37 protein-coding genes and 1 tRNA gene (1 of these 38 cut by a window edge) are annotated in these 43,881 nt (G+C 60.6%); 20 read left to right on the forward strand and 18 right to left on the reverse strand.

Translation table 11 applies throughout. The features are described 5' to 3' along the window. Positions 1–380, reverse strand: partial view of a TrkH family potassium uptake protein gene (locus QZ822_RS06025; protein WP_070687218.1) — the beginning only. Its footprint begins 1,246 nt before the window's first position; only the first 380 of its 1,626 coding nucleotides appear in the window; it begins with the start codon at positions 378–380; its stop codon lies off the left edge, out of view. 412 nt (positions 381–792) lie between these two features. Between QZ822_RS06025 and QZ822_RS06030 the strand changes: the two genes are divergently transcribed. The 4 genes from QZ822_RS06030 (at position 793) to QZ822_RS06045 (ending at position 5,392) form a co-directional block, all read left to right on the forward strand. After that, complete coding sequence (locus tag QZ822_RS06030) at positions 793–2,034, forward strand: metalloregulator ArsR/SmtB family transcription factor (RefSeq protein ID WP_294643302.1); 1,242 nt, start codon at positions 793–795, stop codon at positions 2,032–2,034. Positions 2,035–2,127: 93 nt separating this feature from the next. Next, positions 2,128–4,182, forward strand: coding sequence for a FadR/GntR family transcriptional regulator (locus QZ822_RS06035; protein ID WP_294643304.1), 2,055 nt, complete (start codon positions 2,128–2,130; stop codon positions 4,180–4,182). Positions 4,183–4,445: 263 nt separating this feature from the next. Beyond that, positions 4,446–4,544, forward strand: a complete 99-nt coding sequence (locus QZ822_RS06040; RefSeq protein WP_005504750.1) for a 30S ribosomal protein bS22 — start codon at positions 4,446–4,448, stop codon at positions 4,542–4,544. Positions 4,545–4,702: 158 nt separating this feature from the next. Continuing rightward, positions 4,703–5,392 (forward strand): histidine phosphatase family protein, encoded by a 690-nt coding sequence (locus QZ822_RS06045; protein ID WP_294643306.1) that lies wholly within the window; start codon positions 4,703–4,705, stop codon positions 5,390–5,392. Positions 5,393–5,500: 108 nt separating this feature from the next. Here QZ822_RS06045 and QZ822_RS06050 read toward each other — a convergent pair whose 3' ends face one another. From QZ822_RS06050 to gluQRS, 6 genes are all read right to left on the reverse strand, one after another. Next, complete coding sequence (locus QZ822_RS06050; protein WP_294643307.1) at positions 5,501–5,914, reverse strand: PLD nuclease N-terminal domain-containing protein; 414 nt, start codon at positions 5,912–5,914, stop codon at positions 5,501–5,503. 143 nt (positions 5,915–6,057) lie between these two features. Beyond that, positions 6,058–6,972: a 1,4-dihydroxy-2-naphthoate polyprenyltransferase gene (locus QZ822_RS06055; RefSeq protein ID WP_294643309.1), complete on the reverse strand. Its 915-nt coding sequence runs from the start codon at positions 6,970–6,972 to the stop codon at positions 6,058–6,060. Between the two features lie 109 nt (positions 6,973–7,081). Continuing rightward, on the reverse strand, positions 7,082–8,482 hold the full coding sequence (locus QZ822_RS06060) for an AMP-binding protein (RefSeq protein WP_294643311.1): 1,401 nt from the start codon (positions 8,480–8,482) through the stop codon (positions 7,082–7,084). Between the two features lie 179 nt (positions 8,483–8,661). Continuing rightward, entirely contained in the window at positions 8,662–9,615 is a 954-nt protein-coding gene (locus tag QZ822_RS06065; RefSeq protein WP_049338032.1) for a 1,4-dihydroxy-2-naphthoyl-CoA synthase, read from the reverse strand. A 160-nt stretch (positions 9,616–9,775) separates the two neighbouring features. After that, positions 9,776–11,263: a sodium/proline symporter PutP gene (putP, locus tag QZ822_RS06070; protein WP_294643313.1), complete on the reverse strand. Its 1,488-nt coding sequence runs from the start codon at positions 11,261–11,263 to the stop codon at positions 9,776–9,778. 379 nt (positions 11,264–11,642) lie between these two features. Beyond that, a complete protein-coding gene (gene gluQRS, locus QZ822_RS06075) occupies positions 11,643–12,668 on the reverse strand; it encodes a tRNA glutamyl-Q(34) synthetase GluQRS (protein WP_294643314.1) in 1,026 nt (341 codons plus the stop codon). 254 nt (positions 12,669–12,922) lie between these two features. Between gluQRS and QZ822_RS06080 the strand changes: the two genes are divergently transcribed. Then, positions 12,923–13,831 (forward strand): MBL fold metallo-hydrolase, encoded by a 909-nt coding sequence (locus tag QZ822_RS06080; RefSeq protein WP_294643316.1) that lies wholly within the window; start codon positions 12,923–12,925, stop codon positions 13,829–13,831. 126 nt (positions 13,832–13,957) lie between these two features. Here the strand turns inward: QZ822_RS06080 and QZ822_RS06085 are convergent, their stop codons facing one another. The 3 genes from QZ822_RS06085 to QZ822_RS06095 all read right to left on the reverse strand — a co-directional run bounded on the left by QZ822_RS06085 (position 13,958) and on the right by QZ822_RS06095 (position 18,207). After that, positions 13,958–14,977 carry a glycosyltransferase gene (locus QZ822_RS06085; RefSeq protein WP_294643318.1) on the reverse strand — a complete coding sequence of 340 codons (1,020 nt, stop codon included), beginning with the start codon at positions 14,975–14,977 and terminating at the stop codon, positions 13,958–13,960. Between the two features lie 279 nt (positions 14,978–15,256). Next, positions 15,257–17,086, reverse strand: coding sequence for a 2-succinyl-5-enolpyruvyl-6-hydroxy-3-cyclohexene-1-carboxylic-acid synthase (gene menD, locus QZ822_RS06090; protein ID WP_294643320.1), 1,830 nt, complete (start codon positions 17,084–17,086; stop codon positions 15,257–15,259). Between the two features lie 77 nt (positions 17,087–17,163). Next, positions 17,164–18,207 (reverse strand): o-succinylbenzoate synthase, encoded by a 1,044-nt coding sequence (locus QZ822_RS06095; protein WP_294643322.1) that lies wholly within the window; start codon positions 18,205–18,207, stop codon positions 17,164–17,166. Positions 18,208–18,499: 292 nt separating this feature from the next. Here QZ822_RS06095 and QZ822_RS06100 point away from each other — a divergent pair, with 292 nt between their 5' ends. The 3 genes from QZ822_RS06100 to QZ822_RS06110 all read left to right on the forward strand — a co-directional run bounded on the left by QZ822_RS06100 (position 18,500) and on the right by QZ822_RS06110 (position 21,644). After that, positions 18,500–20,026 (forward strand): phosphatase PAP2 family protein, encoded by a 1,527-nt coding sequence (locus QZ822_RS06100; RefSeq protein ID WP_294643324.1) that lies wholly within the window; start codon positions 18,500–18,502, stop codon positions 20,024–20,026. Between the two features lie 171 nt (positions 20,027–20,197). Next, the gene (locus QZ822_RS06105; RefSeq protein ID WP_049327511.1) at positions 20,198–20,575 is read left to right on the forward strand and encodes a cupin domain-containing protein; all 378 of its coding nucleotides are present in this window, start codon (positions 20,198–20,200) and stop codon (positions 20,573–20,575) included. A gap of 235 nt (positions 20,576–20,810) precedes the next feature. After that, a complete protein-coding gene (locus QZ822_RS06110; RefSeq protein ID WP_294643326.1) occupies positions 20,811–21,644 on the forward strand; it encodes an oxidoreductase in 834 nt (277 codons plus the stop codon). 101 nt (positions 21,645–21,745) lie between these two features. On the opposite strand, the gene QZ822_RS06115 is transcribed toward QZ822_RS06110, so the two are convergent. From QZ822_RS06115 to QZ822_RS06125, 3 genes are all read right to left on the reverse strand, one after another. After that, positions 21,746–22,525, reverse strand: coding sequence for an amino acid ABC transporter ATP-binding protein (locus tag QZ822_RS06115; protein ID WP_294643328.1), 780 nt, complete (start codon positions 22,523–22,525; stop codon positions 21,746–21,748). 33 nt (positions 22,526–22,558) lie between these two features. Continuing rightward, positions 22,559–23,362 carry an amino acid ABC transporter permease gene (locus tag QZ822_RS06120; protein WP_005504788.1) on the reverse strand — a complete coding sequence of 268 codons (804 nt, stop codon included), beginning with the start codon at positions 23,360–23,362 and terminating at the stop codon, positions 22,559–22,561. 131 nt (positions 23,363–23,493) lie between these two features. Then, on the reverse strand, positions 23,494–24,333 hold the full coding sequence (locus QZ822_RS06125; protein WP_294643331.1) for an ABC transporter substrate-binding protein: 840 nt from the start codon (positions 24,331–24,333) through the stop codon (positions 23,494–23,496). Between the two features lie 255 nt (positions 24,334–24,588). On the opposite strand from QZ822_RS06125, the gene QZ822_RS06130 reads away from it, so the two are divergent. The 4 genes from QZ822_RS06130 to QZ822_RS06145 all read left to right on the forward strand — a co-directional run bounded on the left by QZ822_RS06130 (position 24,589) and on the right by QZ822_RS06145 (position 28,570). Next, positions 24,589–25,320: a demethylmenaquinone methyltransferase gene (locus QZ822_RS06130; protein WP_294643333.1), complete on the forward strand. Its 732-nt coding sequence runs from the start codon at positions 24,589–24,591 to the stop codon at positions 25,318–25,320. Between the two features lie 72 nt (positions 25,321–25,392). Continuing rightward, positions 25,393–26,454: a polyprenyl synthetase family protein gene (locus QZ822_RS06135; RefSeq protein ID WP_294643335.1), complete on the forward strand. Its 1,062-nt coding sequence runs from the start codon at positions 25,393–25,395 to the stop codon at positions 26,452–26,454. A gap of 380 nt (positions 26,455–26,834) precedes the next feature. Continuing rightward, positions 26,835–28,418, forward strand: coding sequence for a sodium-dependent transporter (locus tag QZ822_RS06140; RefSeq protein WP_060824372.1), 1,584 nt, complete (start codon positions 26,835–26,837; stop codon positions 28,416–28,418). Between the two features lie 8 nt (positions 28,419–28,426). After that, the gene (locus tag QZ822_RS06145) at positions 28,427–28,570 is read left to right on the forward strand and encodes a methionine/alanine import family NSS transporter small subunit (RefSeq protein ID WP_005504798.1); all 144 of its coding nucleotides are present in this window, start codon (positions 28,427–28,429) and stop codon (positions 28,568–28,570) included. Positions 28,571–28,654: 84 nt separating this feature from the next. Here the strand turns inward: QZ822_RS06145 and rarD are convergent, their stop codons facing one another. Both rarD and QZ822_RS06155 read right to left on the reverse strand, forming a co-directional pair. Beyond that, positions 28,655–29,626, reverse strand: coding sequence for an EamA family transporter RarD (rarD, locus tag QZ822_RS06150; protein ID WP_294643337.1), 972 nt, complete (start codon positions 29,624–29,626; stop codon positions 28,655–28,657). A 190-nt stretch (positions 29,627–29,816) separates the two neighbouring features. Continuing rightward, positions 29,817–31,160 carry a DUF6882 domain-containing protein gene (locus QZ822_RS06155; protein ID WP_070819368.1) on the reverse strand — a complete coding sequence of 448 codons (1,344 nt, stop codon included), beginning with the start codon at positions 31,158–31,160 and terminating at the stop codon, positions 29,817–29,819. Between the two features lie 280 nt (positions 31,161–31,440). On the opposite strand from QZ822_RS06155, the gene QZ822_RS06160 reads away from it, so the two are divergent. Continuing rightward, positions 31,441–32,775 carry an SseB family protein gene (locus QZ822_RS06160; RefSeq protein ID WP_294643340.1) on the forward strand — a complete coding sequence of 445 codons (1,335 nt, stop codon included), beginning with the start codon at positions 31,441–31,443 and terminating at the stop codon, positions 32,773–32,775. A 114-nt stretch (positions 32,776–32,889) separates the two neighbouring features. On the opposite strand, the gene QZ822_RS06165 is transcribed toward QZ822_RS06160, so the two are convergent. Continuing rightward, complete coding sequence (locus tag QZ822_RS06165; RefSeq protein ID WP_294643342.1) at positions 32,890–33,480, reverse strand: Fur family transcriptional regulator; 591 nt, start codon at positions 33,478–33,480, stop codon at positions 32,890–32,892. A 194-nt stretch (positions 33,481–33,674) separates the two neighbouring features. Between QZ822_RS06165 and QZ822_RS06170 the strand changes: the two genes are divergently transcribed. Next, a complete protein-coding gene (locus QZ822_RS06170; RefSeq protein WP_005504804.1) occupies positions 33,675–33,938 on the forward strand; it encodes a hypothetical protein in 264 nt (87 codons plus the stop codon). A 139-nt stretch (positions 33,939–34,077) separates the two neighbouring features. Continuing rightward, a complete protein-coding gene (gene htpX / locus QZ822_RS06175; protein WP_294643344.1) occupies positions 34,078–34,962 on the forward strand; it encodes a zinc metalloprotease HtpX in 885 nt (294 codons plus the stop codon). Positions 34,963–35,152: 190 nt separating this feature from the next. Here htpX and QZ822_RS06180 read toward each other — a convergent pair whose 3' ends face one another. Next, a complete protein-coding gene (locus tag QZ822_RS06180; protein ID WP_005508322.1) occupies positions 35,153–35,644 on the reverse strand; it encodes a YajQ family cyclic di-GMP-binding protein in 492 nt (163 codons plus the stop codon). 141 nt (positions 35,645–35,785) lie between these two features. Here QZ822_RS06180 and QZ822_RS06185 point away from each other — a divergent pair, with 141 nt between their 5' ends. The 3 genes from QZ822_RS06185 (at position 35,786) to QZ822_RS06195 (ending at position 37,245) form a co-directional block, all read left to right on the forward strand. Continuing rightward, entirely contained in the window at positions 35,786–36,172 is a 387-nt protein-coding gene (locus QZ822_RS06185) for a hypothetical protein (RefSeq protein WP_294643346.1), read from the forward strand. A 262-nt stretch (positions 36,173–36,434) separates the two neighbouring features. After that, positions 36,435–36,516, forward strand: a tRNA-Tyr gene (locus QZ822_RS06190). A 351-nt stretch (positions 36,517–36,867) separates the two neighbouring features. Then, positions 36,868–37,245, forward strand: coding sequence for a co-chaperone YbbN (locus QZ822_RS06195; RefSeq protein ID WP_005504813.1), 378 nt, complete (start codon positions 36,868–36,870; stop codon positions 37,243–37,245). Positions 37,246–37,335: 90 nt separating this feature from the next. Here QZ822_RS06195 and QZ822_RS06200 read toward each other — a convergent pair whose 3' ends face one another. Further along, on the reverse strand, positions 37,336–38,613 hold the full coding sequence (locus QZ822_RS06200; RefSeq protein ID WP_294643347.1) for a DNA-3-methyladenine glycosylase: 1,278 nt from the start codon (positions 38,611–38,613) through the stop codon (positions 37,336–37,338). Positions 38,614–38,833: 220 nt separating this feature from the next. On the opposite strand from QZ822_RS06200, the gene QZ822_RS06205 reads away from it, so the two are divergent. Continuing rightward, positions 38,834–40,693, forward strand: a complete 1,860-nt coding sequence (locus QZ822_RS06205) for a DUF2079 domain-containing protein (protein ID WP_294643348.1) — start codon at positions 38,834–38,836, stop codon at positions 40,691–40,693. A 648-nt stretch (positions 40,694–41,341) separates the two neighbouring features. Further along, complete coding sequence (locus tag QZ822_RS06210; RefSeq protein WP_294643350.1) at positions 41,342–43,537, forward strand: DEAD/DEAH box helicase; 2,196 nt, start codon at positions 41,342–41,344, stop codon at positions 43,535–43,537. Positions 43,538–43,881 lie beyond the last annotated feature (344 nt).

Raw genomic sequence — 43,881 nt, forward strand, 5'->3', positions numbered from 1 at the left:
AGCAAGGTGAGCGTAAAGAAGATGATGACCAGCAGAAACGCAGTGATTGCGGTGCGCGAAGGCGAGGCAAGAACGGTCACGTCAATAAAGTCACGGAACCGTTCGAGGGTCTGCAGATTGAACCCCATGGGGGCGCGCTTACGCTGAACCTCGGAGGTTTCGCTCACGTGGTCGCGTAGGGCGAGCAGACGATCGAGGTCAATACCGGGCACGCTCGTGAGGATGCTAAGGTTTTCGGCCTCGAGGCGGTCGCGTCGGCTACGGTGAACCTGCTGCTTTTGAGGCACGGATGTGGTGCCGCTGAGGGTGTCCCAGCGGCGGTTGAGCTGGCCCTGGGGGTGGTGATGTCGGCGCCGGGTGCGGCGGAGTATGCGTCCCATGCGCCTCCTTCAGTGGGTGTCTGGGTGTTGGTGTGTTGGGCGGCGGATATGCGCCTGTTTTGACGCCTTCTAGTGTATCGCGCCGGGTGCTTTGAAAGGGGGTAGTGTGTTGATAGCTGGACGCTCAATATGTGAGCTTGGCAAAGGCGTAGGGGCGGTTTTCTGTATGAGGCGCGGAAGAGTGTATATGCTCTTTATGGTATATATACTGTGGTGGGTTGAAATATCAGCATATGCCCAAGAAGAGATACAGATATGTACCCTTACAATGTGACGGACACTTCATGCTTTTATCCCCTTCAATCCTGCATTTTGAGCTAGTACTCAGGCTTCTTTCAGAATTTTTGAAGGTAATTTCTGCATCACCCTCATTCTAAGCTTGAGGCGCCACTTTATATGTCATAATCGCTATATGCATTCTGATGTTTTTTCTGTCATCGCGGATCCGACTCGCCGCCGAATTGTGCGTATTCTCGCCGAGCAAACCCACACGGTGGGTGCAGTGGTCGAAAAGCTGGGCATGAGCCAGCCGACCATCTCAAAGCACCTGAAAGTACTTCGCGATGCAGACGTGGTCTCCGTGACCGTGGAGGGGCAACGTCGCCTCTACTCCCTGAACCCGGATGTATTCGCCACCGTGACCGAGTGGATTAACGAGACCGTTCAGATTGCACGTCAGTCCAGCGAAGCGCACGTGCCCGTGGCACTACCCGGTGGTGTGACTGCATCTGCCTCGGATAAGGCGACGGCTGAAAAGATAGCAGCTGAGAATGCAGTCGAGAAGGCTGGGCAGAAGCCGGTCGAGAAGACCTCTGAAAAGAGCGCAACCGCTGAAAAGACCGAGGCGACCGACTCTGAGGCTCTTACCGTTGATGCTCTTACCATTGAGGCTCCCTCCGCTGAGGAAATCGAGCAGGCACGCATTCAGCGTGCCCGCGCCCAGTACCTGACCCCGAGTGCACGCATTTACTCGCGCCCGGCGGAGCATGCTGCTGAAAGCGCCGCCTCCGAATCGACTATTGAGAAGACCGCTGCTGAGCCCACCTCGCAGGAAGAGACAGTGGATAGCACCCCGATGCGCCCCTTCACTCCCGCATCGTACGGTTACGATGCTGGGGTAACCCCCGCGGCGTCGGCAACCCCCGTTCAGCCCGCTACCCCGGCGGCATCCGCTGAGGTGAAGCCCGCTGAGACCAACAAGACCACTGAGGCGAAGCCTGTCGTAGAGGATAAGCCGGTGGTAATCGCTCAGCCTGCCGCTACTGTGTCTTACGGTATTGACCCGGCTGCGGTTGTGGGCGGTTCGATTCAGCCTATTGCTGTGACCCCCGAAGCTCCTGCTGCCGAGGAGCCCGCGGTGGCTGAGAAGACTGTCAACGAACAGCCTGCAGAAAAGGCTGAGGAGAAGCCCTCGGTTGAAGAAACCGTAGTTGCTGAGAAGCCAGCAGTTGAAGAATCTGCACCTGAGAAGGACGCGGCAGAAGAGTCTGACAAGGCTGAAAGCAAGTCTGAGCCCTCCTCTGAAGAGGCTGAGTATCAGACCATGCCCGCCTACGATTCGGTGTACCGCCCCAGCACTGAGACGACCAGCACCGAGGCGAAGGACACTCATCGCGGTGGTCTCTTCGGCTTCCTGCGTGGCCGCCGCCGCTAAGGCGCGCCCTGACGCCGTTCAACCTCCGGCATAACTCATCGATAAAGCACACACACTCTCACTCACCTTTATCTAACCGAAAGACGCATTCACGTGGCTATTCATCGTAAAATTCTGCGCTGGCTCGAGAACGAACTGTTCGAGGGCAATATTCAGCTGGGTCAGGACCTGCCCAGCGATAGCGAGATTGCACGCGCTATTGGTGTGGGTCGTTCCCGCACTCGCGAGGCTCTGCGCACCCTGGAAGATATGGATCTGGTGCAGCTGTACAACGGTCGCGGCAAGGAAATGCTGGTACACCTGAGTGATGAGCCTGCCGCTGCCGCGAGTGCCGCTCTGCGCCTGCACATGTCCAGTTCGCGTTACCCGACTCGTGACCTGGTGCAGACCCGTATTCTGCTGGAAAGCTGGGCGATTGCGCGTATTGACCCGAAGACCGTCTCCTTCGCGGAGATGGACGAGGTTCTGGAGCAGATGGAAGACTTCGACCTGTCGATTCGTGACTTCCTGGAGCTTCTGTTGACGTTCCACCACCAGGTGATGCGTTGCGGTGGTAATGAGTTGCTGGTGGGTCTGCTCGCGTCGGTGCGTCAGCCGAGTTTTGAGTCGATGCTGTCTCTGGTGGGTCGTATGCCGCTGTGGAGTAGCGCTGTTGAGCGTCTGCGTGCTGAGAGCCGCGCTATTGCGGAGGCTCTGAAGGCTGGCGACGCTGCGACTGCGCGTGCCATGGTGATTGGTCAGCTGCGCGGCATGTATTCCGATGCCGGTATTGATCTGGAGCAGGAGGCGACCTCGGCGAATGGCCTGCCGGGCGAGCCGATTGCGTCTGAGTTCGCGCCGGTTGATGTGGATGAGTTCGCCGCTGATGACTTTGACGATTTGATGCAGGATGACCCGTCCTTCGCTGATGCGGAGGCTCTGCCCGCCGCAGATGCACCCGTTGCGGCACCCGATTCTGTGGAGCCTGCGGTTGAGCCTGTTCAGGCTTCTGCTCCGTCTTCTGTCGTGGAGTACACGGTACCTGAGGGCCATATCGTCTACATTGAGGAGACCGTTTCTGAGGCTCCTGCGGAGCATGTTGATGAGCCTGCCGAGGCTCCTTCCGCTTCTGATGCTTCTGACAAGGCAGAACACGCCGTTCCCGCCCCCTCTCAGACCGCGCTGTCTCAGCCCGTACCTGTTGCGGCTTCCGCAGCTCCCGCGCAGCCTGCCGCTCATTCGGTGAGCGCGGATGTGCCGCTGAGCTTCGGCACCCCGCGCGGCTTCAGCCCGTCTGCTCAGGCTACCCCGGCTGCTTCTGCTGCTCCGGTATCTGGCGCCCAGACCCTCAATTCGCAGACTCCCAGCGGTCAGCTACCGAGCGTCCATGCCGCCTACGCGCAGGAAGAGGCTGAGGGCCCCGCGAAGGTTCTGCGCGCCTCCACGGCGGCTCCGCGTCGTCGTAGCGGCCAGATTGTTTCCCCGGTGCGTGCGACCATCATTAAGCCTGTGGATCGTAGCAAGGTGCTGACTGCGCCTGCCCGTACCGCGCGTCCCGCGGCTGTTGTGACTGCCGCGGCTCCTGCGGAGTCTGAATCGGCTGAGAATGTTCTGCGTGCCCCTGCGCGCCAGGAGGCGCCCGCCGTTCAGCCTGCTGAGCCTACCCGCCTTGAGGCGGCAGCGACCATTCACGATACTTACGAGAAGCTTCCGCATGAGGAGCCGGTGCAGGAGCGCGGCGGCATCTTCTCGAAGATGAAGCGTTTCTTTGGCGTGGATGTGTACGAACCTGAGCATGACGAAGCGCAGGAGAGTGCCGAGAAGGAGCAGGTCCTGAAGGCTGAAACGAAGCCCGAGTCCCAGCCCGTCATTGATGAGGAGGCGCTGGCTCGTGCCGAGGCTGAGCGTGCTGAGCGTTTGAAGGCGTTGCATGCGGCGGCTGAAGAAGAGGCGGCTGAGGAAAGCGCCGCTGAAGAGGTTTCGGTAGAAGAGCCGCTTGAAGAACCCGCTGAGGCTTCTAATCCCGCCCAGGAATCGGCTGCGGAATCGGTAGAGGTCGCCTCCTCGGCTGAGGAGAGCACTCCTGATGCTGCTGTAGCTTCTTCCGGTTCGGTGCTGTCTCATGGCCGTGCTAAGGGCTCGAAGAAGTCGAAGAAGAAGCGCCGTTAGGGCTACCGAATCCCCGTTTTCGCCCCGAGATATCCTCGATATCCCCGCAGGAAAAGCGGAAATTCAGGGAAAAACTCCTGAAAAGCCGCTCTCGAATGGTGAAAATGGGGGTAAACCTAGTACTCTAGGTAGGTAGCGCTCTAAAACGCAAGGGTATTTCTGTGCCTAAAATGCGTTTTGGATCGGTTATACCGGTATAAATATCCCCGGGTAGCTACCGAGTCGAATGGCTCGGCCGGGTACGAGTAAAGTGAGGAAATCCTATGGGTTCCGTTATCAAGAAGCGCCGCAAGCGTATGTCCAAGAAGAAGCACCGCAAGCTGCTTCGTAAGACCCGCCACCAGCGCCGCAACAAGAAGTAAATAGACTTCTTTCGCCCCGCCCTCCGTATGGAGAGGCGGGGTTTTTGCGTTCCTACAGTTTTTGCGGGCCGGGTCTTGTACGCCGGGTTTTGTATTTGTAGAGGGTATGTGCGGGTCACCTGTTTGGGGTGCGGCGCGCTATCTGAGAGACTGGGATTATGACTGAAACTTCCACCATTAAAGTTCACCTCATGCGTCACGGCGAGGTGCACAACCCCGAGCGTATCGTGTACGGCCGTCTGCCCGGCTACCGTCTGTCCGATAAAGGCCAGCAGATGGTGCGTCTGAGCGCTGAGGAGTTCGCGGCTCGTGCTGAGCGCGGCGCCCGTTTCGTGCACCTGGTCTGCTCGCCGTTGCAGCGTACCCGTGAGTCTGCCGCCCCGGTTGAGGAGCTGCTGGGTCTGACCGCGCAGCCGGATGAGCGCGTCATTGAGGCGGATAACTACTTTGAGGGTCTGCACGTGAACGCGCAGGAGCTGCTGCAGAACCCGCGTCACTGGACGAAGCTGTACAACCCGGCGCGCCCCTCCTGGGGTGAGTCGTACCTGGATCAGGTTCGCCGTATGGCGGCGGCTGTTCAGGACGCGGCGCGTACCGCCTACGAGCGCGGCGGCGAGGGTGCGGAGGCGATTATTGTGTCGCACCAGCTGCCGATTTGGATTACTCGCCTGGGTGTTGAGGGCCGCATGCTGCAGCATGACCCGCGCGCCCGTGAGTGCAACCTGGCGTCGATTACGACTCTGGCGTTTAGCACCACTGATTTTGAGCATGAGATGCCGCGTTTTGTGGGGTATTCGGAGCCTGCCGCGCCGCTGTACGGTGGCGTGATTCAGCTGCCCGGTAGCTAATCCCTAAAGCTGTTTTTGAGCATGAGAAGAGGCTGTGAGCCCATCCGCATTGGATGTGCCCACAGCCTCTTGCTGTAAACCTTAGAGGCGGGAGCCTAGCCGCCCTGACTAGTTCTGCCCGCCGCCCTGATTCGGGGTGCCGTCCTCGGGGTTCTTGTGCTCGGGGTCTTGCTTGTTGTTCGATTCTGCTTCGCGGCTTCGGCGTTCGCGTTCTGCTTTTGCTTTGAGCCAGCGCAGGTACTCTTCATCGTCGTCGGGGGAAGAGACCGAGGGCGCGGGGGTGCTGCGTCGCTGACCGAAACCTGCGCGAGGAGTGCCTGCTGTGGGCTGTGCCTTGGGACGGCCCAGGATGAGCCACATGATGGGGCCCACCACGGGGAAGAACAGAGTGACGAGAACCCACAGCCACTTGGGCAGGGTTCGCGCCTCGTGTGCGGGGGTGCGGACGGCGTCCAAGAGGGTGTAGAGGGTCAGCCCCACGATGAGTGCGGCGCCGCCAATAATCAGCATGGCTCGAATCATAAGCACTACTATGACATACCGCCGCGTTATCGCAGAACTATGAACCGGGCGCCCGCTAGCGGCTTAACGGTACGGCTTAACGGTACGGCTTAACGGCGTGGCAAAAGAGCACGACGCGAACCGGCGCAGATTCATATGTCGGCTTAGTAGCCGGTGAACACCTGAACTTCGTGGCTAATAATATCCAGCGAACCCAGCCACACGGCGAGGGCAAGAATAACCGAGTACACGAGTGCCACAATACCCGCCTGCTTGAGCACGGGAATCAGCTCGCGGCCGCCGCGCGTCCACACGGTCACGCAGGAGTGAATGGTCGGGCCGACCAGCAGGAAAATCAGCAGGAACCAGGGGTTTTCATCGAGCAGGAGCACGCCCAGGCCCAGCGCCAGAGCCATCTCCACAATGTAGGTGATGCGCGACCAGCGTTCGCCCAGGCGCACCGCCATGGTCAGCTTGCCCGCCTCAATGTCGGTGGGAATATCACGCACGTTATTCGCCATGAGCAGTGCACAGGAAATCAGACCAATGCCGATAGCGCCAACCCAGCCGAGCAGGGTCAGGGTGTGCGCCTGCGTGTAGAGGGTGCCCAGGGTCGCGACCAGCCCGAAGTAGACGAACACGAACAGGTCACCCAGGCCCATGTAGCCGTAGGGGTGCTTGCCGCCGGTGTAGCCCCACGCCGCGAAGACGCTGGAGGCGCCAATCGCCAGGAACCACCACTGGTTCGCCAGCGCCACCAGGGCAAGGCCGGCGAGCATCGCCAGACCGAAGCAGCCGAAGGCGGCGTACTTGACGGAGCGGGGGCTTGCCACGCCGGAACCGACGAGGCGTAGCGGGCCCACGCGGTCTTCGTCGGTGCCCTTGATGCCGTCGGAGTAGTCGTTGGCGTAGTTCACGCCCACCTGCAGGAAGAACGCGACGAGGAACGCCAAGAACGCGTAGAGCGGCTTGAATTCGTTGACCTCGTAGGCGGCAGCTGAGCCGGCAATAATGGGGGCGACGGCGAGCGGCAGGGTGCGCAGGCGAGCGCCTTCAATCCATTGGGCGGCAGTTGCCACGGGGGTTCCTTCCGGGTCTAAGTGCGTATGATGCGTGGGTGTTGTGATGCGATAGCTAGGGTGTGTGGGCGGCTGTCGGCGCGGGTTGAACCCCGCAGATGAGCCGGCTTTAGCCCCGACGGTAGTCTCTGTCCAGGATACTGTATATTTCTGCGCGGTCCGGTTTGCCGGTGCTGGTGAGCGGGAAATCCGGCAGGATGCTCAGCTGCTTGGGGGCGGCGGGCGCGCCGAGCTTTTCGGCGCAACGGGCACGTAGCAGGGTGCAGAGTTCTTCGTTCAGGGCAGTGCCATTCTCAGAAGATGCAGTCGCGGCACCGGCAGAAGGCACCAGCGTGACCGCGGCGGCGATGGCGGTGCCCCAGCGGGCATCGGGCAGGCCGACCACGCAGGCTTCACGCACGGAGGGGTGCTCTTCGAGGACGGTCGCCACGGCGCGCGCGGAGATTTTCACGCCGCCGCTGATGAGCACGTCGTCGCTGCGGCCGAGTACCTGCAGGCGCTGCCCGCTACAGTTCTCGTTGCTTTCGGGAGCTGCTACAGAGCTCAGCAGCCCGTAGTCGTCGGTGCGGTACCAGTGGGTGCCGTCCGCGGCGGTGAAGAAGTGCTCGGCGGTGCGGGCGGTATCGCCAATGTAGCCGCTGGCGAGGTGCGCGCCGCTAATCCAAATACGACCCACCTGCGCAGACTCATCATGCGCCGGCTTCACACCGATATTCGGTACAGCAGGCATGCCCTCTTCGGGCACGAGCTCCACCCGCACGCCGGGCAGCACGGAGCCGGAGTAGACGCATCCACCCGCGGTCTCGGCGCTACCGTAGGTGGTCACCGTATTCAGCCCCAGCGCGGAGGCGGCGGCGAGCAGGTCGGCGCTGGCGGGGGCGCCTCCGAGCAGGATTCCGGTGAAGGAGCCGAGCGCCTCGTGAATTTCAGCGCCCAGGTGCGGATCGGCGTCCGCGCTTTCAAGGAGCTTATGCAGCTGGGTCGGCACCAGGGAAATAAACCGGCGTGCCGAGCTCATCTGCTCAACCGCCTGCAGGAATACCTCCGGGGTAAAGTGCACCGGCTCGGTTACGGAGCGGGCAATGACCGGGGAGGTTCCGGCTAGCACTGAGCGGGCGAGCACCTGCGCGCCAGCAATATAGTGCGCCGGAAGAGCCAGGAGCCACTGCGATGCCCCATCGGAGTTTGAGCCGAAGAAGTTCTCGGTTGCTGTCGCGCTGGCGGCAAGAGCCCGCGCGGTCAGTGCGGTGCGTTTGGGGGTTCCGGTCGAGCCGGAGGTGCCCACCACCAGGGCAATAGGCTCAGCTGCCTCTACACTCTCAGACTCCGCGCTGTTCGCCTCTGCACTCTCCGCACCCGGCACGTACCCACGCAGTAGCTGCTCGAAGGCACCCAGCATGGCGTGCGGGTCGGCGGGCTGATCGGCGCGCACCTGAACCGCCTGCGGGTGCAGGGCAGCCTCCTGCGGGGCGGGGGAGGGCGCGAGCCCGGGTACGGGGGTGTTTATCATGGCTAAATCCTTAGCGGCTGGCTATAGCGGCTGCGTTCGTCGGGGGTGTTATCCGCCGGGGCTGTTCCACCGAGGCGGTAAGAAAAGCACCGGAGCCGGATTCTTAGCTGAGGTTCTCAGGGTTGAATCCGGCTCCGAGCCTATGCATCTGAAACTACTTCTGCGGAAGGGACTGTCTCTTAGAAGTAGTACGGGTAGTTGGACCAGTCCGGGTCACGCTTCTGCAAGAATGCGTCGCGACCCTCCACTGCCTCGTCGGTCATGTACGCCATGCGGGTTGCTTCACCGGCGAAGACCTGCTGGCCGAGCATGCCGTCGTCGGGCAGGTTGAAGGCGTACTTGAGCATACGGATTGCCTGCGGGGACTGGCGGGCAATGTGCGCCGCGTATTCCAGGCCCTTGTTTTCCAGTTCGGCGTGGGGGACGACGTCGTTGACCGCGCCCATTTCGTACATGCGCTGTGCGTCGTATTCCTTGGCGAGGAAGAAGATTTCGCGGGCGAACTTCTGACCCACCTGGCGTGCGAGCAGCGCCGAACCGTAGCCTGCGTCGAAGGAGCCGACGGTTGCGTCAGTCTGTTTGAACTTGCCGTACTCCTCGGAGGCGATGGTCAGGTCAGCCACCACGTGCAGGGAGTGGCCGCCGCCTGCCGCCCAACCGGAGACGAGGGCGATAACGACCTTGGGCATGGTGCGGATGAGGCGCTGCACTTCCAAGATGTGCAGTCGGCCTGCGCGTGCCGGGTCGATGCTTTCTGCGGTGTCGCCGCTGGCGTAGTGGTAGCCGTCGCGGCCGCGGATGCGCTGGTCGCCGCCGGAGCAGAATGCCCAGCCGCCGTCCTTGGCGGAGGGGCCGTTGCCGGTGAGCAGTACGGTGCCTACGTTGGAGGTCATGCGGGCGTGGTCGAGGGCGCGGTAGAGTTCGTCCACGGTGTGCGGGCGGAATGCGTTGCGGACCTCAGGGCGGTCGAATGCGATGCGCACGGTGGGCAGATCGCGTAGGATTTCACCGTTTTCGTTGCGCTCAACCTGGCGGTGGTAGGTGATGTCGGTGAAGTCTTCGAAGCCTTCGACGACGCGCCAGTCGGCGGGGTTGAAGATGTCCGAGACCTTTTCGGGAAGTTGTGCAGTCATAGACCCTATTCTACGGTGCCCGGGGGCGGTCGAGGGTGAGCGGGGTGCCCGGTATAGCGAACCGGGTTGCCGAGCATAGAAGAAGGCCCGGACCGCGCGTGTGCGGCCCGGGCCTTAGAGATTAGGTAAGGAAGCTTACCCGGTCTTGGTTACCTAGGGGCTACTTGACCTTTGCGAGCTCTACCGCGCGGTCGAACTCTTCGTCAATGACCTGGTTCTTCTTGTAGGTGACCAGGGAGACGATGATTGCGACCAGCAGAGCCGAAGCGAAGCCGGGAACCATTTCGTAGAGCACGGACTTCATCGGGCTCTGGCCCCATGCGAATGCCACAACGGCACCGGTAATCATGGAGGCGAGTGCACCCTGAGTGGTCAGTTTACGCCAGTAGAGGGAGAGCAGAACGGTCGGGCCGAATGCCGAACCGAAGCCAGCCCAAGCGAATGCGACCAGCTGCAGAATGGAGCTGTTGGGGTTCCACGCCAGGGCACCGGCGACCAGTGCCACGATTGCCACGCCTGCACGGCCGAGCCACAGGGACTTGGATGCGCTGAGCTTCTTCGAGGAGAAGATGCCGTAGAGGTCCTCCACCAGAGCGGAGGAGCACACGATCAGCTGCGAAGAGAGGGTGGACATAATTGCCGCCAGAACCGCAGCCAGAATCAGGCCCGCAACGAGGGGGTGGAACAGAATCTGGGAGAGGTCCAGGAAGACCGACTCAGCGGTTTCGGGGTTGGTGAGGGATGCCTCGGGGTGGCGTGCAAAGTATGCGATACCCATGAACGCGCCGCTCAGTGCACCGAACACGGTCAGGACCATCCAGCTGATGCCGATGCGGCGGCCGGACTTAGCGTCCGCGGGGGTGCGCATTGCCATGAATCGCACGATAATGTGCGGCTGGCCGAAGTAGCCCAGACCCCACGCGAGGGATGAAACGATACCGGCGAAGGTGGTGCCTGCGAAGATGCTCAGTGCGTCGGGACGTACCTGGCTGATGGACTCAACCACGGGGCCCACGCCGCCGAGGTCAATAATGGTGACAACCGGAACGGCAATCAGCGCTGCGAGCATGAGCAGACCCTGAACCATGTCGGTGTAGGATGCGCCCATGAAGCCGCCGAAGAAGGTGTAGAACACGGTGATGCCTGCCAGCAGGAGCATACCGGTGTGGTATTCCTGACCGAAGGAGGACTTGAAGAACAGGCCGCCGGAGACCATACCGGAGGAGACGTAGAAGGTGAAGAACACCAGAATCACGACACCGGAGACGATGCGCAGCACGCGCTTGGTGTCATGGAGGCGGTTGCTCAGGAAGACGGGGACGGTCACGGCGTCGCCTGCTACTTCGGTGTAGCTACGCAGTCGCGGTGCCACGAACTTCCAGTTGCACCATGCGCCGATGGTCAGACCGACGGCGAGCCATGCCTGGGAGAGGCCGCTGAGGTAGACGGCGCCGGGCAGACCCATGAGGAGCCAACCGGACATGTCGGAGGCGCCCGCTGAGAGTGCGGCGACGGTGGGGGAGAGCTGACGCCCGCCCAGCACATAGTCGTCGAGGCTGTTGTTCTTGCTATTTGCCCATAGGCCGATTGCGATCATGGCAACAAAATAAATCGCCAGCGCGATGACCTGGTATGTACTCGCGGCCATAATGTTCCTTCTCTCCTGGTGATAGTGTGCGTCTGTGTATTTATGCGCGACTTCATAACTTTATGAGTGGCGTAGGATACAGTCTAGGCTCTGAGAGGCTGAAAATAAAGTCTATTTGACGCTTAAGAGCGAGGAACTATGGAATAAATATGTATTTGCTGTGTAAAATCCGTGGTCGTACACGTGGGTCAATGTGGGAGCGTGTGCGAAAAAGTGCCCGAAAAATCCCTAGAATTCAGGGTTTCGGGCACTTCGGTGCAAGAGAAGTAGTTTAAAAGCAACGCAAACGTTCAGAGACGTATGCATCTAAAACGAATTAAACAAAAAATTTAAAAGCCGTTCGGAGTGTTGAACTGTTACACGACAATGTCACAGAGGCTTAGAGATCCCTCACGACCCACGGCTCAGTAGCCATACGAGCCGGGTCAAAACGCTCCAAAATCGCCGCCGCATTAGGCACCGGAACATCCGCCGAATGGGCAGAACCATCCGCGTTATACACCGGAATAGAAGCGGCAATCCACCCCAAAATCGTAGGGATTTCAACGCCCGCCTCACGCAGCTGCGGCAGGGTTACCGCACCATCACGCTTCGCCAGGCGCTTACCCTCCTCATTGAGCGCCAGCGGCACGTGAGCGTAACGCGGCTGCGCCAAGCCCAAAAGCTGCGCCAAATACGACTGGCGAGGCGCCGAAGGAAGCAAATCATCACCGCGCACAATCTGCTCAACCCCCACAAAAGCATCATCCACCACAGAGGTCAGGTTATAGGCGTAGGTGCCGTCATTGCGCACCAGCACAAAATCATCCACCAGCCCCGTGTAGGCGCCGTAAAAATCATCCTGCACCGTGTAGCTCGTGCACTCGGCACGCAGACGCAGAGCCGGCGGACGCTGAGCGCGGCGCTCCTGCCGCTGTGCTTCCGTCAGCTCACGACAGGTGCCCGGGTATGCGCCCGGCGCACCGTGCGGGGCGCTCGAAGCCTCCTGAATTTCGCGGCGGGTGCAGAAGCACTCATAGACGAGGTTTGCCTCGCGCAGCTGCTCAACCGCCTGCTCGTAGGCGGCAAGGCGCGTGCTCTGATACAGTACGCCCGCTTCCTTGCCCTCGGTGCTTTCGCTGCCCTCAATATGCTCTGTCGGGGCGCCAGGGCTTGCATCCCAATCCAGACCCAGTGCCGCCAAATCAGCAATCTGACGCTCCGCAGCACCCGGGCGCACGCGGTCCAGATCCTCCACACGCAGGTAGAAGGGCTTGGCGCCGCGGCGAGCCATCGCCCACGCCAAAATAGCGGTACGCAAATTACCCAGATGCAAATCCCCCGAGGGGGAGGGAGCGTAGCGTCCGGTACCGCTGGGGAAAGGCAGGTTTGAAGGGGTGGAAGACGAGGTGAGGGAAGAAGTCATACTCCTATCCTATAGGGCGTGATTTCTGGTTCTTGCTCAGAGCCTAATCAGAGCTGGACTAGCTGGGAGAACGCGCTACCCGACTAATCAATCTGCAGAGGTTGTCAAGCATCACGTGCCACCTGCCCGTAGAGGCGGAATTATGCGGAATGATGCACTTTTATGCCCTTAGTGATGTGCAATAGTGCAAAAATATGTTCTCCAGAAGCCCGAATAGCCCCGCAAGTACCAAAAATTACAGTAGGGTTGTATCTATGGCTCGTACTATTGAACTCGCAGACGGCGTGTACCGTATTGCGACCGACAACTACCGACTGAACACCGGACTGGTCCTCGGACTGGAACGGGCACTTGTCGTGGATACCGGCGCAGGTCCCCGTCAGGCAACCGAAATCTATGATGAGGTTCGCCGTCTCACGCGCCTTCCTATCACCGTCGTAAACACTCATGGACACTATGAGCGTTTCTTCGGTAACGATGTTTTCGCGGCAATGGGTGCCGAAGAATTCTGGGCGCATCCTCGCGCCGCGCGCGCAATTCGTAAATACGGTGAGGCGCAGCGTCCCTACGTCGAGACGCTCGAACCGGAAATGGCGCACCATCAGGGTGCCGCCACCAATATTGTTGTTCCCAACCGCCTGGTCGCCAATAGCGGTGACGGCATTACCTTCACCCCCATTGATCTGGGTGAGCGTAGCGCAACCCTCATGTACATGGGTCCCGGCCACACCGATGGTGACATTCTGGTCGGTATTGAAGATGTGCTCTTCATGGGTGGTCTGATTGAAGAGGGTACCGACCCCTACTTCGAGGATTCCTTCCCCGACCGTTGGATTGGCACTCTTGGCGCCGTGCTCGAATTTGACCGTTACCGCGTGTTTGTACCCGGTAACGGTGAGCCGGTAGACCGCACCTTCGTGGAGCGTGAACGCAACACCATGGTGACCGCTATTGAGTCGATTCGCTCTTCCACTCTGGACCGTGATGATGAGGCGACGACCGCGGCAATGTATAAGCTGCCGTACGCACCGGGTGCTACGCGCTTCCTGCTGGATCGTTTGGCTCAGCTTGAAGGCGCACCGGTAGCGGCGTACCTGGATGCGGAGCATCCGGATACCAGTGGTTTCACGGGTCCGATTACGCTGGGTCAGGCTTCATACTAAAACCCCGTATTCAATATGCCGTATAGGGCATAAATGCAGGTGAGGGCTGGTTTTCTAGGATTAGAAACCAGCCCTCACCTTTTATATACCCTCAGCTGCTACATGCTTTTAGCAAGGGTGATGTTTTTAGCGCTGAACGTACTGGGCGCGCATTGCCTCGCAGTCAGCGGTCAAAGAAGTCGGGACCTCACCCAACGCCTTGCAAAGCTCCACGAAACGGTGACGCCAATCCAGGTGCTGCAGCGCCTGACGAATCTGCTGCTCACCCTGCGCCGGGGTCCAGCGGGAGACAGCCTCAGCAACCTGCGCGAGGCCCGCGCGAGCATCCGCGTGATCAATGTCGATGGTCGCGCCATCCCAGAGAATCTCACGCACGGTGGTGGTGTTCGGAACCTTGCCGACCACGGTTACACCCGAAGCCAGCGCATCGGTCCAGCGGCCGGTAATGTACTCCTTGGTCGGGTGAGTGTACGGCGCCGGGCTGACCGAGGTGGAGAATGCCAGCAGGAACTTCGCGCGGTTCAGCGAATCCTGCAGGTGCTGAGCCGACTCGCGATCGTTCGCGCCGAAGGGCGGACGGCCCTCAAAGCTCAGACCCAGCTCACCGGCAAGGGCGGCGGTCGCCTCGTCATCCTCGTAGGCGGCGGGCTGGCGACCCACACGCAGCAGGTCGGTGCTCTTCGACTCCAGCGCCGCCAGACGGTCGCTGAACTTGCTCCACACATCCGCACCCCAGGGCAGAACGCCGGGGGTCTTTACACCCGCGGCAGTCCAGGGCTGAACATCGTCAACGTCCGCAACGAAAATACGGTCGTAGGTGGAGGACTTCGCCACCGCGGGAATACGGTCATCCCAGAAGCTATCAATCACCCAGCCGTAAATCGCGCCGTAGCGGCGGAATGCGAAGGAACGCTGCGAAATGGCGTACAGCTGACCGGGATCAGAAGCAATCACCAGGCAGCGCTTGGAGCCGCCCTTAATGCGGGGCAGGCGCGCCAGAAGCTTCGTTTCCTTGCTGAGGGATGCGCCCACATCCACGGTGTGGACGGTGCCGCCGGTGTAGCGGGCGAGAAGCTCCGCCATGGCGTGTACGGGAACCCAACCGGCTCCGGAGGGGACGGCAACAATAATATCGAGTGAGCTCATGAGAATCCTTGCGGCTACGCCCGCCGCATGCACCGGACTCACCGGGGTAAAACCCCTGGTCGAGCGCGGTATGCGTTAGCGGTGAGAGCGTGAATGTTGATCAATGATAGATAGGGTGCCTTGAGTCAGCAGGTGCGCAGGAAAACGCGAAGGTAACGGCGAGTGAAACCGCTACGACCGGCTAACTTTTAGAGCCACGGAAGGCTACGGCACGGATAGTTTTCAGTATATCGGTCAACTCCGCGCGCGGGGCATAGCCTGAAGCCTTTACGCGCGGCTTTAGGGTGTGTGAATGCGCACCTCAATGCCCGATTCGGTACCAAAACCGGCGGCCATGCGTGCCAGGTCAGTGTTCGGTGCGGCAGCCACCGTGAAGAAGCGGTCTACAGCGGCGGTGAACTGCTCCTGACGAGCCATATCACCGTGTTCAAGGGTCGTGAAAATACCGCCGCCGGCATCGTCAAAGACCTCAACGCGCAGGTCGGGAAGAAGCTCCGTGTTCGGCAGATTCAGCGACGAAACATCGTGCTGGAAGGTCAGGTCACCGCACAGCAGGGTCACCGGCAGGGCGGCACCACCAATGACCGGGCGGGAGTTCTCATCCACGCCGGCGGGGTAGTAGCCCGACAGGGAGACGCCAATAGCGGTCGCAATCGTGCCGTCAATACCCGCCAGACCGCGGTTTGCAAACACACGCGCGGGGGCGGGCTCACCCAGGGCGGGGGCCGCCGCGTCCAAATCACGCACCAGGTTTGAGGAGCCCAGCACCATGAGACGACGCTGAGCTACCGCATCCTTCCAGACGCGGCGCGCGTAGGAGCGGCCGGCGGTCCGGTTGCGGTAATCGGTGTAGTCTACGGAGTCTGCAGAATCAGAGTGCTCGTAGGCGGCAATGGCGCGCAGGCACTCATCCTGCAGTTCGCGGGCGGGCTCAACCCACTGATCCAGCCAGCTCAGTTCGTCAGCCGGTTCATCGGTGGCAGTAGCGGATGCGCACGCAAACTCGGCAAGCTCATGCGGGGTAGACAGTTCCACGAAGGAGCGAGCATCGGGCTCGTACCAGCTGGCGCGGCGCGGCGCGTAGAAAGCGCACTGAATATCCGTGCGTTCGAGCAGTGCCGTAATCGGGCGTGAGAGCGTTGGGTGTCCGAAGAGCACTACACGCTCAATCTGTGCGGCGGGTGCGAAGGACTCATCGCCGAGCAGCTGCGGGTAGTGGGGGATAGAAGTCACACCGTGGCGCGCCTCGGAGGAAGGCTCCGCGAACAGCGGCAGGTTCAGCACACGGGCGAACTCCGCGGCGAACTCACCGGCACCGTCAGCGGCAACCACCACGGTGCGGTGCGCCGGGGTGAACTCCGCCAGGTCCGCCTGCGCCTCCAAGGAGTCCAGGAGCCAACGCTGTTCAGCGCTGGAGAGCCCCGAACCCTCAGCACGGGCGGCGCGTGCGCGGCCCTCAGCCTGCGGGTCGTAATCCTCCAGCAGACTCTGCGCCCACTGCGGCAGCATCTGCGCAAAACGACCCGAGGGGGTCAACGGCGTATCAAAACAAATGTTCAGGTGCACCGGGCCAATCGGCTCAGCCGACTGCTTGCGCCAGTGTTCGGCGCTACGACCGGTCAGCGCGTTCAAGCAAGCCGCAAAAGCCTGAGTCTGCTCGCCCTCCACCTGCTCGGGGTAGGAGGTCAGATCGGCTTCAGCACGCACAAAAGGATGGAAGAAACTCGCCTGACGGGTCGTCTGATTCACGCCGCTACCGCGCAGACGCTCCGGGCGGTCAGCGCTCAGCACCGCCAGCGGCACACCGGCGTGGTATGCCTCCATGACGGCGGGCATGTACTCGCCCAGAGCCGTACCGGAGGTGCACACCAGGCCCACCGGCTGACCGGACGCCTTCGCAATGCCGAGGGCGGTAAAGGCTGCACTTCGCTCGTCCACGCGCACGTGCGCAATCAGGGCGCCGGCTTCAGCGGCGGCGGCAATAGCGTACGCAAGAGGTGCGCTACGGGATCCCGGAGACACGACAACATGCCGCATACCGGCACGAATCAGCGAATCGAGCACGGATACTGCGGTGAGCATGGCGGGGGTTGAGCGGTTTTCAGTCACCGTACCATTCTAATGCCGCGGGCTTTTTCCTTCAGTTTTGGTTACCCTTCACGACCTCATCGTTACAGCGCTAACCGTTACAGATCAGCGGCGCGTTCCAGAACGCGGTAGCAGGCGGTGACGCGTTCCACCCACCATTGGTGGGTCTGCTCATCGGTGGCAAGACGCGCCAGGCGCTGCGGGCTGGGGGTGATGGCGCGCAGGTCCATGAACCCGTCGCGGGCGATGAGCGGCTCATCGGTGACGTCTTCAGCCATGAGGGAGACCGTGCCCAGACCGCACCCGTACCTCAGGGTCGGCAGGGAAGCCGCCAGGGATGCACCGGTGGCGATGCCCACCGAAGACTCCAGCGCAGAAGAAACCACCGCCGGTAGCTGCGCCTGCTCCACCAGAGCGAGGGCACGACGCACACCACCCAGCGGCGCCGCCTTAATAACCATCAGGTCCGCGGCGTTCGCGCGAGCCACCTTGAGCGGATCCTCCGCCTTACGGATCGACTCATCAGCGGCAATGCGAGCGGGCAGCCCCTCCTTGGCGATGGCGTAGCGGAGCGCCGCCATATCCTCAATGGTCGCCACGGGCTGCTCGGCGTAAATAATGCCGTACTCGCAGAGCTTGCGGAGCGCCTCGAGGGCACCGTCGAGGGTGTAGCCCATGTTCGCATCCACCTTCAGACGTGCATTCGGGAGCGCTTTTCGCGCCGCCGCCACGCGGGCAATATCGTCGGCGAGGCTCTGGCCCTTCTCAGCCACCTTAATTTTGAGTTCCTGAATCTCGCCCTCGTACTTGGCGAGCACCTCCGGCACACGCTCGGCGGGTACCGCGGGCAGGGTCGCGTTCAGCGGGATGCGCGTACGCACCGGCTCCGGGGCGGGTAGCCACGCCGCCTCCAACGCGCAGGCGAGCCACGCGGCAGACTCCTGCGCACCGTACTCGAGGAAGGGCGCGAATTCACCCCAGCCGTGCGGGCCGCGGATCAGCGCGCTCTGGCGGCTATTGACCCCGCGGAAGGTCACGGTCATCGGAATTTCGACCGTGAAAAGGTTCTCCAGAACCTCCTGCAGGGGCGGCAGGGGAGTGTTCGTGAGGCGAAAACCGTAGCCGAGAGGCGGCACGCTCATGCTGATATTCAAGGTATCTACCCTTCGTCGATGCGCTATGAGCTCACCATAGCATTCCGCCCTGACGTGGGTGCGCTCGCAACCCGTTTCGCATTCTCTGGAAACTCTCAGGTTGTGGTCGAAAAAACTTTAGTTTTTCATAGCTTAACCTGGGATAGTAGGTAGTTATTCGCCCGATGACTCGAACGATGTCGCGCGCGATGCGGCAGCTTGGGGGCTGCCGCTTTGACAGCGGACATCGGCGGGCTCGGGTATGGCTAACAGGCATGAGGGCAAGAAGGTACGAAGGGTTATGAAGAAGAAAACACCGGCAAATACATCGGGTTCGGAAAACTCCGGTTGGGAGAGCTCCGAAAAGCTTGATGCTACCAGTGTGCTTCACCCCGCTGACGTGCATGCAGCCGTGGCTGATAACGCACCCACTACGGTGTTTTCCTCTGATGAGACGCAGGTGCTCTCCGATTATCAGGACGCTACCCAGGTGCTCAACGCCCACGAGACTGTTGCGCCCGCTGATTCTGAAGACTCTACGGAAGTTATTGGCGCGACCCGCCCTCTGCCGCGCGCCTACCGCGCCCCCATTCAGATACCCGAGACGATTCCCTCCGCACAGGAACGCGCCTCCCAGGGGAACTACAGCGCGGATGAGCCTCTGCAGGCTACGCGTCGCCTTGACCCGCCGAGGCCTCCGGTAAGCGGTTACCCGCTGAACGCCAATATGGGCGCGGGACACATGGGTGCTCCTCAGATGGGTGCTGAACAGATAAGTGCCCAGCAGCCGCTTCCCCAGCGTGTGCCGCCGCAGGCGCCTCAGCAGGTACCTCAGCAACCGGTGGCGTACCCTCCGGAGGCGTATCCTGCCGCGGCTTATCCGAACGGTGCGTATGTTCAGACCGGTCAGGTGCCCGTGGATGCTTCGGGCCGCCCGGTGAACCGTCCCGGTGAGGGGGAAATCATGCACCTTCCGAGTACCGGCGTTCTGATGCGCCACATTATGGCGCTGCTGTTCCTGGGGCTGTCTCTGTACGGTGCGTTCGCGTTCTTTATTTATACTGCGACCGGCCAGCAGGTGGATGAGCAGGCGTACACCGAGTACGCACACCAGTTCAAGAGCTACCGCGGTCCGACCCTGACCGCGTTGGATTCTCTTCCCGCGGTTGTCGGCGTGATTGCCGTTTTGGGTCTGGTTGCGGTGCTGATTTGGAAGCACCGGTTCCTGCCCTCGCTGATTGGTGTGCTGGTCGCGGCTGCCGCGGTGACGAGTACGTATCTGCTCAAGCACTATCTGATTGTGAAGCCCGACCTGGGCGTTCAGGAGGCGCTGAGCAACTCGGCACCCAGCGGCCACACGACCTTCGCCGCGGCGGCTGGCGCGGCGCTCTTCCTTGCGGCACCTCGTTTTTTGCGGCCCACGGTGGCTCTGTGTGCGGCGTTTGCTACCTGCCTGACGGGTGCCTCCACGATTATTAATGGTTGGCACCGCCCGGCGGATGTGGTGACCGCTATCCTGGTCACCGCCATCTGGACGGTTGTGGGTATGGGCGTGCTGCGTTATGTACGTCCGGCAGATTTTGCGGTGGCGGCGCGTGGCGGTTTGGTGCTGGTGCCGTTGATGACGATTGCGACGCTGTTCCTGTCGTTCTGCGCGGTCATCCTGTATCTGATCGCGATTTTTGCGCCGATTCCCGGCGGTGCGTTTACCGCGGCGACCTGCATGATTATTGCGGTGAGCTTTGGTACGACGGCATTGATGGTGAATCTGTTGCGTCCGCGTAATAGTAATCGCTCCGCCTATTCGAAGGTGTGGAGTTACCAGTAAATAATTGTTGTTCCCCTCCCTGCGCGGGGTGTTTTGGCTCGGTGTGAGCTGAGGTATTGTCCCGTTGCGGGGAGGGGAATACAATATAACTAATTTAGTATTTTATATACCAAATATAGGGAGGGGGTGCGCGCCCCCTTTCACTCATCCCTGACAAGAAAGGTTTGTACCATGGCAGGTACCCATGAAGGCCGCGTCCTCGTATTCCCCCAGCTCACCGAAGCGCTGACCCCCTTTGAAGATAAGCCCCAGGCCCGCAAGATTGTTGATGCCGACGGCGGCAACCTGACCCTCATGGAACTGGCTGCAGGCCAGTCCTGGCACGAGCACCACAGCGTGCACCCCATCTTTGTGCAGGTGCTCAAGGGCGAGGTGATTTTCCACGTGAAGGACCGCGATATTACCCTGGTGCCCGGCAAGCCGATTCACGTGACCGCCAAGCTGCTGCACTCCCTGCGCGCCGTGAAGGACTCCACCCTGCTGGTGACCATGCTGACCGGCGAATCGCACCCCGAACCCAAGGTCAATATTGACGTCGAAGAGGTCTAATCCCCGGCCCCAAAACCCCTGACCCCAAAACCTTAGCTCGCCGCCGCATCTGCACCGGATGCCGCGGCGAGCTTTTTCTCTGTCCTCCTGCCCTCACATATGCCGGCGAGAATACCCTCACGCTACGCCCTGAGCTTTCTGCACCCCGGTTGACCCAGCGCGGGCGTACCCTGAGAAGTACGCTCCCGCTAATACGCCCGCTAACATTCCAGGGAGCAACCCGAAAGGATACGCAATGCCCAAGTCACTGCAACGCCCCGTCGTTCTTCTCACCGGCGCCAGCTCCGGTATCGGCTACGACGTGGCGCCGCTACTGGTGCGCTACGGCTACATCGTCTACGGTGCCGCCCGCCGCGTTGAGAAGATTGAAGAGCTCGCCTCCGAGGGCGTGAAAGCGCTCAGCCTGGACGTTACCGATGAAGCATCCATGGAAGCCGCCGTACAGCAGATTATTGACGCAGAAGGTCGCATTGACGTGCTCATCAACAATGCAGGCTACGGATCCTACGGCGCCATTGAAGACGTCCCCATCGACGAGGCACGCCGCCAGTTCGAGGTGAACCTCTTCGGCCTGGCGCGCCTCACCCAGCTGGTGCTGCCGCATATGCGTGCACGGGGTAGCGGGCGCATCCTGAACATCTCCTCGATGGCGGGGCGTATTACCTCGCCCCTGGGTGCCTGGTACCACGCCACCAAGTACGCCCTCGAAGCGTTCAGCGATGCGTTGCGCATGGAGGTTGAAGAGTTCGGTATCGACGTGGTCATTATCGAGCCCGGCGGCATCAAAACCCCCTGGGGACTCATTGCGGCAGACCACCTCGAGGAATCCTCCCGAAACGGTGTCTACGCGGCTCAGGCGCAGCGCGTTGCGGCAAATATGCGTAAGCTCTACTCGCCCTCCTCTAACCTTTCAGAGCCCAAGGTTATCTCTAACGCTATTTTGCGAGCCCTGGAGGCGCGCCGTCCCAAGACCCGCTACCTGGTAGGTTTTGGTGCTAAGCCCTCCGTGTTCCTGCATACCGTGCTGCCGGACCGTCTCTTTGACAAGGTTGCGCGCCGTATCTTCTAGAGCCGAAATAGCGGCGAACTAGAGCATTAAAAAGCGGGCGGTGCTGCGCGAAACAGAATGTTTCGTACAGCACCGCCCGCTACGTTTTTCAAGAGCTAGTACTAGTCTACTACGGCATGGGTCGGATCGAGCACGCGCGCCAAGAAAGCCCGAGTACGTTCGTGCTGGGGGTTGCCAATCACCTGATCGGCGGGGCCCTCCTCCACGACCACACCATCTGCCATGAAGACGACCTTATCGGCGACCTCGCGGGCGAACGCCATCTCGTGAGTCACCACGATCATGGTCATGCCCTCGTCAGCAAGGTTGCGCATAATGCTCAGAACCTCGCCGACCATCTCCGGGTCGAGTGCACTGGTCGGCTCATCGAAGAGCATCAGGTCCGGGTTCATGGACAGCGCACGTGCAATAGCCACACGCTGCTGCTGACCGCCGGACAGCTGAGCCGGGAAGCGGTCTTCCTTGCCTTCCAGACCAACCTTGGCGAGCTGCTCGAGGGCAACCGCCTCCGCCTCAGCCTTGGAACGGCCCAGAACTTTAATCTGAGCGATTGTGCAGTTATCCAGAATGTTCAGGTGGCCGAACAGGTTGAACTGCTGGAACACCATACCCATGTGGGTACGCACGCGGTTAATGTCTACGTCCGGGTCGGTGACCTCGGTATCGCCCACCATGATGGTGCCGTCGTTCGGCTCCTCCAGCAGGTTCACGCAACGCAGCAGGGTGGACTTACCGGAACCCGAAGGGCCGATCAGACACACGACCTCGCCCGGCTCGACCTGCATGTCAATGCCCTTGAGAACCTGAACCTTGCCGTAGGACTTGTGCAGGTTAGAAATGCGCACCGAAGAGGCGGCCATGGATGAAGTTGAATCAGTCATAGTATCTTCCGTAATCCGTATCTGTCGTTGCGCTTACTTGCGGCCCGCAAGCTGAGTGCGGCGCTCAAAGTATGCGGAGAGCTGGCCCAGCGGAACAGTGATAATCAGGTAGCACAGACCCGCAACCACCAGGGGAGTCAGGCCCGCGTTAGCGGCGGTCAGGCCCTCACGACCGAACTTCGCCAGCTCGTACTGAGAAACCGTCACGCCCAGCAGGTACACGAGGGAGGAGTCCTTGGTCAGCAGGATAACCTCGTTGGTCAGCGGGGGCAGAACCACGCGGAACGCCTGAGGAATAATGATCGAAATCATCGCGCGAGTGTGGGACATACCCAGGGAGCGTGCCGCCTCCATCTGGCCCTTCGGGATTGCCTGCAGGCCCGCACGCAGAACCTCACTAATGTAAGCTGCCGAAACCATACCCAGGGACAGGGTCACCGGAATCAGGTTATCCACGAAGCGGATCTTGAACGCCAGAGGAATACCGTAACCGAACGCGAAGAAAACCAGCAGCGCCGGGATGCCGCGGAAAAGCTCCACGTACAGGGTCGCAATCCAACGGTAGGGGGCGATAGAGGAAATACGCATGAGCGCCAGCAGCAGACCGCCGGAGAGGCCCACGATGAAGCCCAAGGTGGTGTACAGCAGGGTGTTCTTTAACGCCACGGTGATGACGTCGGGGAACTGCTGAGCCGCAACGTCCAGGTTGAATACCTGCTGGCTGAGGGTCTTCCAGTCAGCCAAAAGAATGGCTGCCAGAGCGATAACTGCCAGAAGGGCGTACTGTGCGTAGCGGAAGAGCTTCTGCTTCTGACGGGGTGAGAGTTTAGAGGACATGCGCTTTCTTATCCGTGTGCTGTTCGGTCAAGAGCGTTTTATACGCTCACAAGGGTAGAGGCCGGAGAATCCCCCAACCCAAAAGTAATAAGGTACTCCTGAATTGGGGGAGAGGCTAACCGGCTAGATGCTTAGGAAGCGGAGGAAGAGGCGCTCGCGGAGGTGGAGGAAGTGGCACCAACCCACTTGGCCTTCATCTTGTCGAGCTCGCCGTTTTCCTTGAGCTTGGCGATGGTGGCGTTTGCCTTGGTCAGTAGTGCCTTGTTGTTGGAGGAAACTGCTGCGGCAATCTGCTCGGTGTTCTCGGAATCCTGGTAGGCGATCTTGAAGGAGTCCGGATCATTGGTCAGTGCCTCGGATACCACGGAGAGGTTCGCTGCGACTGCCTTGACCTGACCGGTCTTCAGAGCGGAGAACATGAGGGAGGTGTCTTCGTACTGGATGACCTCTGCACCGTTTTCCTTGGCGTAGGTTTCACCGCTGGTTGCCTGCTGCGCACCAACGCTCACGCCCTTCAGATCTGCGGCAGAGGTGATGGAGGAACCCTTGGGAACCAGGATTGCCAGGTTGTCGTCGAAGTAGACGGTGGTGAATTCCATCTTGCTCTTACGCTCATCGGTTACGCCGATACCCGCAAGGGCGATATCGCACTGACCGGTGGCCAGGCCGGTACCGGAGTCCAGGCCCTCGAAGCTGATGGAGGTCAGCTGAGCCTTCACGCCCAGGTCGGAGGCGATAGCGTTGGCGATGTCTGCGTCCAGGCCGACGATGGTGCCGTTCTCTTCGTATTCGAAGGGCTTGTAGGGGGTGTTGGTGCAGACGCTGAGGGTGCCGGACTTGACGAGGCTGACCTCGCCGTTAGGGTCGGTGTTCTCGTTGGCGGTGGAGACGCAGCCGGTCAGCGCTAGGGGCAGTACTGCCAGTAGTGCGAGGGGCTTGAGGGATGCCTTCTTGAGGATTGCGGTGTTCATTGGGATGCTCCTGTGTGAGGTGTGCTCTATGAAATCTATGGTCTATTGTGCGCCCCTATGTTAAAAAATGCAAGTATATACATAAATATTCATAAATTTTTGCTGAATATGGATAATTCACACTCCCAAAAACTGAATAAAACCCCGAATTAGCGACTCGAAAACCACTCCAGAACGCACCTTAACGCACCGTGCGACACTACTACGGTTTACCCAACTATCGAATCTAGTAACCTCCATGCCACAATTGAGAGCGTGAACGCAGAGAAGAACACCCGCGCAACCCGCGCAACCCTAGACAAGAAAACCAGCGACATCGCCGCCATGTTCGATACCGTAGCCGAACGCTATGACCTCATGAACGGCATCCTCTCCCTCGGCCAGCACATCTACTGGCGCAAGCAGGCAGTCGCAGCCGTAGACGCGCACCCCGGTCAGAAAGTGCTGGACGTAGCCGCAGGTACCGGCGTCTCCTCCGAACCCTTCGCCGACGCCGGCATAGATGTCATCGCAGCAGACCTCTCCGAAGGCATGCTCGACGTGGGCCGCCGTCGCCGCCCCGACATGACCTTCGTGCAGGCAGACGTCACCGCCCTACCCTTCGACGACGAAACCTTCGACGCAGTGACCATGTCCTACGGCCTGCGCAACGTCGCCAACTACCCCAAGGCACTGAGCGAAATCTACCGCGTACTCAAGCCCGGCGGACGCATCGTCATCCTCGAGTTCTCTACCCCGACCTTCGCCCCCTTCGGCGCGGTCTACAAGAACTACATCATGAAGGCAATCCCGCCGATCGCCCGCGCAATCTCCTCCAACCCCGAATCCTACGAATACCTTGCCGAGTCCATCATCGCCTGGCCCAACCAGCAGGAACTGGCGCAGAAGTTCAAGGAGGCGGGCTTCACCTCCGTACAGTACCGCAACCTTACCGGCGGTATTGTCGCGATTCACCGCGCCTTCAAGCCCGAAGCACATAGCGCCTAAACACCGCGTTCACACACCACCGAAGACACTAATACCACTGAAGACACCAACACCAAGAAGATAGAAGACATCGTGAGCAACGCAGAGCAGCCCATCGCCGCAACCGACCTGCTGGGAGACCTCGACCTGAAGCTTCCCGCAGGCTTCGAACTCATCGCCGCAGACCCCAAGCTGGGTCCGCAGGTTCTTTCCTCCCTCGCGCGTATTGAGGAGCGCCTGGCAGAGGCAATCGCACAGACCGACCACCTGGCGGATGTCGCATCCCGCCACCTGCTCTCCGCGGGCGGCAAGCGCGTGCGCCCCCTGCTGGCGTTGCTCTCGGCAGCTGTCGACGGCGAAATCAACGATGACGTCATCGAAGCCGCCGTGGTTGTTGAGCTGACCCACCTGGCGACCCTCTACCACGACGACGTCATGGACGATGCCCCCAAGCGCCGCGGCGTGGACAGCGCCCAGATGATTTGGGGTAACTCCGTCGCAATTCTCACCGGCGACCTGATCTTCTCCCGCGCATCCCTGCTGGTGTCCGAGCTGGGTACCCGCCCCATGAAGATTCAGTCCCAGACCTTCGAGCGTCTGGTACTCGGTCAGCTCTTCGAAACCACCGGCCCCCGCGAGGGCCAGGACCTGCTCGACCACTACATCGCGGTCATTGAGGGCAAGACCGGCTCCCTGATTGCAGCTGCCGGCGAGTACGGCTCCCTGCTTTCGGGCGCTTCCGAAGAGGTCATCTCCATGGTTAAGGCGTACGGCGAGCTGGTCGGCGTGGCATTCCAGCTGGCTGATGACGTCATCGACATTGTCAGCGATGGCAAAACCAGCGGTAAGACCCGCGGCACCGACCTGCGCGAGGGCGTGCCCACCCTGCCGACCATCCTGCTGGACCGTGCGGTAGCCGCCGGCGACGAATCCGCTATTGCTGTTCGCGCCCTGCTGGATGCCGACCTGAGCTCCGACGAGGCACTGGAAGCAGCCGTGGAGGCGCTCGCCGCTCACCCGGTCACCCAGGAAGCATGGCAGATCGCCTACGACTGGGCGGACCGTGCAATCGCTGCGATTGCTCCGCTGCCCGAGTCCACCGCGAAGGCTGCGCTGGAGTCCTTCGCGCACGCTGTGGTTCACCGCGAAGGCTAAAACCCGCCGTGTAGCGTGTACCCGAGTCTCATGACTTTCGGGTGTCTCATACTTCAAAACCCCCGCCGAATCCGGTCAGATTTGGCGGGGGTTTTCTGTGTTACGGCTAGTCAGTGCCGGTTTTTGGGGTGGTTTGGGGCTGCTCTCACCCTCCGAAAGCTTCCGCATGCTGGGGTCTTCTTGACCGCTATATGCCTTTAAGGTAATCCTTATAGGCATGCCTGAGGTGCACATCCGCCCCTCAGACCTCTGACGGCTCCCACGCCCAACCCGTGTTGGAGAGCCGTTTACTATTTCTGGACGCGAGCAGAGCCCAACCACCCCGACGGGTTATTCTCGCACCAACCATCCGCGTCCCCACACATTCGAGGTTTACAACTATGGGAGCATCTACCCCTAAGGCGCCCACGAAGCGCGAAGGCTTCTCTAGCCGTCGCGTCTTTATCTTTGCCGCCATCGGTTCTGCTGTTGGTCTGGGCAATATTTGGCGTTTCCCCTACATCGCATTTGATAACGGCGGCGGCGCCTTCATGATTCCCTACATTGTCGCCCTGCTAACCGCCGGTCTGACCTTCCTTTTCTTTGACTACGCTATCGGTCACCGTGCGCGTGCGTCGTCCCCGCTTGCTTTCCGCCGTCTGAACCGTAAGACCGAGTTCATCGGCTGGTGGCACATGGGTATTAACTTCGTGATTGCTATCTACTACGCCGCTATTGTGGCGTGGGCTCTGCGTTACATGGTTTTCTCCTTCACCAATGAGTGGGGCGATAACCCGAAGGCGTTCTTCCAGGGTGAGTTCCTGAAGGTTGCAAAGGATCCCGGCGTCTCCCTGGACTTCAACATGAACGTCCTGATTCCTATGGTGCTGGTGTGGGGCGTTCTGCTTGCTGTGATGGCTCTGGGCGTTCAGAAGGGTGTGGGCGCAGCCAACATTATCTTTATCCCGCTGCTGCTGGTCATGTTCGTTGGTTTGGTGATTTACTCGCTGACCCTGCCCGGTGCTGTGGACGGTCTGAATGCTCTGTTCACCCCCAGCTGGGACTCCCTGGCTAACCCGGAGGTGTGGGTTGCTGCGTACGGCCAGATTTTCTTCTCGCTGTCCATTGGCTTCGGCATTATGGTCACCTACTCTTCCTACCTGAAGCCTAAGACTGACCTGACCGGTTCCGGTGCTGTGGTTGGTTTCGCGAACTCCGGTTTTGAGCTTCTTGCCGGTATCGGTGTGTTCGCTGCTTTGGGCTTCATGGCTCAGGCTGCTGGCACCCAGGTGAGCGAGGTTGCGACCAGCGGTATTGGTCTGGCGTTCATTGCGTTCCCGACCATTATTTCTCAGGCGCCCGGTGGCGTGCTGATCGGTATCCTCTTCTTCGGCTCCCTGCTCTTTGCTGGTTTCACCTCCCTTATTTCGATTCTTGAGGTGATTATTGCGGGTATTCAGGATAAGTTCGCGACCTCCCGTCTGGCATCTACCACTCTGGTGATTGTTCCGATGGCTCTGATTTCGCTGCTGCTGATGCCGACCACCACCGGTCTGTACGTACTGGATATTCTCGATAACTTCGTGAACCTCTTCGGTATTCTGGCTGCTGGTCTGTGCGCCATTATCGTTGTGGCGTATGTGGTGCGCGCGCTGCCCGCTCTGGCTGAGCACCTGAACCGTTACTCCTCCATCAAGGTCGGCAAGATTTGGATGATTCTGCTGGCTGTCGTGACCCCGCTGGTTCTGGGCTACTCCCTGATTCAGAGCGTCATTAAGCTTGTGGCAACCCCCTATGAGGGTTACCCCACGGATCTGCTGGCAATCTTTGGTTGGGGCATGAGCGCGCTGATTCTGGTGGGCGCGATTGTTGTTTCTCTTCTGCCCTGGTCGAAGAAGTCTCGTGCGGCTGAAGAGCCTCCGGCACCTCCGGTGATTGCCGGTCAGGTTGAGCACGGCCACGTTGATTCGACCGTTACCCGTTAGGAGCCCTCATGTCTATCTCTGCAATTGTGATGCTCGTTGTGGCAATCCTGATCATTTGGGGTGGTCTGGGTTTGGCTCTGCTGAACCTGCACCGTCATCCGGACCTGGATGCTCTCGATGATGCTGCTGAGGCTCAGGGTTCTGAGCTTTAGCGTGTGAGCGTGATATAAAGTGATGCCCCGCTGGCGTTAGCCGGCGGGGCATCACTGTGTTTTATACGGGTGGGAGAGGGGGCGCTACTTGCTCTGTACGTCTTCAGCCTGCACGAGCGGGATCATGCCGGTTTCCGGGTCGGACAGCGCGGAGGCGCGGTAGGAGCGGGAGGCGCGCACCGCATCCACGGTGAAGATGATGAGCGCAATCCAGATGAGGCTCAGACCCAACACCTTATCGGCGCTCATCTGCTCGTGCAGAACGGTCAGCGCCAGAACAAACTGGATGGTCGGGCCCAGGTACTGCACCATGCCAATGACCGAGAGCGGCAGAGCCTTGGTTGCCGCGGCAAAGAGCATCAGCGGAACAACGGTGACCACGCCGGTGGATGCGAGAAGCCAGAAGTGTCCGGCGCCTTCGCTGAAGAGGGTCATTTGTCCCTGAGCGTTGAGCACAAAAAGGGCGGCAATGCCGAAGGGTGCCAGGATAAAGGTCTCCAGGGACAGCGAGACGAGGGGGCTCACGTCGTGGGCTACGCGTGCCTTGAGCAGGCCGTAGATGCCGAAGGAGAACGCCACGCCCAGACCCGTCCAGGGCACCTGACCGTAGATGAGGCTCATCATCAGCACCGCGATACATGAAATCGCGACGGATACCCATTGCGCGGCGCGCAGGCGCTCCTGCAGGAAAATCACGCCCAGCACCACGGAGACCAGCGGGTTAATGAAATATCCCAGGGACGCATCAATCGTGTGACCGCTGGTTGTTGCCATCACGTAGATGAGCCAGTTCGCGCAGATGAGGAGCGAAGCCGCCGTCAGCACCAGCATGATGCGGCGGTCCTTGAGAGCGCGGCGGAAGTCCGCGGTTGCCCGCAAAATCGGTAGTAGCAGGGCGCAGAAAATGAGGGAGAAGACCACTCGCGCCACCACAATCTCAATCGGTCCTGCCGGCGTCATCAGCACAAAATACAGGGGGAGCATGCCCCAGATGAGGTAGGTGCCGATGATGGTGATAAACCCGTTGCGGGTGGTGTGCTTCTGCGTTTCTGACATGGTTTCTTCTGACCTGATTTTTCGGTTACGTTCTTCTGTCGCTATTCATCGGGATGTACCGGCTGGGCACCCACACAGGTTTCGACGCGTGCACACTACTGTACCCGATACGGGGTGTTGCATACGCTAGGGACGCCACAGGCGCGGTACCACGAGGATACCGCGCCTGAAGTGTTGCTGTGTATTCGGTTTAGAGGCCGAAGAAGCGGGAGAAGAAGCCCTTCTTCTTGGGCTGCTCTGCCTCGCGGCGTGCAGTTTCTTCCTGCTTGCGGCGGGCTGCCTCTTCGTGCTCTGCCTGCAGGTCGGGAGCTGCACCAGCGTTGCGGATGGGCTCCACGTGCTGCTCCTCGTACTCTGCGTGCTCTTCGTAGTGCTCGGCCTCGGCGGGCTGCTCAGCAACAGGCTCAGCTGCGACCGGCTCATCAGCGTACTCTACGGAAGCCTCAACGGTCTCGTACTCGGGCTGCTCGGCACCGATAGACTCGTCGGTGTAGACGCGAGCCTGCTCGGTTTCCTCTGCCTCGTACTCGCCGGGCAGGGTCTCCACGGTGACCAGGCCGGGCTCTGCGTGCTCTGCCGGTTCCTGATCGAAGGGAGCCTCGTCGGCGGGGTAGAGGTTCTCGGTGCTCTCGACGCCGGGCACCTCGGTCTCTGCGACCGGTGCGTGCTCTGCAATCTCGACAGCGCGCTCAGCCTCAGCCTCGGCACGTGCGGCGGCGCGTTCTGCCGCCTCCTGCTCGCGCTGTGCGTTCTGAGCGGCTGCCTCTGCGGCTGCCACGCGCTCAATCTCGGCGCGCAGTGCGGCGAGGGATTCGCGGCGCTGAGCGGCAGCGGCTGCGCACTGCTCCAGAACCTCGGGGCCAACCTGAGGCTCAGCCTGCTCGATGCCGCTGATTCGGCCGTCGTCGAACCACAGGCGCAGCGCGCCGTCGGTTGCGGTCAGCACGGCGGTTGCCTCGGTGTCCCAGGCAATGTGGAAGCCGCGCTGCTGAGCGTAGGAGTCCACCGCCAGAACCTGGTTGTGAATCTCTTCGCTCTGCAGGGTCTTCGCGATGACACGGCCGATACCCTTGTAGGTCGGTGCCTCGAGGGTCAGCTCAGCACCCTCCAGCAGGGTCCATGCGCGCACGCCAGCACCCGCGGGTAGCGGGTAGTGTGCGTACAGGCCGCTGATGGTCTTGGTTGCCAGGGTGAGTCGGCGTGCCAGGGACTCGGAGAGGGGCAGTTCGTCGGTGGTCAGCTCGGTCAGGCCGTCACGCTCACCGGCTTCGCGCGCCTGAATAGCGGCAGAAACAACGGAGTCGGGGAAGTAGCCCAGCTGCTGCCAAGACCAAATCCAAGTACCGCGGTTCTCGGATTCGGTGCCCAGCAGGTGCGGCTTGAGCGAAAGCGGGGGCGTGGTCTCAAAGTCCAGAGACTGGGAGGTGAAGTCCACGTTCCACTCGGAGGTACCCACGAGCTCAGCGAGTCGAGCCTGGTACTCGGTGGAGATAAAGATCGATGCGTCGATAAGGTCCTGCAGAGAATTCGTCATGCTTCAAGATTATCAACCTTTTAGCGTTCACTATGCCGTGTATCCCCGGTTTCGGGGTGCGCTTTAGGCGTATTGGACGTTAAGAGGGTCGAATGGGCCGCCTGGAGAGGTGCAGGGGAGAGGTAGAGCATATATCTTTCGGCGTAAACTATCTGCGTGGAGTGCCCGTGTTCGTTAGAATCGAAGTGACGGCTTCTTCCGGCACCCTGTAAGCCGACTGATACGACCGAACACGGATGCCTCCAGCCGCGCCGTATTCACACTCAAGGATGTATGAACTATGACTGAACCCCGCCTTGCCGAGACGAGTAGCCGCGCCGCGCGCATTCAGGATGCGCTGAACAATATTGGAAGCTGGCTGCTGGATGTCGTTAGTGTTGACCCCGGCTGGAGCGAAATGGTGCTGGACGTCAAGCCTCTGGCCGGTCAGATTTTCGTGCGCGTGCGTGAATTCCGCGATGGTGAAGAGTTCATTGGTACCATCGGCCCGCTCAAGGACGGCTCGCCCATTATTGCTGAGGTCCGCAAGCTGCAGCGTGCCGCCTACGACGGTAACCGCGGCACCTGGTTCACCGCCTCCATTGTGGTGGCGGCGACCGGTTGGCCGAACCCGCAGTTCAGCGTGGGTGCCTCCTATAACCGTGACGATGAGCCCGACAGCTGGAAGAACGAGGGCACCCTGACCGCGACCGACGTGCGTGAGCACCTGGCTGAGTTCCCGCGTGATGCGTTGCGTATCCCGCAGTGGGCTCGTGAACGTATGGAGGGTCGCGCCCGCCACTCTGCTGCCTCGGCGCTGTCTTCGAGTGAGCACGAGATCCCGAACCCCTACCTGGTCGCCGCCCTGGAAACCTTCCGTAACGATGTGCAGGAGCGAACCCTCATTAACGTGGTCCGCACGATGCTCGGCGGCGACGTTCTGCTGGATGCGACCGGCTCCCTGCTGATTCCCTCCGAGACGGACGTGATGGGCCCCGAATCGGTGCTGACCCACCAGGTCATTCGCATGCCCGAGACCGGCATGCAGGCGTTGTGCGTTTTCTCCTCCTCCGAGCACATTGGTAAGAGCTACGTGCGTCAGGAATCCGAGGGCGACGAGCTGATTCTGCGCGAACCGGCGATGAAGGTCTTCATCGATTTCCTCAACAATGAGGCGCTGGACCTGATTGTGGTTGATCCCGGCACCGATCACGAGTGCTACATTGAGCGCGCTCAGGTGCAGTGGATTGTCACTTCTCCGCGCAATGACGGTGCGAAGATGGCGCTGGTGCAGGACAACATGCAGATGCTACTCGGCTCGCTGGTGTCTCCGGCGTCCGTGCTGCTGGTGGGCGTTGACCCGGCTGACCCGTCCGGTACGTCCTTCGTGTTTGATCCGGATGAGAACGGCAACCCGCAGAGCCTGCTGGTGTTCACCTCACCCATCGAGATTGCGGCGCTGGACCCGCATATTGAGGTGCGTTCGGCGAACGCCCTGGATATTCTGCGTTACGCCCTGGATATTGGTGCACCGAGCGTGAAGGTGAATGCGATTAACCCCTCCACCGTGCTGAGCGCGGCACAGATCCGCGAGCTGCTGGAGATTGTGGACTCGCAGCCCCGCATGGGTGCCTAAGCTCCTGCATTAAATAACTTAAACCGTTGAGGCGGCGACACGAGTAGTGTCGCCGCCTCAACGGTTTAAAAGCTCTCATGACCGAGCCTGCCCGATTTCCCGAGCTCTATAGGGTTATGCCGCTAGGGCGCGTGCTGCCGCTTCCTGCTGGGTTCGGGCGAGAGCCGCCTCCTGTTCGGTCTGGCAGTCTACGCACACGCCCTGGTAGAGTACGTCTGCGCTGAAGAGCGCCATGCCGTGAAAATCGCTGGGGGTCAGGCAGGGTGCGGAGCCAACCGCGCAGTCCACGTCTTCGACCTTGCCGCAGCGTACGCAGAAGGCGTGGTGGTGGTTGTCGCCCGTTCGGGTTTCGTAGAGGGCGGGGGTTCCCGGCGGCTCGAACTTACGCAGCAGGTCGATATCGGTCAGGTCGGCAAGAATAACGTAGACCGACTGAACCGTGATGGCGGGGATGCGCTCGCGGACTGCCTGCACGATGGTGTCGGCGGTGGAGTGCGGGTGTTCCTGCACTGCGTGGAGTACGGCGAGGCGCTGCTTGGTGACGCGGCGGCCCTTGGTGCGCAGACCGGTGGTCCATGCTTCTTCGAGGTGCTCGGGACTCATTGCTGAGAGCAGGGGCAGGCCGGTGGTGTGGGCACAACCGGTGTTGTGATGGTCTGGGCTCTGGGTCTTCTTCGTATCGGAGGTTGTCTTTGCGTCGGTCATAGGTTTAAGTCTACACATTATTATGAGAAATTCATCATTATTTTATGAAAAGCTCATAATAAGCAGGCAGGGCGTCCCTTTCATCCACTCTGTGGCGCCCCTCCTCACCCCGGCCTCGGGTGTGAAGAGATGCCGTACAATCAAAGAACCTAGAGTAACCCGCACCGGCGATCACCATCAAGGAGGATAGGGTCATGGTGTACGACTTCACAAACCCCATCTACATTCTGCTGATGATTCTGCTCTTTGGTGTGCCCATCGTGACCCCGGTGATTTACGGTCAGTACCGTAGCACCACTACCGGCTTTGATCTGGAGGGGCAGCTGATGCTCGGTCTGCTCTTCATCCTTTTTCTGGGTGCTTACGGCACGATTCTTCTTCTGGGTATTTTCCCGACTGCTACGGCGCAGGTGCTGGAGCAGGTGCCCCTGGTGAATATCCCCGGCGCCATTCCCTAGTTCTTCTCGCGCTTTTAGCGTCTGGGTGACGCTCTGGGTGAATCCGCGCGCCATAAGGTGCGCCCGCGGGTGCTTGCACGTATTCTATAGAGTCAAGTACACGCTGTACGCACTGACCTAATTGTTCAGGAGGATACCCATGCACAGCCATAACAACGGACTGAAAACTGCCCTGTTGATGGGCTCCATGGTGGGCATGATGCTGCTTATCGGTGGCCTGCTTTCGGCGACTTTCCGCACCTCCATTTTTATCTGGGTTATGGGCCTGTTTAGCTTGGGTTCGGTCGCGTACACTTACTGGAACTCCGATAAGCTCGCCCTGCGCTCCATGAATGCGTACCCGGTGAGCCGTGAAGAGGTCCCGGTGCTCTACGACATTGTGGAGGAGCTGTCCTCCCGTGCGGGCCAGCCCATGCCCGCTCTTTACGTGGCGCCGACCATGACCCCGAATGCGTTCGCGACCGGTCGTAACCCGCAGAACGCCGCGGTGTGCTGCACCGAGGGCATCCTGCAGTTGCTAGATGAGCGTGAGATGCGCGGCGTGCTCGGCCACGAGCTCATGCACGTGTACAACCGCGATATTCTGACCTCCTCGGTGGCGGCGGGTATTGCCTCCATCATCGGTACGGTCGCGCAGTTCCTCTCGTTCGGTGCGATGTTCGGCGGTTCCAACCGCGATGGTGAGCGCTCGAACCCCATCGCCATGTTCGTGATTGCCCTGCTGGCTCCCATTGCTACGCAGGTCATCCAGATGGCTATTAGCCGCACCCGTGAATTTGATGCCGATGAGGACGGCGCACGTTTGACCGGCGATCCGCTGGCTCTGGCCTCGGCACTGAACAAGCTGGAGAGCGGCGTGTCCATGTACCCGATGGACCCGAACAACCGCAATACCGAGGCGGCGAGCGCCATGATGATTGCGAACCCCTTCGGTTCGCTGAAGAACATGCTTTCGACTCACCCGCCGATGGATCAGCGTATTGCGCGCCTGCAGCAGCAGGCTCGTGAGATGGGTCAGTACTAAGTCTTTTCTCTGTTTGCACTATCCGGGTATGAATATGACCCGGCGTGACGATTGTGACCCGCGATGACGGGCCGGCAGACAAAAAATCCTCGGGGTGGCTACTGTGGAAGTAGCCACCCCGAGGATTTTTGCATTTCGGCTTCTAACCGCCTCCCTCACCCATCGCTGGGCGGGGGAGTGCCGCCTGAGTTTAGCGGTAGTTGACGAACTGCAGGTCAACCTCAAGGTCAGCGGACTTGAGCATTGCGATAACTTCCTGCAGATCATCGCGGGACTTGGAGGAGACGCGCAGTTCATCGCCCTGGATGTTCGCCTTCACACCCTTGGGGCCCTCTTCGCGAATCATCTTGGAAATCTTCTTCGCCTGGTCCTGCGCGATGCCTTCCTTGATGGAGCACTCGATGCGGGTTTCCTTGCCGGATGCGTAGGGCTTGCCGGAGTCCAGGGACTTCAGGGAGATGCCGCGCTTGACCAGCTTGGACTGGAAAACGTCGAGCACTGCCAGGGCGCGCTCTTCGGCGTTTGCCTTGATGAGGATCTTATCGCCGGAGTAGTCGATTTCTGCGCCAACGCCGCGGAAGTCGTAACGCTGGGAGATTTCCTTCTGCGCCTGGTGCAGTGCGTTGGAAACTTCCTGCTTGTCCACCTTGGACACAATGTCGAATGACGATTCGCTAGCCATGGGCTTTCCTTTCGTGAATGAGGTGCTACTGGCACCGGTTAGTACTAGCCTACCGGGTTGGGGCTCTTGTTCACAGCTAACTATCAGAATAACGAGCCTGTTTTACAGGTGTTACTAACCTTAAAAGAGGACAATAGAAATATGACCACTCCTAACCTGTCCACGACGGACCTGTGCACGAGCGAGGAAGCTCGCGACCTGCAAACCCTCCTTTTCATCGACCTGCATACCTCTCTGGGTGCTGAGCCCGAGGGTATTCCTGAGGCGGAGCGTCTCAACGAATCTGACCACCACGAGATTCATCTTGATCTGCACGAGGAAGATGCTGAGCCTTCTCCCTTTGACGGTATCGGTATCACTCTGACGGAACCTTCGCTGGTGGCGCGTTTCCGTGGCGTTCGCCGTGACCTGGAGCGTGAGATCGCCGGTGACATGTGCACCGTGGAGCAGGCGCGCCGCTACCTGGAGCACCTGGAGATCGTGCTTCTGCTCGAGCAGGACGGCGACACTCCGTCCCGCTCCTTCTAAAACTGCTGTAGGCGGTGGCGCTTTATTCACGGTTTTATTTCGTGAGGTGAGAGCGCGGGCGCTGCAATAGATATGTGCGGTAGATATGGATGCGCGATGAGCGTGCGCTCTTGGCTCTTTGGTGACTTGGGTGGCGAGAAACGATAAATACAGCCAGAAATATAACCTTCGTCACAAAACCCTATGTGAAGTGTACAAGTCCCTAAAACTGCTGTAGAGTAGTCTCTGTTCGCTTGAGCGAGCAACTAGCACCTAGCTAGGCGGCAGGTTACCCGAGCGGCCAAAGGGGGCTGACTGTAAATCAGCTGGCACTGCCTACGGGGGTTCGAATCCCTCACCTGCCACAAATAGCCCGGTTACGAAAGTAACCGGGCTTTTGTGTATCTAAAACCAGTTTCAAGGTGGCTCCCGCAGCGGCCTTCCGTGGTTGCGCCCGTATTTTCCCGATGTCCGCGAGGGGCTTTCTTGCGGGAGGGGAGGGAGAGCTCACTCGGGGGGGGCTTCGGTTGCCGAGTCGGGCGCCTCCAGCAGCAGATGCAGGGGCGTTCGTCAGGATGTTCGCGACACACCCGTGAACCGGCTGAAACTACCGTGTAAAGAGCCAACTATGACGGCAATTTGTCATATCTTTCACAATGTTTGAATCCCAGGGCGAACAATTAGCGATTGGGGTCTTGAGGGTGTAGCTTTATCTCATGGCTACTATTGAAATTACTCAGCAGAACCTGACTGCTACCGTCGAGAGCAATGACATCGTCTTCCTGGACTTCTGGGCAGATTGGTGCGGTCCCTGCAAGCAGTTCTCCCCCGTCTACGAGGCGGCTTCGGAGAAGCACAGCGACATCGTTTTCGGCAAGGTCGACACCGAGGACCAGGGCCAGCTCGCTCAGGCAGCTGGCATCACCTCCATCCCCACCATCATGGGCTTCCGTGGCGGTATCCTGGTTTACCAGCAGGCTGGCGCACTGCGCGAAGACCAGCTGGAGACCGTGATCGGTTCGATCCGCGAGCTCGACATGGACAAGGTCCGTGCAGAAATCGCAGCAGCAGAGGGCTCTGCAGAGAAGAAGTAAGCTCACCACCACAAAAGAGCTTGAACGGGGCGCACCCGCCGGCATAGTCGGCAGGGGCGCCCCGTCCCCTTTTAACTTCGTGAGGGAGCGTTAGCGGTCGCGGTGATCCTCAATGCTCATGCGTGCCCCGTAGCGCTGCTTCGAAAAGCCTGAAGCGTGCATGAGCCGCACCAGGCGCTGCCGATGCGGGCTGTAGGGCGCCAGCAGGGCGAGCATACCCGCATCATCGGTGCGCTGACCGGTGAACAGCTCACCGACCGCGTGCGCCAGATGGTAGTCACCCACGCTGATGGCGTCCGGGTGCCCGCACACGCGCTGTAGAGCCTCGGAAATACTCCACGGGCCCACGCCGCGTACAGTGTGTAGGCTCCGCGCCAGTAGCGCGACGTCGCCTTCTGCCGCAATGTTTTTCAGAGACTCGGCGGAACGTGCGTAAGCGTACACGGCATCGTAGCGGCTTTTATCAACGCCCGCCCGATGCCAATCCCAGGTAGGAATCGTCGCCAGGGTCCGGGCGGTCGGGTAGACGCGCATGCCTTCGGGCTGATGCTCCAACCCGGTCGAAGGGGCGGGGGAGCCGTACTTTCGCAGAACCCAGCCCAGGGTTCTGAACGCTTCAGTCTGGGTGATGCGCTGCTCCACAACGGCGTTGAGCATCTGCCGGTCCAACTGCCCCGAGGCACTGAGGCGGAGCCCCGGATTCTGCCGCCACGCCTGCTGAACACGCGGCGGAAGAGAAGCAAAAGAAGACAGAGCGCCAAACTGCTCTGCGGGGTCGTGCAAACCCAACCAGTACGTCATTTCCTGCGCCAGCGCCTGAAGATCGGTTCGCGCCTGCATCTGCTGGTCGGCAGCAGCGTAGGAAGCCCAGATGCGAATACGCACCGGGCGCATCAGCAGGCGATGCAGGGAGGGGAGAGACTCGGGAAGCTCGGCTGGTTGTGCCAAACGTTCGGCGTACAGCACCGCCGGGAACTCGTGAAACGGCGTGCGAGCCGTCACCCAGATTCGCTCGGCACCATCCGCGCGGCTCAGCGCACGATACGAAAGATCCTGAGCACCGCGGCGCAACGAACCCAAAGTCTGCGCCAACTGCACCGGAACATGCGGCTCAATCACAACCTCGCACGCCTCGGGAGCCAGGGCACCGGGAAGGGGCGAAGCGGCGGGGGAGAGAGTACGAACCTGAACGCGCGGCTGGCTAAGAATGGTAGGCTCCTGAAGAACATCCGTAAACGCCGGCGCATGGGGTACACCAGCTGCCGCCAAAGGATGCCGGACGCGCTGCACACCCGCTGCCGGGAGGCTACCGGAGGTCGTACCACCAGGGGTCGCGCCGCCGGGGGCTAAGGAAGGAATCGTACTCACTCCACCAGTCTATTCCCTCATCGACGACGCCTCACCAATCTACGCCCCCCAGCTAAAGCACCAGAAATACTCGGCAGGGCAGGCACGCCGCTAATGCGATACCCTAAAGGGTAGAGCGAGAACGAACGCAAACTCCGCCACCGGCACAACACAGGCTATGCGTTCCGCCCGTTCACAAGGGCGCCCACGCCCGGACATACACCCCGAGAGAAGGACGCCTATGGCACCGGAAGCACATGACGCACCCTCGACGACTAACGCACCTGAAACGACGAGCGGCACCGCTACAGGCGCGCGCCGCCAGCGTACCCAGAAAAAGCCGCGTCAGTCCCTCACCGAGCGCGTCAAGAGCATCCGACCCCTTGAACTTCTGCCCGGTCTGCTGCTTGCCGCCGCCGTCATGGCGCTGTACACCTACTACTCGCTTCAGCAGATGAAGCACTGGGTGACCCCCTCCTGGGACCTGGCGATTTTTACTCAGATGGCGCAGGCGTACTCGCACTTCTCCGTGCCCATCGTGCCGATTAAGGGGCCCGACTTTAACCTCTGGGGTGACCACTTCCACCCGATTCTGGTGCTTCTGGGACCCGTCTACGCGCTGTTCCCCTCGCCGACCACCCTGCTGGTGGTGCAGAACGCCCTGGTCGCCTTCGCAAGCTTCGCCATTGTGCGCTTCACTCAGCGTGCCTTCGCGCTCGCCCAGAAAACTGAAGATGCACAGAAGACTGAGGACGCGCAGAAGAACGAACCCGCGCAGAACGCTCAGTCCGCAAAACTTCAGAGTGTCATCCCGACCCTCACCGGTCTGCTGCTCGGTGCCGGATTCGCCCTCAGCTTCGGCGTTCAGCAGGCCATCGCCGCCCAATTCCATGAAGTAGCCTTCGCCGTGCCGCTGCTCGCCATGAGCCTCGGTTACCTGGTTCTCGCCTCGCGAGTGAGCGGCACCGAACGTGCCCGCTACCTCGCCTACGCCTGCTGGTGGTCCCTGCCCATTGCCTTTGTCAAAGAAGATATGGGTATTACTGTTGTAGCCATCGGCCTCATTATCTTTATCCGCACCGGCTGGCTGAGCACCGCCGTAGACATTCTGATGCCGCGCCTCTCCGCAGGAACCCCCGCCCCCATGCGCACCCGCATGCAGCAGCTCTACTCCTCGTGGGCACGCACCCCCGCCGTCGCAGAATCCACCATGGTCATGATGTGGGGTGTGTTCTGGTCGGTCGTCGCCGTCTACGTGATCCTGCCCTACTTCAACAGCGGTGGAAACTTCGATTACGCCGACAAGGTGAACTTCTCCGCCGCCCTGGGTGACCCCTTCGGCTCAGCGCTGCAGATGCTCAGCAACAACACCAAGCTGGCAACCCTCGGACTGCTGCTCATTACCGGAGCTGTCCTCTGGGTGATTTCTCCGCTCGCGGCAATTGCCCTGCCGACCCTCGCCTGGCGTCTGCTCTCCACCATGGAATCCTACTGGGCAAGCACCTGGCACTACTCGCTCGTGCTCATGCCCGTCGTCTTCCTCGCCTTGCTGGACGCCGTCGTGCGTGTACGCTACGGCGTGGTTCCCGCCGCAATTCCGGTACGCTCGGCTGCGCGCGCGGCTGATAGTGCCTCCGCCGAGGAATCCCAGACCAACACCGAACCTGGTCGCCTTAGCGCCATGGCACGCCGCATGCCCGTATGGGCTCTACCCGCCGCGGCGCTCTTCCTTGCGGTATCCCCGATCTTCGTGGCAGGCTCCCAGCAGCCCCTCGCCTCCCTGGGCAATGCGCAGTTCACCGCCTCGGCTCTGACCGCCACCGACCAGATGAAGCAGGATGCCGTGCAGAAGGTACCCGAAGGGGTGTCGGTCGCCTCTGACCTGTCGATTCTGACTCAGCTGATTCCCGGCCGCACCGTCTACTGGATCGGTCACACCGGTGAGCCCGCACCCGACTACGTGGTCATCGACCGCAGGAGCAACTCCTGGGGCGGCAACCCGCCGACCAACGCCGCACAGTACGCGGCCGACCGCTACGGCCATTCCTACGCTAAGTACGCGACCGTTGGCACGATTGATATTGTGCGCCGCGTAGACTAGCCCTTCGGTTCAGCGTCTCAATGAGCGCCCACCCTGCAAATGCTGGGGTGGGCGCTCGCCGTTAAGAGATGAGGTTTTAAGCACCTTTTTATGGCTCAAGTGGGGACCCTGCTGTACACTGGATAGAACACGGGAACCCCCGATGAAGGTCTTGTGCGCACCCGGCACCCAAGGTGGTGCTGGAATTGTAGGTGCGCCGTACTCACCATCACCGATTGATACGCCCCATAAACTTACGGTTTACACCGTAACACGCGGGCTTCTCTTAACGATCTCTGGTCCAGCGTCTTTGCTGCGTCTGCTGTAACAGACACACCACCGCCGTGTAAGCGGGAAGGCGAACCACCAGGAATACGTGACATTGCATGTGAGCATTACCCACCCTGTACACCCCTGATCCACAGGGACTACTGTGCGCCAAGCGCAGAGTACGAACGGGCGTGCGGATAATGTGCCGAGAAATTCAAGACCACCCCCAGCAAAAGCCGCTACCCGCAGCATCCGCAGAACACCTCTGCAGAATGCGCCGGTACGGAGGACCCCTGGACGTTCTACTCCCCAGGGGATGATGTGTGGCTGGGCCGTGAAGGGGACACCCGGTAAGCGCCGAAAAGCGTGCGCTTCCACCCCTACCGTATAGAGGAAAAATTGACTGAGAATACTGCTACCCCGGCCGAACTGAACGCCGAGGCAGAGACCGTTGTGACCACTGAGAACATCACCGAGAACACCGTTGAGAGCCCTGCTGTAGAAGCAGAAGAAACCACCGCAGAAGCTACTGCAGAAACCCCCGCAGAAGAAACCGCCGACAAGGCTGAAGAAGAAGGCGTACGCTTCACCGACCTGGGCCTGGACGCCCGCGTCCTGGCAGCTCTGGAAGAGGTAGGCTACGAGAAGCCGTCCCCCATCCAGGAACAGACCATCCCGCTGCTGCTCGAAGGCCACGACGTGGTCGGTCTGGCACAGACCGGTACCGGTAAGACCGCAGCATTCGCGCTGCCGGCACTGTCCCGCATGGCTGAACTCGCCGACATCAACGGCGTTTCCCGCGACACCCAGGTTCTGGTCCTGGCACCCACCCGCGAGCTGGCTCTGCAGGTTGCAGAAGCCTTCTCCTCCTACGCAACCCACATGGAGGACTTCACCGTCCTGCCCATCTACGGTGGCTCCCCCTACGGCCCGCAGCTGGCCGGTCTGCGCCGCGGTGCGCAGGTCGTCGTCGGTACCCCCGGCCGCGTGATTGACCATCTCGAAAAGGGCTCCCTGGACCTGTCCAACCTGCAGTACCTGGTACTGGACGAGGCAGACGAAATGCTGCGCATGGGCTTCGCCGAAGACGTGGAAAAGATCCTCGAAGGCACCCCCGACAGCAAGCAGGTTGCGCTCTTCTCCGCAACCATGCCCAACTCGATCCGCAAGATTGCTCAGCAGTACCTGAACGACCCCACCGAGATCCGCGTCAAGGCTAAGACCACCACCAGCGCAAATATCTCCCAGCGCTACATGCAGGTCATGCACTCCCACAAGCTGGATGCAATGACCCGCGTGCTCGAGGTCGAAAACTACGACGGCATCATCGTCTTCGTGCGCACCAAGAAGGAAACCGAGGAAGTTGCCGACAAGCTGAAGGCACGCGGTTTCGCGGCAGCAGCGATTAACGGTGACATCCCCCAGCAGCTGCGTGAGCGGACCGTTGACGCCCTGCGTGACGGCCGCATTGACATCCTCGTGGCAACCGACGTGGCAGCACGTGGCCTGGACGTTGAGCGCATCTCCCTGGTCGTCAACTACGACATCCCCCACGACACCGAGTCCTACGTGCACCGCATCGGTCGTACCGGCCGTGCAGGTCGCGAAGGTGCCGCAATCCTCTTCGTCACCCCGCGTGAGAAGTACATGCTACGTCAGATCGAGAAGGCAACCCGCCAGAAGGTCGAGCCGATGCACATGCCCACCGCAGAGGCAGTGAACGAGACCCGTAAGCAGCGCTTCGCACAGCAGATTACCGAGACCATCGAGTCTGAGGACCTGAGCTTCTTCCGCCAGATTATCGAGGACTACGAGAACGAGCACGACACCACCGCTGAGGACATCGCAGCCGCGCTGGCTGTTATCGCCCAGCAGGGTCGCCCCTTCTTCCTTGACGAGGAAGAGGACATCGCACGCAACTCCCGCCCGTTCTCCGACGATGATTCGGACCGCGGCGGCCGCAAGGCAAAGCGCGCACACAACGACGAGGGCATGGTCAACTACAAGCTGAACGTTGGCCGTTCCTCCCGCGTGACCGCAGGCGCTATTGTGGGTGCACTGGCTAACGAGGGTGGCATTAAGGGCTCCCAGATTGGCTCCATCGACATTCGCCAGCACTTCACCATTGTTGGCCTGCCCGAGGACCTGCCCCGCGACTTCTTCGATCGCCTGCGCGACACCAAGATTGCTGGCGAGTTCATCAACATCCGTAAGGACAATGGTCCCAAGGGTGGCGGTGGCCGCGGCTTCGGCGGCGGTCGTCGTGAGGGCGGCTACCGCGACTTCGATCGCCGCGATGGTGGTCGTCGTGACGGTGGTCGTCGCGAGGGTGGCTACCGCGGTAACCGTGACGGTGGCCGTGACTTCGGCGGTGACCGTGACTTCAAGCGTGGTGGCCGCGATTTCGGTGGCAAGCGCAACGACCGTGACTTCGGTGGTCGTGACGGTGGCCGCGATAACCGTCGTGATGGTGGCTACCGTGGCAACCGCGACGGTGGTCGTGATTTCGGCGGTCGCGATAACCGCCGCGATGGTGGCTACCGCGGTAACCGTGACGGTGGCCGTGACTTCGGTGGCCGCGGCAAGCGCTACTAAGATTGCGGCTAAGCCTAGAGCCTGCGTTATGAGGGGCTACTGAGAGGATCGGCTAGCAGCCTTATAACGTGCCTCAAAGACCGGTAGGGGAGTGATGAGCTCTCCTGCCGGTCTTTGTCATATTCCCCGAGAGTGAGCCTAGGGCGCGTTTGGGGCGCGTTTGGGGGAGGGGCGAGGTGACCTCCGGCGGGTGGTGCGCTCCTCCTGAACCAGACCGCCTTAAATGTGGTGTATGCCATAGCTTTTCCGCTTGCGAGCATTCTTGAAGACCTGTATAGTTTTACCTGTTGCCCCGATAGCTCAGTGGTAGAGCGCCATCTTGGTAAGATGGAGGTCCCGGGATC

Origin of the sequence: uncultured Rothia sp. (assembly GCF_916715725.1) — a bacterium.
Taxonomy (GTDB): Bacteria; Actinomycetota; Actinomycetes; order Actinomycetales; family Micrococcaceae; genus Rothia.

What these genes read in the sequence shown, in the direction of transcription:
- QZ822_RS06050 (WP_294643307.1), bottom strand. Translation starts at nt 5,914, where the DNA reads ATGATTCGAGCCATGCTGATTATTGGCGGCGCCGCACTCATCGTGGGG.
- QZ822_RS06115 (WP_294643328.1), bottom strand. Translation starts at nt 22,525, where the DNA reads ATGACTGATTCAACTTCATCCATGGCCGCCTCTTCGGTGCGCATTTCT.
- QZ822_RS06160 (WP_294643340.1), top strand. Translation starts at nt 31,441, where the DNA reads ATGACTGAACCCCGCCTTGCCGAGACGAGTAGCCGCGCCGCGCGCATT.
- QZ822_RS06040 (WP_005504750.1), top strand. Translation starts at nt 4,446, where the DNA reads ATGGGTTCCGTTATCAAGAAGCGCCGCAAGCGTATGTCCAAGAAGAAG.
- QZ822_RS06030 (WP_294643302.1), top strand. Translation starts at nt 793, where the DNA reads ATGCATTCTGATGTTTTTTCTGTCATCGCGGATCCGACTCGCCGCCGA.
- QZ822_RS06105 (WP_049327511.1), top strand. Translation starts at nt 20,198, where the DNA reads ATGGCAGGTACCCATGAAGGCCGCGTCCTCGTATTCCCCCAGCTCACC.
- QZ822_RS06080 (WP_294643316.1), top strand. Translation starts at nt 12,923, where the DNA reads ATGGCTCGTACTATTGAACTCGCAGACGGCGTGTACCGTATTGCGACC.
- QZ822_RS06205 (WP_294643348.1), top strand. Translation starts at nt 38,834, where the DNA reads ATGGCACCGGAAGCACATGACGCACCCTCGACGACTAACGCACCTGAA.
- QZ822_RS06195 (WP_005504813.1), top strand. Translation starts at nt 36,868, where the DNA reads ATGGCTACTATTGAAATTACTCAGCAGAACCTGACTGCTACCGTCGAG.
- QZ822_RS06155 (WP_070819368.1), bottom strand. Translation starts at nt 31,160, where the DNA reads ATGACGAATTCTCTGCAGGACCTTATCGACGCATCGATCTTTATCTCC.
- rarD (WP_294643337.1), bottom strand. Translation starts at nt 29,626, where the DNA reads ATGTCAGAAACGCAGAAGCACACCACCCGCAACGGGTTTATCACCATC.
- putP (WP_294643313.1), bottom strand. Translation starts at nt 11,263, where the DNA reads ATGGCCGCGAGTACATACCAGGTCATCGCGCTGGCGATTTATTTTGTT.
- QZ822_RS06100 (WP_294643324.1), top strand. Translation starts at nt 18,500, where the DNA reads ATGAAGAAGAAAACACCGGCAAATACATCGGGTTCGGAAAACTCCGGT.
- QZ822_RS06110 (WP_294643326.1), top strand. Translation starts at nt 20,811, where the DNA reads ATGCCCAAGTCACTGCAACGCCCCGTCGTTCTTCTCACCGGCGCCAGC.
- htpX (WP_294643344.1), top strand. Translation starts at nt 34,078, where the DNA reads ATGCACAGCCATAACAACGGACTGAAAACTGCCCTGTTGATGGGCTCC.
- QZ822_RS06065 (WP_049338032.1), bottom strand. Translation starts at nt 9,615, where the DNA reads ATGACTGCACAACTTCCCGAAAAGGTCTCGGACATCTTCAACCCCGCC.
- QZ822_RS06095 (WP_294643322.1), bottom strand. Translation starts at nt 18,207, where the DNA reads ATGAGCGTGCCGCCTCTCGGCTACGGTTTTCGCCTCACGAACACTCCC.
- QZ822_RS06165 (WP_294643342.1), bottom strand. Translation starts at nt 33,480, where the DNA reads ATGACCGACGCAAAGACAACCTCCGATACGAAGAAGACCCAGAGCCCA.
- QZ822_RS06145 (WP_005504798.1), top strand. Translation starts at nt 28,427, where the DNA reads ATGTCTATCTCTGCAATTGTGATGCTCGTTGTGGCAATCCTGATCATT.
- QZ822_RS06180 (WP_005508322.1), bottom strand. Translation starts at nt 35,644, where the DNA reads ATGGCTAGCGAATCGTCATTCGACATTGTGTCCAAGGTGGACAAGCAG.
- QZ822_RS06085 (WP_294643318.1), bottom strand. Translation starts at nt 14,977, where the DNA reads ATGAGCTCACTCGATATTATTGTTGCCGTCCCCTCCGGAGCCGGTTGG.
- QZ822_RS06120 (WP_005504788.1), bottom strand. Translation starts at nt 23,362, where the DNA reads ATGTCCTCTAAACTCTCACCCCGTCAGAAGCAGAAGCTCTTCCGCTAC.
- QZ822_RS06060 (WP_294643311.1), bottom strand. Translation starts at nt 8,482, where the DNA reads ATGATAAACACCCCCGTACCCGGGCTCGCGCCCTCCCCCGCCCCGCAG.
- QZ822_RS06045 (WP_294643306.1), top strand. Translation starts at nt 4,703, where the DNA reads ATGACTGAAACTTCCACCATTAAAGTTCACCTCATGCGTCACGGCGAG.
- QZ822_RS06140 (WP_060824372.1), top strand. Translation starts at nt 26,835, where the DNA reads ATGGGAGCATCTACCCCTAAGGCGCCCACGAAGCGCGAAGGCTTCTCT.
- QZ822_RS06185 (WP_294643346.1), top strand. Translation starts at nt 35,786, where the DNA reads ATGACCACTCCTAACCTGTCCACGACGGACCTGTGCACGAGCGAGGAA.
- gluQRS (WP_294643314.1), bottom strand. Translation starts at nt 12,668, where the DNA reads ATGACTTCTTCCCTCACCTCGTCTTCCACCCCTTCAAACCTGCCTTTC.
- QZ822_RS06125 (WP_294643331.1), bottom strand. Translation starts at nt 24,333, where the DNA reads ATGAACACCGCAATCCTCAAGAAGGCATCCCTCAAGCCCCTCGCACTA.
- QZ822_RS06170 (WP_005504804.1), top strand. Translation starts at nt 33,675, where the DNA reads ATGGTGTACGACTTCACAAACCCCATCTACATTCTGCTGATGATTCTG.